Here is a 55917-nt window from a genome sequence, read left to right on the forward strand (position 1 = left end):
GGCAACCAACCCTCCCGGCGGAGCCGGGCCCGGACCCGGAGGGTCGCAAGGGTGGGTGGGTGGGAGTCCCACGGCAATCAGTTATGGCAGTAGGTGGAAGTGGAGGTGGGTGCCGGGGCGGGATTGGGCGACTGTGGGGAGGTCGGGGGAGCGGATTACGCCGATTACCGGGTAGCCGCCGGTAGGGGGGTGGTCGGCCAGGAAAATGATGGGCTGGCCGCTTGGGGGGACCTGGATGGAGCCGGTGGCCATGCCTTCGCTGGGGAGTTCGCCGGGGTGGCGGCGGGTTAGGGGATGGCCGGAGAGGCGGGCGCCTACTCGGTTGGTGTCCTGGGTTACTTCGTAGGGGGCGGCGCAGAGGTCGATCAGGGCCTGGGGGGTGAACCAGTCGTCGCGAGGGCCCCGGATTACGCCGATTCGGGGCTCTTGGGGGATTGGGTGGGTAGGGGCATAGTCGGTGGTTATCGGGTCGTTTGTGATGCCTAGAGGGAGGATTGTTCCTGGCGTGAGAGGGGGAGGGCCGAGACCCGAGAGGGTGTCGGTGGAGCGACTGCCCAACACAGGGGGCACGTCGATGCCACCTCGGACTGCCAGGTAGGTGCGAAGCCCGGAGGACGGGAGGCCGATCTGGAGCTCCCCGCCTTCGGGAATCCACTGGGGGGCGTACATGCCGATGAAGCGGCCCCGGATCCTCGCCGGACAGGGCGCACCGGTCAACGCGACCCACGCCCCTGCGGCGAACCGGAACACCGCCCCACCGAAGGTCAGTTCGACGGTCGCAGCCGATTCGGGATTGCCCACCAGCCGATTGGCCAGCGCCGCGCTCCGAGAGTCGGCCGCACCCGACCGCGGCACCCCCAGATGGGCGTACCCAGGCCGACCCAGATCCTGAATCGTCGCATAAGCCCCAGGACTAACAACTTCCATCATTTCCAACCCGGACCAATCACACCGGGATCATCCGAACCCGCATCCCAGGCCGCAGCAACGACGGCGGCTCCGCCTCAACATCCCAAACCCGAAGATCAGTCCGCCCCAGCAACCGCCACCCACCAGGCGAAGCCGCCGGATAAACCGCCGAATACGGCCCCGCGATCGCCACCGCCCCCGCCGGCACCGACGTCCGAGGCACCCTCAACCGCGGCACATGCAAGGCCGGATCCAACCCCACCAGATAGGCGAACCCCGGCGCGAACCCCAACCACCCCACAAGAAACTCCGACCCCGAATGCCGCGAGACAACCTCTTCCACACTCATCCCCGCCAACTCGGCGACCTCCGCCAGATCCTCTCCCCGGTAGTCCACCCGCACCTCAACCGGCTGAGGGGAGACCACACCAGCACCGGACCCAGGCCCTGTGGGCGATGGCTCCAGGTAACCCAGGGAGGCTTCTTCGAGGAGAGCGGTGACCTGCTGGTGAAGGCGGGCGTAAGGAGTGCGGGAGGAAACGACGAGCACGGTTTCCGGCCCAGGGACGATGTCGTCGAACGTCGTGAAGCGATGGGCGCGAAGGAAGGAATCCAGCCGGTGGGAGGCCGCGAGGGAGCCGGTCTCGATGAGGAGAGCGTGGTCCCCGGCCCGCCGGATGGTGGTCATGCGAAAGCCCGAAGCGTGATCCCGGCGTCGAGCAGAGCGGATTTGACCGCCCGAGCGAGCCGCACGGCACCGGGCGTGTCCCCGTGCACGCAGATGGACCGCGCCTTGAGCGCAACCTCCGTACCGTCCACCGCGGCGACCACACCGTCACGCGCCATCCGAACCGCCCGCTCGGCCACCTCGTCGGGATCGTGCAACACGGCCCCGACCTCCCGGCGCGACACCAACGACCCATCCGGCAGATAGGCCCGGTCGGCGAAACACTCCGCCACCGTCGTCACCCCGTGCGCCTGCGCGATCTCGTGGACCACCGAGCCCGGCAACGTCAGCACGGGCAGCGAATGGTCATAGTCGGCCACCGCCAGCACCACCGCCTCGGCCTGCACATGATCGTGAACAGCCCTGTTGTAGAGCGCCCCATGCGGCTTCAGATAAGCCACCCGCCCCCCAGCGGTACGCGCGATCCCATCCACCGCCGCCAGCTGGTACAACACCTCGGCCCGCAACTCATCGGCGGGCACATCCATCTCCCGCCGCCCGAACCCGGCCAGATCCCGATACGACACCTGCGCCCCCACGGCCACCCCCCGGGCCACCGCCGCCTCACAGGTCCGCCGGATGGTCAACGGATCCCCCGCGTGAAACCCGCAGGCGACGTTGGCGCTGGTCACCACATCCAGCAGCGCGGAATCGTCCCCCAGCTGCCAGACCCCGAACCCTTCACCGAGATCGGCGTTGAGATCGATAACCATGACGGCCTCCCGAAGATCGCGAAACCCATCATGCCCGACCTCACCCCGAAGACACCCCGGATCAGGCCGGAGGCTCATCCGGGATGTCGGCGATGTCGTCCAACGCGGCCGCCAGCTCGTCCGGATGATCCCCGATCCGCTCCGCGATCTCGATCAGCACGTGCAGCACGTCATGCCGATCGTGCCCGAGATCGATCAGCCGCTGCGCCGCCTCCCAGAGCTGCGGCGGATCCCCGTCCCAGAGCCGCCGCGCGATCTCCTGATGCCAGGCCAGATGCTCCGCGAAGTCCAGCCGGTCGAACTCGTTGGCGTGGTCGATCTCCAGCAACCGCCGCCGATCCGCCTCGTCGGCCGGGTTCAGCTCGTCCAGATCAGTGTCCCCGTGCTTCCCCTGCAACATCGGGAACACGAACGCCCGCCGCGCCAGCGCCGACAGATCCCCGTCCGGCAGCAGCCGCTCCACCAGCGACCGGTCAAGACCGAACGTGGTCGGATCCCGGTACGCCTCGGTGAACCGCCCGGTCGCCTCCCAGACGGCGTCCAGCGTCGCCCGTACCGCCTGCTCCGACAGTCCGATCCTGTACCCCGCGAACCGCACCCAGGCGGCCAGCACGTGCGGCATCGCGTCCTGCTCGGCCGGGGTCAGCATGACCTTGCGGGGCAGCCAGTCCAGCAGGAAGGTCTCGCACTTGGTCGGGCTCACCCGGCGTGGCCGCCCGAAGTCCTGGTCGCAGCCGTAGTCGATGATGTGGTCGGCGCACCGGGAGGCCGCCGACGGGTCGGAGAGGTTCTCGGCCGCGTCCGAGCCGAGGAACTCGGCGGCCAGCATGGCCCGCCGCTCCCGCGTGTACGGCGCCTCGCTGTGCGGCGGGGCCGGGCGTTTCCGGCCGGGCGGCAGCGCCTTGATCCGGGACCGGGCGAACGCGTGGTAGGCGCTGTAGCTGTCGCTGACCAGTTTGGGGGACTTGCGGTCGTGCGCCTCCCTGGTCGCCTTCATCGCGAACTCCAGCAGCGCCCTGGCCTGCTGCGGCTCGATCTCCTCGAACCGCAACATCGGGTTCCCGGCCGCCTCCAGACCGGCCTGCTCCAGCAGCTTGTCCACCTGCGAGGAGACCCAGGCGTCTCTGGCCATCCCGCGCATGTTGTAGTCGACCACCATGACCAGCGCGTGGGTGTCCTCGCCGTTGTAGGCGAAAGTACAGACCACGGTGTCCTGGTCGCCGTAGATATCACGGGAGACGAAGCACCCGGCGGGTTTGACCGCGCCGACCCGGTCGGCCCACCGGGGGCGGGCCACGTCGGACTCCATCAGCGCCAGCGCGGCGCCCTCGGCCTTGGCCGCCTGCCGCGCGGTGCCCAGGTAGGCCACCGAGATCAGCAGGGTGAGCGCGGCCGGCGTGCCCGCCTTGGCCGCGTAGTCGACCAGGCCCTCCCCGAGGATCTGCTCGACGTCGCCGCCGCGCAGGCGTTTGCCCCACCAGGCGCCCAGCATGTCGGACACCATGAGCTCCGCGTCCAGCGGGCTCCGTACGGCGAGCAGTTCGCGCGCCGCCAGCAGCATCTCCGCGAAGACGTCGTCCGGCGGGTTCTCACGGGGATCTCGTCGGCGTCTACGGCTCACGGACGCTCCTTGGTCCGCCCGTCGTTCGTCAGGTCGTGGCGAGTGGCGGCAGGCACCTTCGCCCGGGCGGGACCGCCGTGGGGGCCGGATCGCTCGCTCCGCTCACTCATGCCTCTACCTTCTCGCATTATGGCGCGAAACGGCATCCTGAACGCGGCCTGGTGACTACCCCGTTATCTGCCGAGTTTTCGTCCGCCCGGCGCGAGCAGGTGCGCGGAGTTGACCAGGGCGAGCAGATGCTCGCGGGCGATGCGCTCGATGATGGCCGGGGTCACCTCGACCCCGAGGTGCTCGGCGCAGGCCCACACGTCCGCGACGCACCGCGCCACGCTCTCCTCCGCCACGGTACGGAACTCCGCGGCCAGCACCGTGACGACGGGGTCGATCAGGCGCGGTCCGGCAACCTCAACGGTATGGGTGGCGAGTACAGGCATGGATGGATGCACCCCTCGCTGGCTGAATCACAACAGTCAGGAATCTAGGCGAGATGTCCGAATTCTAGGCACGGGCTAGGTTAATAAAGGGGGGCGTGCGTCTCTCATTCCATAACGTTCCGCGCAGGTGTCAAGCTTCCCTGTGATTTCGGTTTCTGACCGCCAATCCGGATGATCTTTTCGCGCGGAGTCCGCGTTCCGCCCTACGCTCGGTGCGTGTGATCCGACAAGATGGTCGGTGACCTGGAGGAACGCCATGCCCATCACCCTGCCCATCGATCCGGGCGCCAACACCCTGCTCAACCACGATCCGCTGGCGCTGCTGACCGCGATGTTGCTGGACCAGCAGATCCCCCTGGAGCGCGCCTTCGCCGCGCCGTACGAGCTGGTGAAACGGCTCGGCCACGATTTGGACGCGCGCGAGCTGGCGGCCTACGACCCGGACGCGCTGATCGAGCTCTTCGCCAGGAAACCCGCGCTGCACCGCTACCCCAAGGCGATGGCCCGCCGGGTGCAGGAACTGGCCCAGTCGCTCATGGAGCACTACGACGGCCGCGCCGAACTGGTCTGGACGGAGGCCGAGTCGGGCCGCGACCTCTACCAGCGGGTCGCGGCGCTCCCGGGCTTCGGGGACCAGAAGGCCCGGATCTTCGTCGCCCTGCTCGGCAAGGGCCTGGACGTGCGGCCGGAGGGCTGGCGGGAGGCCTCGGGCGCGTACGGGGAGGACGGGTCCTACCGCTCGGTGGCCGACATCGTGGACGAGGATTCCCTGGTCCGGGTGCGTACCTACAAACAGCAGCTGAAGGCGGCGGCCAAGGGCGGCTAGCCCGGCCCGCACGGCAAGATCCGGAATGGCGCCCCAAGCTTTCCGCATGGCTGGCGGCCAATCTGGCCGACCACTACGATGGCTTCGCCGACGGGACCCAGGCCGGTGTCGGGGGCGGTGCGCGCCTTTTTCGTGCCGTTTCACGACTTTTGCCTGGATCCGGCAGAAAGCACAGATCTTCCTGGCTTTACTGGGCAGGCGGCTGGGGGTGCGGCCCCCGGGCCGGCGTGAGACGGCCGGGCCATACAGTGAGGAGGGGGTGCAGCGGTCGGCACGCGTCGCCGACGACCCCCATGGCCTGGTAAAACGCCGCGGGGTGAAGCGGGAAGCGGAGTGGGCTGCCGAGAAGTAAGTCAGATCTTGCTGCGCGAGGTGGCGCTTTTTTGACAGGATGCGTTGACCGCATGCGGGGCGGGGCTTCCGTCCATGCATGCCCATCGCCGATGATGTAGGGCAGACCTGCGCTACTCAACACAGTTATGGAGATGTGCCTCGTGGGAGACCCTGGCACGCGACGGAGGTGCCGACCATGAGCGCCGAAACCTCCGTGCCCCGTCCCCGGGAGTCGGGTTTGGACATCTCAGACTCGGGCCTCTTCAGAGGCCTTATGTCGGAGGCGCCGTTTGCCTTCGCGTTTTTCGACCCTTCGGGCCGGTTTGTCCGTGTCAACTCGACCTTTACCGAGCTGACGGGAATCCCTGTCGAACGGCACCTCGACCGGCACCCCGCAGACCTGCTTTCGGCCGATCTCACCACGCTCATCGAGTCCGCGCTGCGCAGGATCGCGGACGAAGGGCTGCCCGTCACCGACCAGCGGCTCCGCACCCGCGCCGAGAACGGCGACACCCGGCACTGGACGGTCGCCTTCTTCCCGATGCACGACGAGGAGGGCGCCCCGCTGGGCGCCGCCCTGTTCGGCGTGGACGTGACCGAGCGCCAGCAGACCGAGGAGGAGCTGCGCCGCAGCGAGGAGCGGTACCGCTCGCTCGTGGAGTCCCAGCAGCAGCTGGTCTGGATCACGGCGCCCAGCGGCGCGGTGATCGAGGACGCGCCGCAGTGGCGCGCCATCACCGGCCAGGGCCTTGAGGAGTACCTCGCGCACGGCTGGCTGGACGCGGTCCACCCCGACGACCGGCCCGCCGCCGAGGAGGCCTGGCGGGAGGCGCTGCGCGGCCGGACCATGTTCGAGTGGTCCTACCGGGTGCGTACCCGGGCAAGCGGTTACCGCCACTTCGAGGTGCGGGCCGTCCCGATCATCCGGCACGGCCGGGTGGTGGAGTGGGTGGGCGCCAACTCCGACGTCACGCCCCAGCGCGAGGCCGAGGAGATGCGCGGCCGCCTCACCGACCAGCTGGGCGCCGCCGCGCTGCGCACGGCCCGCCTGCAGGGCGCCACCGCGATGCTGGCCGAGGCGCTCACCGTGGAGCAGGTGGTCCAGGTCATCATCGACGTCGGCCGGACCGCGCTGGCCGCCGACCACTCCGCGGTGGCCCTGCTGGACGCCGAGCGGGCCAGCCTGAAGGTGATCAACAGCGGCGGCATTCCGGACGTGCCGAGCGCGCCCGGCGAGGACATTTTGCTCTCCCGGTCCAGTGTCATGACCATGGCGGTGAACAGCCGCCGCCCGGTCTTCGCCGAGTCCCCGGACAGCCTGCGCACCCAGCTCACCGACGCCGGTGGCGAGGAGGCGCAGATCAACGGCTTCCTCTCGCACACCGAGGAGCGGGCCTGGGTGGGCCTGCCGCTGCTGGCGGCCGGCCGGGCGCTGGGAGCGCTCCGGTTCTCCTTCACCCGGCCGCAGAAGATCTCCCAGGAGGACGGCGTCTTCCTGGAGGCGCTGGCCGGGCAGTGCGCCCTGGCGGTCGAGCGGGCCACCCTGTTCGAGCGTGAGCACAAGACCGCGGAAACGCTCCAGCGCAGCCTGCTGCCGGACCGGCTGCCCGTGGTCCGCGGCCTGGTGCTGGCCCAGCGTTTCCGCTCCGGCTCCCGGCACGTGCAGGTCGGCGGCGACTGGTACGACGCGTTCGTGCTGCAGGACGGCCGGGTCGCGGCCGTGGTCGGCGACGTCATGGGCAAGGGCGTGAAGGCCGCGGCGGGCATGGGCCGGATCCGCAACGCCATGCGCGCGCTGGCCCTCACCAACCCGCCCCCTGCGGCGGTGCTCACCGGCCTGGACCGGGTCTTCGAGGCCACCGAAGAGGAGGAGCAGGTCACCACCCTGGCGTACATGGTGGTCGAGCCGGGCACGGGAGAGGGCACGCTGGCGCTGGCCGGTCACCCGCCGCCACTGCTGGTGTCTCCGCAGGGTACCGCCATCCTTTACGAAACCGAGCCCGGTACTCCGCTGGGCTGGGCCACCAGCCGCAAGCAGTTCCGGTTCGCGGTGCCGCCCGGTCACACGGCGGTGCTCTACTCCGACGGCCTGGTGGAGAACCGCAAGCGCGGGCTGGACGCCGGACTCAGGGAGTTGGCCGCCGTGGTGGCCGAAGCGCCGGAGGAGGTCGTGACAAGTCCCCACATGTTGCTGGATTTCCTGGTGGACAGGATGCTGTCCGGGTATGAGCAGGATGACGATGTAACGGTGCTCGCGGTTCACGTCCCCCAGGCCACGAAGAGTGACTGAATGAAACAGTCATAACGGTTGCTTTCGGGTATCGGTGACCGGCTTCCGTACGCACTACTGTCTCGGTCGGCCTAGGGTGGAGAGGCAACCGGCCGGAGGTGGCCGTACGGGCTGTCGTGGCATGCCAGAATGACATGTCGCGGTCCGCGCGGCCTCGCCATCGGAAAAGAAGCAAACCACCTGGGTCCATTCTCGCCACGCGTTCGTTCGAGAGGTGTTCGTGTCGCCTGCAAGTTCGACTCGCTCGAAGCCGTCGGAGCTGAACGAGCCAGTGATTCAGCAGCTCCTCGAGCGTGGGCGCTCGCAGGGTTTCCTTGAGTCTGAGGACGTCCGGCGCGCCGTCGAGGAAGCGGACATCCCGCTGCCGCAAGTCGCCGGCATCCTGCGCAGCCTCAGCAAAGAGGGCATCATCGTGAGGCTCACGGCTGAGGACTCCGCGGCGCCCAAGAAGGCCAAGAGCCCGGCGAAGAGCCGCGCCAAGGCCGCTCCCGTGAAGAAGACCACCAAGGCAGCCGCCGCGAAGGAGTCGCAGCCGGAGACGGTCACCGCAGTGGTGAACGACCCGGTGGCGGACGCTCCCGCCGCGGCGAAGAAGCCGATCGCCAAGAAGCCCGCCCCGGCCAAGAAGCCGGTGCCCGCGGCCAAGGCGAAGCCGGAGCCCGCGCCCAAGGCCCAGCCGAAGGCGCAGCCGGGGTCGGCCGCCCCGGCCTCGCCCGCGGCGGCCAAGGCCGAGCCGAAGCCCAAGTCGGCCGACCTGCCCGAGGACGAGGACGACATCGACATCGAGGATGTCGAGATCGAGGACTTCGAAGACATCGAGGACGTCGAGGACGTCGAGATCGAGGTCGACGCGGAGCCCGACACCGACGGCGACGCCGAGGAGGAGCCGAAGCCGGAGGCGGTCGCCAAGGTCGAGGAAGAGGTGCTGATCCTCACCGACGACGATGACGACGCGCCGGTGGCCCAGGTCGCGGCGGCCGGCGCCACCGCCGACCCGGTGAAGGACTACCTCAAGCAGATCGGCAAGGTCCCGCTGCTCAACGCCGAGCAGGAAGTCGAGCTGGCCAAGCGCATCGAGGCCGGGCTGTTCGCCGAGGAGCAGCTGGGCACCGACGGCGAGCAGCTGCCGGTGGACGTGCGGGCCGAGCTGGAGTGGATCGCCGAGGACGGCCGCCGGGCCAAGAACCACCTGCTGGAGGCCAACCTCCGCCTGGTGGTCTCGCTGGCCAAGCGGTACACCGGGCGCGGCATGCTCTTCCTGGACCTGATCCAGGAGGGCAACCTGGGCCTGATCCGCGCGGTTGAGAAGTTCGACTACACCAAGGGCTACAAGTTCTCGACGTACGCCACGTGGTGGATCCGGCAGGCGATCACCCGGGCCATGGCCGACCAGGCGCGGACCATCCGCATCCCGGTCCACATGGTCGAAGTGATCAACAAGCTGGCCCGGGTGCAGCGCCAGATGCTCCAGGATCTGGGCCGCGAGCCCACGCCCGAGGAGCTCGCCCGCGAGCTGGACATGACCCCGGAGAAGGTCATCGAGGTCCAGAAGTACGGTCGCGAGCCGATCTCGCTGCACACCCCCCTCGGCGAGGAGGGCGACAGTGAGTTCGGCGACCTGATCGAGGACTCCGAGGCCATCGTGCCGGCCGACGCGGTCAGCTTCACCCTGCTCCAGGAGCAGCTGCACAGCGTGCTGGACACGCTGTCGGAGCGGGAGGCGGGTGTGGTGTCGATGCGGTTCGGCCTCACCGACGGCCAGCCCAAGACGCTGGACGAGATCGGCAAGGTCTACGGGGTGACCCGGGAGCGGATCCGGCAGATCGAGTCCAAGACCATGTCGAAGCTCCGGCACCCGTCCCGGTCCCAGGTCCTGCGGGATTATCTGGACTAACCGCAACAGAAGCAAATGGCCTCACTTTCCGAAACACGGAGAGTGGGGCCGTTTAACGTGCGCGTAACGCGGTAGTAGCCGCAGGAGTAGGGAAAGGGCCCTAGGCTCCCGCCCGTGGGAGTAATCGAAGTGGATCGGGCACGTGCTCGGGGGCCACGAGTGATCCCGGACCGCCCTTGGGCGGACATCATGCTGGACGAAACGGTGACCGCCGTACATCGCCGGAACTTCGAGGCGGGCGTTCCCGTACTGGCCGCTACCCGGGGAGATCCCGAGGTGCGGGCCCTGCGGATCGAGGCGCTCTCCCGGGCCGCGGTGGGGATGAGCCGCGGTATCGAGAGCCTTATCGTGCGTGACCAACACAATCCCGACCTCTGGTTGTGGCTGGGCCGGACCCGGATCGAAGAGGCCTGGGAGATCAAGCCGGAGGTGAAGGCGCGGGCCGTGCAGGCCCACCGGCTGGAGGCCTACCACGCGGCCATGGAGCTGGCCCGGCAGCCGCTGCTCACCGCGGCGGGGCTGATGCCCGCCGATCCGGTGCCCTGGGAGGCGCTGATGTGGCTGGCGCTCGGGCTGGAGCGGCCCCGGAACGACAAGGACTCGGTCTGGTTCGAGTGCTCCCGCCGCTGGCCCACCCTCTACTCGGGCAACCTGGCCCGCCTGATCACCCTCTCGCCCGGCTGGGGCGGGACCGCCACCGAGATGTTCGAGTTCGCCAGGGCCGTCGCCGCCCGAGCCCCGGACGGCAACCCGCTGCCCGCCCTGATCCCGCTGGCCCACTTCGAGCACGTCGCCGCCGAGCGCACCCCCATGTCGCGGGGTGGCTGGTTCCCTTTCGACGTGCAGCGGGAGATCGTCGCCGCCGCCGGCCAGTGGTCGGACCGGCGGATCGGGCCCGCCCATCCCCGCTCCATCGAAGCCCACAACGCGTTCGGCGCGGCCTTCTACCTGGCTGACCTGCGGCGTCCGGCCCGCGGCCACCTGGTCCGCACCGGGGGCCGGTTCAGTCGCACGCCCTGGTCGCACCTGGGCGATCCGGAGGCCCAGTTCCACCGGGCCTGCGGCAAGCTGAACGTGATCACCAACTGATCACGAACTGACCACCACGTCCAGCCGGCCGGGATGGAGTTCGGCCCGGTGGCCGAGACCGGTCAGCACCTGCGCGAGCTGCTCCGGCGTGGCCGGGGCTTTCGCGATCTCGACCAGCGACCGCGCGACCGCGCCGCGCGTCGCTTTCGCCATGTGGCTCACCACCGTGCGCGCGCCCTCGCTCTCCCGCAGCACGCGGACCGCCACCACCCGTTCCTTCGCCGCCTTCGGCGGCTGCCAGGCCGCGCCGTACGTGGCCGAGCGCAGATCCACCACCAGACCGGGGACCTCGTCCAGCACGGCGCTCAGGGCGGGCCGCCAGAACGCGGCCAGCGCGCCCATCGGCGGCAGCCGCACCCCCATGGACAGCCGGTACGGCGGGACGCGGTCGGTGAGCCGGAGGGCGCCCCAGAGGCCGGACATGATGACCAGCCGCTTGCCCGCCCGGCGCCGGGCGGCGGCGTCCAGGGTGGCGAGGCCGAGATTGTCGTAGAGCACGCCCGAGTAGAGCCGCCCGGCGGGCAGCGTGGGCGCGGCGCGCAGCCTGCGGTTCTTCTCGATCTCCCCGGTCAGGCCCTCGGTGAGGGCCAGCACCTCGCGCGCGGCCGGGGTGGCGCACAGCTCGGCCAGCGCGTCCAGCACCTTCTCCCGGTAGCCGGTGAGCTCGGGAAAGCTGAGGCCGGTCAGGTCGAGCGGGGCTCCTCGGCGGGCGGTGGCCTTGCCCTCGGAGGGGGGCAGCAGGATGAGCACGCGCACACCCTACCGGTGATGATGTCGCAGGTCGGAAAAGTATCGGGGCGCTACCGCGATGGGGTAGCGCCGGAAATCACGAAATGTGGCGACGGCGCGCGCGGGGTCGGCCGCGGCGCGCCGGCGCGTACCGTCAACGTTCGTCGGCCAGCGCCGTCGAAGGGGTTTCCGAGAGTCGGGCCGACTCATCCTGGATCTCGGCACCTTGGTCGCGAAGCGCGGCTACGTGCCGACGCCCGTGGTGAGCGCAGAACAGCAGTTCGGCGCCGACCGGCAGGGTCGCGCGAATGTAGGCCTGCGCGCCACACCGGTCGCACCGGTCCAGAGCGGTCAGCGGCTTAGTGGGGGCGAGAGCTCCAGTCACGTATCGCCTTTCGGGTCACCCCGCCTGAGCGGGGATGTTGGCGTCACAGTCACTTGGGACAACATCTAACCCGATGGGGGCGTTCCCAATCACCCCCTGACTACGCCGAGAGCGGAATGTTCCGAAAAGTGAGTTGGATCGCACGGCACGTGACGGGACAACCCGCCCTCCCTGGCAAGCTGGGTAGGCGGAAATTCATGGTGCGCGCTAAGCTGCGTACGCGTGTTCGACTCGTGAACGTGGGAGCTGGTGTGACGGTAGCGGAGACGGGTTACACGGCCCGTCACCTTTCTGTGCTGGAAGGGCTTGAGGCCGTCCGCAAGCGCCCGGGCATGTACATCGGGTCCACCGACAGCCGGGGGCTCATGCACTGCCTCTGGGAGATCGTGGACAACGGCGTGGACGAGGCGCTCGCCGGTTTCTGCACCCGCATCGAGGTCGAGCTGTACGCTGACGGCTCCGTCGAGGTCCGGGACAACGGCCGGGGCATCCCGGTGGACATCGAGCCCAAGAGCGGCCTGGCCGGCGTCGAGCTCGTCTACACGAAGCTGCACGCGGGCGGGAAGTTCGGCGGCGGCTCCTACAGCGCCTCCGGCGGTCTGCACGGGGTGGGCGCCTCGGTGGTGAACGCGCTCTCCGCCCGGCTGGACGTCGAGGTCGACCGCGACGGCCGGGTGCACGAGATCAGCTTCCGGCGCGGCGTGCCCGGCGTCTTCGACGGGGACGGGCCGACCGCTCGGTTCAAGAAGAAGTCCGGCCTGCGCGACGGCGGGCCGCTGGCCGCCAGGGCCACCGGCACCCGGGTGCGCTGGTGGGTGGACCGCCAGATCTTCCTGCCCGAGGCCGAGGTCTCGCTGGACGAGATCCACGTCCGGCTCCGGCAGACCGCCTTCCTGGTGCCCGGTCTCACCCTCATGGTGCGCGACAGCCGCGGCGAGGAGGCCACCGAGGAGACCTTCCGCTTCGACGGGGGCATCTCCGAGTTCACCGAGTTCCTGGCCCAGGACGAGGCGCTCTGCGAGGTGTTACGGCTCCAGGGGGCCGGCCGCTTCCGGGAGACCGTGCCGGTCCTCGACGAACAGGGCCACATGACGTCCACCGATGTCGAGCGCGAGCTGACGGTGGACGTCGCCATGCGGTGGGGCAAGGGTTACGACACCACCGTGCGCTCCTTCGTGAACGTGATCGCCACCCCCAAGGGCGGCACCCACGTCACCGGCTTCGAGCGTGCCCTGGTGCGTACCGTCAACGAGCAGCTGCGGGAGACCCGGCTGTTGAAGAACGGCGACGACCCGGTCACCAAGGAGGACATCCTGGAGGGCCTGACGGCCGTGGTGACCGTCCGGGTGCCCGAGCCGCAGTTCGAGGGCCAGACCAAGGAGGTGCTCGGCACCTCGGCGGCCACCAGGATCGTCTCGCATGTGGTCTCCACCGAGCTGAAGGAGCTGTTCGCCAGCCCGAAGCGGGCCCAGAAGCAGGCGATGCGCTCGGTGCTGGAGAAGGTGGTGGCCGCCGCCAAGGCGCGCATCGCGGCCCGCGAGCACCGGGACAACCAGCGCCGCAAGAGCGTCCTGGAGAACTCCGCCCTGCCGGCCAAGCTGGTGGACTGCCGCAGCGACGACGTGGACCGCAGCGAGCTGTTCATCGTGGAGGGGGACTCCGCGCTGGGCACGGCCAAGCTGGCCCGGGATTCGGAGTTCCAGGCGCTGCTGCCGATCCGGGGCAAGATCCTGAACGTGCAGAAGGCGTCGGTGAGCGACATGCTCAAGAACGCCGAGTGCGCCGCGATCATCCAGGTGGTGGGGGCCGGCTCGGGCCGTACCTTCGACCTGGACGCCGCGCGGTACGGGAAGATCATCCTGATGGCCGACGCGGATGTGGACGGGGCGCACATCCGGTGCCTGCTGCTGACCCTCTTCCACCGCTACATGCGGCCCATGGTGGAGGCCGGGCGGGTCTTCGCGGCCGTGCCGCCGCTGCACCGGGTGGAGCTCACCAACCCCGGGCGGGGGCAGGAGAAGTACATCTACTGCTACTCCGACGCGGAACTCCACAAGGTTCTGGACGGCCTGCGTAAGCGCGGCAAGCGCTGGAAGGAACCCGCCCAGCGCTACAAGGGTCTGGGCGAGATGGACGCCGACCAGCTGGCGGAGACCACCATGGACCCCCGCCACCGGGTCCTGCGCCGCGTCCGCATCGAGGACGCGGCCGAGGGCGAACGCATCTTCGACCTGCTGATGGGCAGCGATGTGGCCCCGCGCCGGGAGTTCATCGTCTCCTCGGCCGCCGAGGTCGACCGGGACCACATCGACGCGTAGGAGCCTTTAGGGCAGTTCCACCGGCTGGAGGCGGCCGGTGCGGACGTCGTAGATGGCGCCGCCGATGGCGAGGTCGCCGGCGAGGAACGGGCTGGCCTTGATGCGGGTCAGGTCGTGGCGGAGTGCGGCGTCCTGGTCGGGGACGGTGTGGAAGTCCAGGCTGCGGGTGTCCACGCCGCGGGTCTTGGCCAGGGCGTGGACGTCGTCGTCGGTGGCCTTGGCCATGCCGCAGTCGGTGTGCGGCATGACGAGGATTCGGTTCACACCGAGCAGGAATACGGCCAGCACGAGGGTGCGGAGCACGTCGTCGGTCACCCGGGCGCCCGCGTTGCGCAGGATCTTGGCGTCCCCTGGTTGCAGGCCGAGCAGGCCCAGCGGGTCGATTCGGGAGTCCATGCAGGTCACCACGGCCAGGCCGCGCCTGGCCCGCCCGGTCAGCGCGGAGTCGCTGAAGTTCTTGGCGAACTGGAGGTTGGCCTGCAGGAGGTCGTCGAAGGCACCGGTCATGTGATTGATGTTCCCTTACGGGCCATTCCTCAGTTTTACCGGGGTTGTGACATTAACCGCATCGGGGTGCGGCATGACGGCGCCGATACCCTGAAGATCTCACGATCACCGGGCCGAATGGGCAATGATGTCGTGACTCAAAGTGCTTGATCGACTACCTAAAGTGAGACCGACTATGACCTCGCCCAGCGCTTTCGCCGAGTGCCTCCGGACCATGGCCCGCAGCCGGCTGGACCGCGTCGAGCCGCGCGACGAGGGGCGTAACGCCCGGATCGCGCTCGCCCTGCTGGACGCCGCCTGTCACGTCGAGACGCTGCCGGCCGATGATCCGCTGCTCGCCGAGCCGCCTGGGATGGCGGACGTGCTCGCGCTCTGGCCGTGGGGGGAGCCGGCCGATCTGCTCCACCGGCTGGCCGGTGCGCGGTTGCCGGGGTGACCGGTTGCCCCGGTATTAGGCGGGCTCGTTGCCGGGCTTCCACTTGATGCCGCAGCCGAGGCTTGGGTGCTGGTCGGGGATGGGGTCTCCGGCCAGCATCGTGTCGGTGGCGGCCCTTAGTGAGGAGCCGGTGACGGGGATCTCGTTGCGGGGGCGGGCGCCGTCGAACTCGCCTCGGTAGGCCAGGCGGTGGTCGGCGTCGTACAGGAAGAAGTCCGGGGTGCAGGCCGCGTGGTAGGCGTGGGCGACCTCCTGGGTCTCGTCGATCAGGTACGGGAAGGTGAAACCCGCCCGGGCGGCCTGCTCGATGAGGTGAGTCGTGTCGTCGTCGGGGTAGTTGACCACGTCGTTGCTAGAGATCGCGATGGTGGCGACCCGGTCCGCGTAGTCGGCGGCGTAGTGGCCGATGCCGGTCTCTATGCGGCGGACGTACGGGCAGTGGTTGGAGAGGAAGACCACCAGGACCGGGGTGCCCTTGAGGTCGGAGAGTGCGAGGCGGGTCCCGGTGATCGAGGGGAGGTCGAAGTCGGGCGCGGCCGTTCCGAGCGGGACCATGAACGAATTTACAGCCATAGACGTGTTTCCCCTGTTCATCCGTTATGGAGGGATATTTCCCGGGATAGATGACATCTAGCCATGGCCTGCCCTGGCGATCGTCTCCAACACCAGTATAGATTCTTCGCTGGTTACACCGAACGAAGGAGGACCTCATGGCCATCGGCAGCCTCAGCGAGATCGTCATCGACTGTCCCGACCCTATGGCCCTCGCCCAGTTCTACGCCGCAATCATCGGCGGCGAAATAACCCGAGCCGACGTCGACTGGGTCACCCTCACCGGCGAAACCCCCATCAAACTCGCTTTCCAACTGGCCCCCGACCACGTCCCCCCCATCTGGCCGGACCCCGCCAACCCCCAACAGTTCCACCTCGACATCCGCGTCCCCGACCTAACCAAGGGCGAATCCCAGGTCCTCGCCCTCGGCGCCACCAAACACCCCCACCAGCCCGGCGACGGCGACGGCTTCATCGTCTTCCTCGACCCAGCCGGCCACCCGTTCTGCCTGGTCGACTAACCACCGCCCCTTTCTCCCAAGCGGACGAAGGCTCTGAGACTCCCATGAATACGGGCCACCCCTGGAAGAGGTGGCCCGTGGGTTTTAGAACAACTGTGGTGGGGGCTCGTCTTGGGTGTCGGCGAAGAGGGCGCCGCCGATGGCTGCGACGGTGTGGGTGAGGCGGACGCCGGAGCCGTCGCGGCGGCCGAGTTCGGTTGGGAGGGGGACCGGTTTGCCGACGGCTGAGACGGCCTTTGCGGGGGCTGGGCCTGCCCAGGCCAGGAGGAGGGTGTCCTCGCCCTTCAGGAAGCGCTGGGCGCGTACACCGCCGGTGGCGCGGCCCTTGGGGGGGAACTCGGCGTAGTCGGCGATCTTGCCGCCGCCTATCTGGGTGCCGGGGAGAGCGGTGGACGAGCCGGCGATGGTGATGACGCGGGACTCGCGGGAGGGGTCCACCGTGCCGAACCAGATCACACGGGCGCCGGGCTCCAGACGGATGCCGGCCATGCCACCCGCTGGACGGCCCTGCGGGCGGACGTTGGAAGCCGGGTAGCGCAGGAGTTGGGCGTCGGAGGTGATGAACACCAGATCGTGTTCCTCGGCGGCGAGTTCGGCGGCCCCAACGACGGTGTCCCCGTCACGGAGCCCGATGACCTCGAACTCGTCACGGTTGGCCGGATACTCGGGAACGACCCGTTTGACCACACCCTGCGCGGTACCGAGCGCAAGCCCGGGACCGTTCGGATCCAGGGACCCCAGCCCGACCACGACCTCGTCGGGATTGAGCGCGACGTACTCGGCCACCGGATGCCCCCCGGCCAGGGACGGCGGATTGGCCGTGGGCGGAAGTTCGGGCAGGTCCACGACGGAAACCCGGATCATGCGCCCCTGCGAGGTGACCACCCCGATCTCCCCGCGCACGGTCGACCGTACCGCCGAAACCAGCACATCGTGCACGCTGCGCTCACCGTCCGGTGGCAGCGGCCCAGCGCCACCCGTACGGGCCAGCAGACCGGTGGAGGACATCAGCACCAGGCACGGATCGTCGGCCACCTCCAGCTCCACGGTGGCGGTCCTGGGCGCGCCGGAGGACTCCAGCAGCACGGTCCGGCGCGGCGTGCCGTAGGTCTTGGCCACGGCGGCCAGCTCGTCCGAGACGACCTTGTTCAGCTTGTCCTCGGAGGACAGAATCGCGGTCAGTTCGGCGATCTCCCGGGTCAGCGTCTCCTTCTCCCGGTCCAGCTCCAGCTTGTCGAACCGGGTGAGCCGCCGCAGCGGGGTGTCCAGGATGTACCCGGCCTGCGTCTCGCTCAGCGAGAAGATCTCCATCAGCCGGGTACGCGCGGCGGAGGAGTCATCAGAGGACCGGATGACCTGGATGACCTCGTCGATGTTGAGCAGCGCGATGATCAGCCCGTCCACCAGGTGCAGGCGCTCCTCGCGCTTGCGCCGCCGGTACGCCGAACGCCGCCGCACCACGTCGATCCGGTGGTCCACGTACACCCGGAGCAGATCGCGCAGCCCCAGCGTCCGCGGCTGACCGTCCACCAGCGCCACGTTGTTGATCCCGAAGGTCTCCTCCATCGGCGTGAGCCGGTAGAGCTCCTCCAGCACCGCCTCGGGAATGAACCCGTTCTTGATCTCGATGACCAGCCGCAGCCCCTTGTGCCGGTCGGTGAGATCCTTCAGATCGGCGATCCCGGACAGCTTCTTGGCGTTCACCAGCTCCTTGATCTTGGTGATCACCCGCTCCGGGCCCACGTTGTACGGCAGCTCGGTGACCACCAGCCCCTTCCGGCGCGGCGTCACGTTCTCCACGGTCGCCTTGGCCCGCATCCGGAAGGTGCCCCGCCCGGTCTCGTACGCGTCCCGGACCCCGGACAGCCCGATGATCGACCCGCCGGTCGGCAGATCGGGCCCCGGCACGAACCGCATCAGATCCTCAAGCGAGGCGTCCGGCTTCTTCAGCAGATGCCGCGCCGCCGCGATGACCTCCCCCAGGTTGTGCGGCGCCATGTTGGTGGCCATCCCGACCGCGATCCCGGTCGACCCGTTGACCAGCAGGTTCGGGAACGCCGACGGCAGCACCGTGGGTTCGGTCTCCTGCCCGTCGTAGTTGGGCTTGAAGTCGACCGTGTCCTCGTCGATCGACTCCACCATCAGCATCGCGGCCGAGGACAGCCGGGCCTCGGTGTACCGCATGGCCGCGGGCAGGTCGTCCGGCGAGCCGAAGTTGCCGTGGCCGTCCACCAGTGGCAGCCGCATCGAGAACGGCTGCGCCTGGCGGACCAGCGCGTCGTAGATGGCGCTGTCCCCGTGTGGATGGAGCTTGCCCATGACGTCGCCGACCACGCGGGAGGACTTCACGTGCCCCCGGTCGGGCCGCAGCCCCATCTCGTTCATCGAGTAGAGGATGCGCCGCTGCACGGGCTTGAGACCGTCCCGGGCATCGGGGAGGGCGCGCTGGTAGATCACCGAATACGCGTACTCCAGGAAGCTCGTGCGCATCTCCGTGGAGACGTCGATATCGACGATGCGCTCCTCGAAGTCCTCGGGCGGCGGGCTGGTGGTTCGTCGAGCCATGTCGAACATTTTGCCGGTCCTCCACAGTGCCCGCGACTCGGGCGCTCAGGGTGGCCCGACTGCGCCTAATATCGTTGTCGCCTGGTCCGGGATTCGGCCACGTACGCAGCGGAGGGAGGCCGGGTATGACGCTGTGGTGCCTGGGGGTGGACCTGGGAACCAGCTTCTCGGCAGGCGCGGTCGCGACCGGCGGACGGGTGGACATCCTGGAGGTGGGCGGGGAGCGCCGGGTGCCCTCCACCATTCTGCTGAACGAGCAGGGCGTGCTGGTGTCGGGCAGGGTGGCGCAGCGGTCCATGGTCCGCTATCCGGAACGGGTGGAGCGTAACCCCAAACGTTACGTGGGCCGCCAGGCCATGCTGCTCGGCGGCGTGCCGGTGGACGTCAAGGACGCGATGGCCGCCATCCTGGAGCTCTTCGTGGCCGAGGGGCGCACCCGCTTCGACGGCAAGGACCCGGCCACCGTCGTGCTGACCTGTCCCGTGGCCTGGCGTCCCGACCGGCGGGAGGTGCTCATGGCGGCCGGGCGGCAGGTGGTCCCGTCGGCGGCCATCTCGATCGTCGAGGAGCCGGTCGCCTCGGCGCTGCACTACGCCTCCCTGCACAGCGTCTCCGGCGGCCGCCAGGTGGCCGTGTACGACCTGGGCGGCGGCACCTTCGACACGGCGGTGCTGGTCGCCAAGGGCGAGGAGTTCACCGTCGTGGGGGAACCCGGCGGGGACGACATGATCGGCGGCGAGATCTTCGACGAGCGGGTCTTCGCCTTCCTCGGCGCCCAGCTGGAGCACTCGGCCGCCGAGTGGTGGACCGAGGTGAGCGGCAACCCCGACCGCAAGTACCGGGCCGCCGCCGCCGACCTGCTGGACGAGGCCCGGGTGGCCAAGGAGACCCTCTCCCACTTCGACACCGCCAGCCAGTACGTGGCGGGCGCGGACGTGGACGTCCAGATCTCCCGGGCCGACCTGCACGCCCTGGTCGGGGCGGACATCGTGCGCACCGCCGACATCCTCGACGAGACGATCACCGCCGCTCGCGTGGACAAGCGCGATTTATCAGGAATTTTCCTGACTGGCGGGGCCAGCCGCATGCCGCTGGTCCACGACACCCTCAAGGCCCGCCACGGCGACCTGGTCCGCACCTACGACGACCCGAAGATCGTGGTCGCGCTGGGCGCCGCGCGTATGGCCTGGTCGCTGCACAAGCCGGTGATCAAGCCCGCCCCCAAGGCGGAGGCGGGGCCGCTGAAGACCGTCATGGAGGGCGTGCTTGGGGTCCGGGCCACCCTCAACGGCACCTACGCCCTCTGCCTGGACGGCGACCGGCATCTGCTCCGCCGCATCGACGTGGCCTCCGGCCGGGTCGACCGGGAGCTGGAGTTCGGCCAGGTGATCGACTGGGCGGCCAGCGACCAGGGGGTGCTGGTGGCCGAGCGCGGCCCGGGCGGCGCGGTGCTCCGTACCATGACCCCCGAACTGGTCATCCGGTCCACCCAGCTCGCCCCCGGCGCCTCCGACGTGCGTACCCTCGCCCGGGGGCCCGCCGCCTGGGCCTTCTTCCGGAACGGTCCGGTGCCGGTGGACAACTCCAACGGCCTGCCCTGGGGGGAGACCGGCGAGCTGGTCATGCTGGAGTTCGGTCTCAGCGGCTTCTTCCAGGAACCGGCCAGGATCTCCCTGGGACCGTCCGCGCAGTGGTTCGTGAACGAGGACGGTACCAGCCGCCGCCTGCTCGACCAGGACAGCCCGACCGGCATCGAACCCGCCCTGGCCGTCGGCTCCCCGGGCTGCACGGTGGTGCTCGGCCAGTTCCGGACCCGGGGCATGTACCAGAACCAGTACCAGGGCTTCCAGCCGTGGCAGGTGTTCTGCGTGATCGACCCGGGCGGCCGGGTGGTCCGGGTGGATCGTCACCCGCCGAACTGGCTCCAGCAGGTGGTGCTGCACGAGGGGAAGTGGTTCGTGGCCACCAGCACCGGCCTGGAGATCGACGCCGCCCCGCATCCGCCCCGGGTGCTCGGCACCCGCCCCCGCACGGGCGCGGTCCGCTGGTTCCCGGCCGGCCGGGAGATGTACGCCATCGGCATGGACACCGTGCTGCCCTCCCGGGGCTGGTCGGTGGTGCACTGCGACCGCTCCACCGGCGCCCTGCGCACTCTGGCCCACGAGCCGGACACGACGCTCCTCGGCCACCTCACCTCGCGCGCCCTCGCCGAGCGCCCCCGGGTGGTGGTGGACGGCGAGAACCTCTGGATCGGCGTCTCAGGCGCCCGCGGCACCTCCCGGATCATGCACGTCAACCCGACCCGGGTCCGCCAGGCGCTGAGCGCTCCCGGCTGGGCCGAGCCCCTGGCCAGAACCCCGGAGGGCCTGCTCTGCCTGCGCGTGCCCACAGCCGCCCCCGGCCCCGAACAGTCCCAGCCGGGACGGCTCTGCCTGCTCCGCGACTAGAGCCTGGGTCGCGCGACCCAGGCTCTACCGCGATGAGGCCCTACTGCGCCGCGAGCGACGTGGCGATCTCCTGGCGGAGGCCCGCCGCGCGTTCGGTGAGCGCCGCGATGGTGGTCAGCCGCTTCGTCGCCTCCTCGCGGGCGTTGAGCTTGTCGGCGGCCGAACCCGCCGCCAGCTTCCGCAGCTCGGCCCGCCGCGCCTCCAGGTCCTTGCGCTGGGTGGCCAGCGCGGTGTCCGCGCTCTGCTCCACGGTGGCCCGCCAGTTGGCCACCTCCCGCTCCAGGGTCAGCGTGATCTCGCTGCCCGCCTGGGTGAACTGTTCCTGAAGGAGCCGTCGCAGCGCCTGCTGGTTGCGGCTCACCTCGTCCCACTCGCGCCGCCGTACCAGGACGGCCGCGGCCAGCGCCGGGCCGACGAGGAAGCCGATCGGGTTCAGGTGGGCGATGATCAGGCCGAGGCTGACCGCCATCGCGGCGGCCGGCACGCCCTCCCGGAACATGTCCACCTTCCCGGCCGCCGACGGCTCGCTCTTCAGCTCGTGCGACCAGACCCGGGGCATCGCCACCTTGGCCAGGTCCATGTCCATCGGCTCCAGCCGGAGCGAGGTCAGGAACTCGTTGAGCGCGGCCCCGACCAGCTTGCTCACCTCGGCGACGATCTCCTCCCAGGCGGCCTGGATGGACCGCTCGACGCTCTCCGGCAGCTGCTGGAGGTACTTCTCCAGGTCGGCCCGCTTGGTCAGCTCTCCGACCGCCTGCTCGTACGGCTGCCGCACCCGGGCCATGTGGGCGCGCACGATGGTGGCCACCTCCCGGCCCAGGAACTGGTTGCCCACCGCGTACCTGCGCCGCTCCTTGGCGATCTCGTTCAGCTCCTCGACGGCCCGCTCCACCTCGGCCAGCCGCTTGGCGGGCTCGGCCTGGTCGTCGGAGGACCCGGCCACGTGGTCGGTGGCCACCGCGCCCAGGGCGGCCAGCACGGAGGCGCAGGCGGAGACCACGGTGGCGCTGCGGGCCAGCTCCCGGCCCGCGGCCCTGGCCCGTACGTACTCCTCCAGGCGGCCGATGCCGCTGCGGGCGTGCAGCTGGTCGGCGCGCTCGGCGCGGCCCAGCGAGCGCTGCGCGGCGGCGGCCTCGGCGAGCTTGGCGCTGACCGGCAACCAGGCCGCGTTGAGCAGGACGTCGGCGTGCTGGGGCGCCGAGTCGGCCACGAAGGTCTCCAGGCGGCGGCGGTTCTCGGCCAGCAGCGCCTGCCAGTTGTGCGAGTCCTCCACCTTGGTGAGCACGAAGGTGACCGCCTGCACCCGCTCCACCGCCTCGGCCAGGAACTCCAGCTCGTGCCGGAGCACCGGCTGGTCCTGGGCGCTGAGCGCGAACAGCAGCGCGTCCGCGCGCTGCAGGATGGCCACCGTGGCCTGCCGGTGGCCCACGGTGAGGCTGTCCACCCCGGGCGTGTCCAGCAGCCGCACGCCCTCCAGCAGCGGGTGGTCCATGGTGATCTCCACGCTGACCACCTCCCGGCGCTTGGCCGGGTCGCCGGACATGGCGGCGTAGTCGGTGATCTCCTCCGGGTCGATCGGGAAGCTCTCGTCGGCCCGGTTGACCTGGGCGGCGAGCACCGGACCCCGGCGCAGCCCCAGATAGCAGTTGGTGGCCACGTCGGCGTCCACCGGCAGCAGCCCGGGACGGCCGACCAGCGCGTTGATCAGGCGGCTCTTGCCGCGCTTCTGCGCCCCGGCCACCACGATGGTGGTCTCGGTCTCCTTCCACCGGGCGGCGACCTCGGCCAGCACCTGGGCCAGGTCGGGCCGCCCGGCCTGCTTGGCCAGCGTGTTGACCTCGTTGGCCAGGCGCAGCACTCGGTTGACCAGCTCAGCCGACATGCGGGGAACCTTCCTGTACGGCGAACGCGAGCTGGGCGTAGCTGTCGCTGACGCTCTCCGCCGCGCGACGGTCCATGGTGAACGTGAGGAACTGACTGAGCGAGCGGAACCGCGTGCTCCACGCCGCCGCGTACCCGGCCACCTCCTGGGCGGAGGCGCCCGGCGCGCCGACCTGGGCGGCCCCGTCGGCGCCGGCCAGCAGGCGGGACAGGGCCTCCCGGTCCTCGGCGGGAACCAGCGGCGAGGCCAGCAGGCGGCGGACCGCCTCGGCGTTGACGGGGGTCGCCGCGAGCGGCGGCGCGGGCGGCGGCGGGGCGGGTTCCGCGCGTGGGAAGGCGAGGTCCTCCAGCACGCCGAGCACGTCCCTGGCGCGCTGGCCGCCGATCCGGCCGCGTTCGATCATCGCCCGGGCGCGCCACCGCTCGGTGGCCCGCCTGGCCGCCTCGGGGACCTCCGCCGCCGGTACGCCGAGCTGCTCGGCGGGGTCGTCGGAGCGGGCCAGCCGGAGCAGCTCGTCGTGCATCTCGTCGGTGAGCACCAGCTGGCCCCGGGCCACCGCCTCCACGGCGGCGAAGACCCGCAGCCCGGAGAGCCCGGCGGCGATCGGCTTGGTCTCGTCCAGTTCGTCGGCCAGCGCGTCCAGGGTGGCCAGGTCGTTGCCGAAGGCCGGGGCGCGGGAGATGCGGCGGAGCTGGGTGATCGCGGAGAGCGCCTTCAGCTGGTCGGCCCGGCGGGCGAAGTGCGCGATGCCCCCGGCCACGGTGCCCGAGCGTGCGGCCGCCCCGAATCCCGAATTTTCCAGCAAGGTGCGGCGGATCGCCTCGGAGCCCTGGGGGCTGGCGGTCACCGCGGTGCGTAAGCCGTACCGGTGCAGGTGGCGGACCAGGGAGTGGGCCACCTCGGGGGTGAGCGGGGAGTCGGGGGAGTCGGCCAGGTCGTCCAGGTCGAGCAGGAGGAACTCCAGGTCGGCCTCGTCGAGTTCGGCCAGTTGCGCCAGGCCGTCCAGTTCGGCCGGGCCCAGCGCCCCCGTGCCGGCCGTCTCGGCGAGCAGGCCGATCACCGGGACCACGTCGAAGACCGAGGCCCGCAGGTCCGTGTACGCCCGGGCGGCCAGCCGCCTGGCGGTCGGCCACGGGTCCTCCTCGTCCCCGCGCCGGTCGATCTGGCTCAGCACGGCCAGCGTGTTCACGCAGGTCATGCCGCACGCCTCGGTGAGGCCGCGGAACTCGGCCAGGGTGGTGTCGTCGAAGGCCTGCACGTAGCGGAGCACGTAGATGAGCGCCTGGGCGCGGTCGTCGTCCTGGTCGGTGCCGAAGATCATGCGCCGGGCGGCCTGCTCGTTCTCCACGGTCACCGTGTTCATGCCGGGGGTGTCCACCACGGTGATCGCGCGCAGCGTGTCCGAGGCGAGCTGGACGCGGATCCTCCGTACCGTCTCGATGGGCACGCCGAGGTCGCTGGGCAGGCGGTGGCCGGGGAGCAGGCGGGTGGTCGTGGTGTGGCCGTTGTCGCACTCCACGTCGACCCGGCCGTCGTCGGGACCGTACTCGTACTGGGTGACCACGCGGGTGCACTCGCCCGCGTCCACCGGGGCGACCGGCAGGCCGAGCAGGGCGTTGACCAGGGTGGACTTGCCGCTGCTCACCGCGCCCGCCACGGCGATCTGCAGGGGCGCGTCCAGGCGGGCCCGGACCTGGCGGACGCGCTCGCGCAGGGCGGGGTCGGTGAGGCGGGCCGCGGTGGTGGCGCAGAGCTCACGGAGCCGGTCGCCGGCGGTCGGAGCGGTGGTCACAGGTGCCATCCCGCGTCTCCGGGGTCGTCGCCGGAGTCATACTCGATCGGTATGTCCGGGGAAAGATCGTCGAAAGCCAGGGTGTAGTCCTCGGCGAAGTCCTCGTACAGGTCGGGGATCTCGACGTCGTCGCTGGTCATCGTCTCCTCGAACATGGCCTGGCTCTCCGCCGCCGTGGGGACGGGGAGATCGCCGAAGAGGAGGTCGTGGAACGCGCCCACGTCGTCCCCCTCCAGGGCCTCATTACGGTCGAATATCATGCCGTGTCATCCCGTGTCGGAGTAGCCGCACGCGTGGTCTGATCGTCGCAGTTGTTCCGAATCCGGGAGGACACCCGCCGCATGCCTGGCAACCTTGTCGGCGATGACGACCTCTTACCTCGTGGCATCCTGCCGGAGGACGTCCCAGATGACGCCACGCTCGTGGCGGCCGCGCGCGCCGGTGACGGCGAGGCGTTCCGGCGATTATGGGCGCCGGTCGAGCGGCGCGCCTTCGGTCTCTGCTTCCACCTCACCGACAACCGTTCCGACGCGCTGGACGCGCTCCAGGAGGCGCAGCTGGCGGCTTGGCGGGGAATGGACCGTTTCGAGGGGCGGGCGCCGTTCGCGGCCTGGGTGCTGGCCATCGCCCGCAACGCCGCGCTCTCGGTGATCCGCCGCCGCAACCCGCACGACGACCTGCTCTTCCCCGAGGCGGCTGAGCCGCGGGCGGCGGAGAGCGGGTTCGACGAGACCGTGGCCGGGCTGGTGGACCTGCGCCGCGCGCTGGCCACGCTCACCCCGGCGCACCGCGAGGCGCTGCTGCTCTGGGCGGGCGGGCTGACGTACGAGCAGACGGCGGCCACGCTGGAGGTGCCGCTGAACACCGTGAAAGTCTGGATATTTCGGGCACGGAAGAGTCTGCGGGAGCTGCTGGGGTAACCGGTCACGACGCCCCGTCCCACCGGTAGACCACGACCCTCGGCACCCGGAGCACCCGCTCGCCGTCCACGTACCCGGTCCGGATGGTCGCCGAGACCGTGTCGTGCAGGCGGGGGTCGTCGGTGGGGGTGGTGTCCACGGCCTCGTGCACCCGGCCGTCGAAGGGCTGGCCCTCGGCGCGTACCTCGCGGATGCCGGCCGTCGCCAGCGCGGCCGCGAGCCGGTCGGCCTGGGCGGGGAAACGTCCGGCCAGCTGGTCCCGGAAGCGGACGCAGGCACGCGCCAGTTCGTCCCGCCCGGCGGGGCCGGCCAGCAGGCGGTCGATCTGCTCGGAGATCGCCGCACTCGCGCCGCTCGCCGCGACCTCGGCCAGGGCCGGTCGCAGGGGATCGCCCGGGGGCGGTGGCGGCGCGGCGGCCGTCCGTGGTCGACGGCGGGAGAGCTGGGTGATCGTCAGGGCGCCCCCGGCGACCACGCCGACCAGGATCGCGACGCCCCCGATCAGCCAGGGCAGGCGGCTGGGCTCAGCATGTTCGATGATCACCGGCTGTCCCGGGGCACGGAGCGGGTCCAGACCCTCGGGCGCGGTTTCCGCCTTCGCGCAGCCCGCCAGCACGGCCGCGGCGCACAGGAGCACCAGGCGGGCGATGATCGGCATGCGAGCTCCACGTGGCGGTTGGAAGGGGTGGGTCAGAGACGGCCCGGCGGGGAGGGGAGCGCCGGGTCGGCTTCTGCTCGATCACATGTTGCTGTACACGACGGCCCCGATGATCATCCCGAGGACCATGCACACACCTGCGGTGATCGCCGCGGGCACGCCGAGCTTCTCACCGCGCCGGTGTCCGACGATACCCAGCGCGATGCCGATCGGGCCGAGCACGATCGGCACGAACAGCAGCGCCAGGACCCCGAGGATGAAGGCGATGATCGACATCGTCGGGGCGCCACTGGGCGGCTTCTGCCCGTACGGCTGGCCGTACTGGGGTGGCGGCGGTGCGTACTGGTACCCGGGTTGCGGCTGCTGGGGCGGCAGGGGCGCGTTCGGGTCGTAGGGCGGGAGCTGCTGACCGTAGGAGCCGGGGGGCGGCTGCGTTGGGTCGTACGGGTTCCCCATGTCGGATATGCCTTCCGTCTACTGGAACGTTCCTGGGGGCGCGATGCGCTCCAGGACCTAGCTGCCGGTGACGCCGGACTCCGCGCTCGGGTCGGCGCCGGCCTGCGGGAACAACGCGTCGTCGGCGGGCGCGCTGCCGGTGGAGCCGCCGTAGCTCGCGTCGACGACGCCGTCGTTGTTGGTGTCGAACAGCGCCTCGTCCGCGACGCCGTCGGCGTTATAGTCGATGTACTCGGCGTTGGCGACGCCGTCCCCGTCGGTGTCGTACCGCTCGATGTCGGCCACGCCGTCGCCGTTGGTGTCGACCAGTTCGACGTCGGCGACGCCGTCCAGGTTGGTGTCGATGATCATGGAGTCGGCCACGCCGTCGCCGTTGCTGTCGATCACCGCGGACTCGTAGTAGCCGTCGCCGTCGCTGTCGACCCAGGTGGCGTTGGCGGTCTCAGCGTCGAACACGTCCATTTTCGTTCTCCAGAATGAGGTGGGTGGATCGTCATGGTGGTAGATGACGGCCGGGACCACTTTGTTTCACCGGATCCGGGAACGGTTCAACGATTTTTTCGCCGGCTATCCGGCGCGCTCGGTGACCGTGTCGTAGACGCTGAAGCCGCGGGCCTGGTAGTTGGGCAGGGCGGCCGGGCCGTCCAGCGAGCAGGTGTGCACCCAGACCCGCCGGGTGGTCTCCCGCGGCAGGCGTTCGGCCAGGTCCCAGGCCCGCTCCAGGGCGAAGGCGAGCAGGTGCCCGCCGATGCCCTTGCCCATCGCGTACGGCAGGAGCCCGAAGTAGGCGATCTCCACGTTGCCTTCCGGCTGGCCCTGGAGCTGCGCGTAACCGGCCGGGGTGCCGCGTTCGTAGGCCACCCAGGTCTCCACCTCGGCGGCCAGCCAGTCCGACCACTGCTCGGGGGTCCAGGTCAGCCGGTCGGTCCAGTGCCAGCCGCCGCCCACCGCCGTGTAGAGGAACCGGCTGAATTCGGGGGAGGGGAGCTCGGCCCTGACGATCTCCACCGGCACCCGCGGGGGCCGGGATTTGCGCAGGTCGGCCGGGCTGGTCTGCTCCAGATACCAGGTGGTCACGTCCATCGCGCCATCCAAGCACACCGGTCTGGGGCGCAAAACGTCGGCCCGAGCTGGTACTAAGGATGCCGTGACCGAAGAAGAGGTGTTGCGGGACGAGGCCGAGGGCCGGTTGCGGGCGCTGGCGGGGCCGGACGCCCGGCTGCGCGAGGACCAGTGGGCGGCGATCAAGGCCCTGGTGCTGGACCGGCGCCGCGCCCTGGTCGTGCAGCGCACCGGGTGGGGCAAGTCGGCGGTCTACTTCGTGGCCACCGCGCTCCTGCGCGATCTCGGCGAGGGGCCGACCGTGATCGTCTCGCCGCTGCTGGCGCTGATGCGGAACCAGATCGCGGCGGCCGAGCGGGCCGGCATCCGCGCCGCCACCGTGAACTCGGCCAACACCGAGGAGTGGGAGAAGATCTACGCCCAGGTCGCCGAGGGCGCCGTCGACGTGCTCCTGGTCAGTCCGGAACGGCTGAACAACCCCGACTTCCGCGACCAGGTGCTGCCCGAGCTGGCGGAGAGCGCCGGGCTGGTGGTGGTGGACGAGGCGCACTGCATCTCCGACTGGGGTCACGACTTCCGGCCGGACTACCGGCGCCTGCGCACGATGCTGGCCGAACTGCCGCCCGGGGTGCCGGTGCTGGCCACCACCGCCACCGCCAACGCCCGGGTCACCCGGGACGTGGCCGAGCAGCTGGCCGTCGGCCCGGAGTGGGCGGAGGCGCCGGAGCCGCTGGTGCTGCGCGGGCCGCTGGAGCGGGAGAGCCTGCACCTGGGCGTGGTCCGGCTGCCCGGGGCGGACCAGCGGCTGGCCTGGCTGGCGCAGACCCTGCGGGAGCTGCCCGGCTCGGGAATCGTTTACACGCTGACCGTGTCGGCGGCCCAGGAGATCGCCGCCTACCTGCGCGAGCAGGGCCATCCGGTGGCCGCCTACTCCGGGCAGACCGAGCCGGCCGAGCGGCTGGCCGCCGAGCAGGACCTGCTCGACAACCGGATCAAGGCGCTGGTGGCCACCTCGGCGCTGGGCATGGGGTTCGACAAGCCCGACCTCGGGTTCGTGATCCATGTCGGGGCGCCGCAGTCGCCGGTGGCGTACTACCAGCAGGTCGGGCGGGCCGGGCGCGGGGTCGCCCGGGCTGAGGTGATCCTGCTGCCCGGGGCGGAGGACCAGCAGATCTGGGCCTACTTCGCCTCACTCGCCTTTCCCCCTGAATCCGTCGTGAGGGCGACGCTCGCGGCGCTCGGCGAGGGCACGCTGTCCACGGCCGCGCTCGAATCGCGCGTCGACCTCAGCCGGAGCCGCCTGGAGATGATGCTCAAGGTCCTCGATGTGGACGGGGCCGTGCGCCGGGTGAAAGGCGGCTGGCAGGCCACCGGCGAGCCCTGGGCCTACGACGCGGACCGGTACGCCCGGGTCAGCGCCGAACGCAAGGCCGAGCAGGACGCGATGATCGCCTACATCGCCACCACCGAGTGCCGGGAACAGTTCCTCCGCCACCATCTCGACGACCACTCCGCCACGGCCTGCGGCCGTTGCGACAACTGCACCGGCGTGCACCGGGCGCCCTCGACCGACCCCGCCGCCGTCCAGGCCGCCCACGAGCGCCTCGTCCGCCCCGGCGTCGACCTGGAACCCCGCCGTCAGTGGCCGACCGGCCTGCCCGACCTCACCGGCCGCATCAAACCCGAACTCATCGCCGAGACCGGCCGCGCCCTCGGCCGCCTCACCGACCTCGGCTGGGGCCCCCGCCTCCGCGACCTGCTCGCCGCCCCCGACGCCCCCATCCCCGACGACGTCTTCACCGCCGTGGTCGCCGTCCTCAAATCCTGGAACTGGCCCCACCGCCCCACCGCCGTGGTCGCCATCCCCTCATCCACCCACCCCCTCCTCATCACCTCCCTGGCCGACCGCCTCTCCCAGGTAGGCCGCCTCACCAACCTCGGCCAACTCGGCTACCGCACCGGCCCCCCCGGCCGCCAGCACAACAGCGCCCAACGCCTCCAGGCCCTCCGCGCCACCCTCGCCACCCCGCGCGACCTCTCCACCCAAATCGCCACCGCCCCCGGCCCCATCCTCCTCATCGACGACCACACCCAAACCGGCTGGACCCTAACCCTCGCCACCGCCCAACTCCGCCACGCCGGCGCCCCCGCCGTCCTTCCCCTGGTCCTCGCGACCACCTGAAAACCACCTCACCCGCTCTGCTCCCAAGCAGGAGGTGAATAGAGTCTCCTTCCGTACAATGATTCGGTGGACCGTCGGATAGTCCCTTGGCGACGGATTGAGCCACTGGCGCCCCTCAACGGCGAGATCGCCACGCGTCTGGCCGGCGTGGATGCCCTACAGGGCGCGTGGAAAGACGTTCAGGCAAGGGCGAGCGTTGCCGAAATTGAGGCGTCCCTGAAAAGAAGGCTGCGCAAGCACGCCATCGAGACCGGGATTATCGAGCGCCTCTACGACGTCAGCTGGGGAGTTACCGAAGCCCTGGTCGCGGAAGGTTTGACAACCGAAGTCGCCCTTTCCGAAGGCAATGTGACGGAATCGACACTCTTGGTCGATGATGCCCTTGCCTCCGCGATTGGTCGCTTCTCCGAACATCTCGCGTGAAAAAATGGCCCCAGCTCAGGCGCTGGGCGACGATACCATAATTACGAAAACGCCCCAGTGCCGCCTCTGATGCAAGCGGCCTGGGGCTTTTTCCTCTGGGTCCACTGCATCCGCATCCGCCCCGGCGGGCACCGCGACGACACCTGAAGGTTGTGGGGCAATAAGGCTTATCGGTGCTCGTTGCCCCACCGGGGGTCGTACCGGGACTAGAGGCGGGGGCGGGCGCCCAGGTTGGCGATGCACTTGGCGGCTAGGGCGTTGCCTGCGGAGAGGGCGTCGGCGGGGGGCTTGCCGTTTAGCCAGCTGGGGAGGAAGCCTGCGGTGAAGGCGTCGCCGGCGCCGGTGCCGTCGACTACGCGGTCGACGGTTTCGGCGGGGACGCGGACGGGCTCGCTGCGGCTGTTGGTGTACCAGAGCGAGCCGTCTTTGTTGAGCTTGATGACGACCTGGGGGAACCAGGCGGTGAGCACCTTGGCGGCGGCCTCCGGCTCGTCGCGGCCGGTGAGGACCTTGGCCTGGTCGGCGTTGGCGAACAGGAGCTTGGCCCCGTGCGTCCACTCCAGGAAGGGTTCGGCGCCGGTCCGCTCGATGGGCGCGGAGGAGGCGCAGTCCACCGAGATGGACATCCCGGCCCGCCGGGCGAGGTCGAGCGCGGCCAGACCCGCGTCCCGCGAGCCCTCGCAGATCAGCGTGTACCCGGACACGTGCAGGTGGCCGCCCTGGCTGAACAGGTCCCGGGGCAGGTCCTCGGGGGACAGCGCCGCGTTGGCTCCCGGGTCGGACAACATGGTCCGCTCGCCCTTGTGGGTCACCAACACCACGCAGGTCCCGGTCGGCCGCTCGGGGTCCATGACGAGGCGCGCGTCCACCCCGTACCCCATCAGCTCCATGTCGCGGTTGCGCCCGGTGATGTCAGCCCCCCGGCGCCCGATGAAGGCCACCTCGGAGCCTTCCACGGCGAGCCAGGAGGCGATGTTCGCACCCGACCCACCGCCGTGCATGGTCACAACCGCCGGGGTGTCACTGGCGCGGGCGAGGGGGAACCTGGCACGCGCGACCGCGTCGGTCATGAGATCGCCCACCACGACGACCCGGGTCATGATGTCACCACCTTGCCAACTGCTGAGTGAAGGTGAGTCTGCCGCACCATTGGGGGGTCGGCGTCCTCTCCGTGCGATATGAGGCTGACGCCGAGAAACTTAACAGCTTCCGGCAACGTCGTGGGGGTAGAGCGGACAGTCGGGCACAGTCGATGCACAAGCGTTGCCCAACCCCCGCAAGTCCGGAATGCCACGACACGCAGGCCAGGCCCGACATGACTACGCTCGGGCCTGTGGAACCAAGCTACCCGGCCCACTGGGAAGCCGACGTTGTCCTGTCCGACGGCGGAACCGCGCACATCCGCCCGATCCGCCCGAGCGATGCCGACCTGTTGCGCGAGTTCTACTCCCGCCTCTCCGACCAGACGATCTACTTCCGTTTCTTCGGCCCCCGCCCCCGGCTCTCCGACCGGGAGATCGCCTGGTTCACCAACGTCGACTACGACGACCGGGTGGCCCTGATCGCCACCATCGGCACGGACATGGTGGCGGTCGTCAGGTACGACCGCGTACAACCCCCCGACCACGCCGAAGTGGCCTTCCTGGTCGAGGACGCCCACCAGGGCCGGGGCATGGCCGCCGTCCTCATGGAGCACCTGCGCGCCGCCGCCAGGGAACGCGGCATCCGCACCTTCATCGCCGACGTGCTCCCCGCCAACCACCGCATGAACACCATGTTCCGCCAGGCGGGCTATACCGCGAAGAGCACGTTCGAGGACGGCGTGGTCCGCCTCACCCTCAACCTGGCCTCCACCGAGACGGCCGCGGAGGTCACCGCCGCCCGGGAGCACCGCGCCGAGGCCCGCTCGATCGCCCGCCTGCTCACCCCGGAGTCGGTGGCCGTCATCGGCGCCTCCCGCGAACCGGGCGGCATCGGCCAGACCGTGCTGCGCAACCTGCTCGCCGCCGACTTCACCGGCCCGGTCTACCCGGTGCACCGGGAGGTCCGCGCGGTGGCCGGAGTCCGCGCGTACCGGAATGTCTCGGCCATCGACGGCGAGGTGGATCTCGCGGTGGTCGCGGTGCCGGCCGAGAGCGTGCTCGGCGTGGTCGAGGAGTGCGCCAGGAAAGGCGTCAAAGGCCTGATCGTGGTCTCCAGCGGCTTCGGCGAGACCGGCGAGGAGGGCGGCAGCCGCCAGGCCGAACTGGTCCGGATCTCCCGCCTGTACGGCATGCGCGTGGTCGGCCCCAACTGCCTCGGCATCGCCAACACCGACCCGGCCATCCGCCTCAACGCAACCCTGGCGGCCACCCTGCCAGGCCGGGGCCGGGTCGGCTTCTTCAGCCAGTCCGGCGCCCTCGGCACCGCCCTGCTGCAACGGGTGGCCCAGCGCGGCATGGGCCTCTCCACCTTCGTCTCGGCCGGCAACCGGGCGGACGTGTCGGGAAACGACCTGCTCCAGTACTGGGAGGAGGATCCGGCCACCGACGTGATCCTGCTCTACCTGGAGTCCGTCGGTAACCCGCGGAAGTTCGTCCGGCTCGCCCGCCGGATCTGCCGTACGAAACCGGTCGTGGTGGTCAACTCCCGGGGCGGCCCGCGCGGGCACGCGGTCCCCGCGCTGGCGCTCCCGGACGCCGCACTGACCTCCCTGTACGCCCAGTCCGGCGTGATCAAGGTGGACGACCTGGCCCAGCTCTTCGACGTCGCCCAGCTGCTGGCCGGGCAGCCGCTTCCCGCCGGGCCCCGGGTCGGCCTGGTCGGCAATTCGGACGCGCTCACCCTGCTGGCCGCCGACGCCTGCCTGGCCGCAGGTCTTGAGCCCGCCCCGCCGGTCAACCTGGGCGCGCGGGCGGGCGCGGCCGAGTTCGGCAAGGCGCTGGCGGCCACCGTCGGCGAGGTGGACGCGGCGGTGGTGGTGTACGCGCCGCCGATCCCCGGCGCGGCCGACGAGGTGGCCGCCGAACTACTCCGGGTGGCCCAGGAGTCCGGCAAACCGGTCCTGGCCACCTTCAACGGCGAACCGGGCTTCCCGCCCGCGCTCCGCCTGCCCGGCGAAGGGCCGCCGTTCGGCTCGATCCCGTCCTATCCCGCCCCGGAGGAGGCCGTCCGCGCGCTCGCCCACGCCGTCCGGTACGCCCGCTGGCGCGCCGAACCGGCAGGGACCGTACCCGACCTGGACGTGGACCGCGACGGCGCCCGCCGCCTGGTCGAAGCCACCCTGGCCGAGCACGGCGAGGTGGAGATCGACGCCACCGAGCTGCTCGCCCGCTTCGGTATCACCGTCACCGGCGCCGGCCGCCCCGGCTGGCCGGTGGTCACCGTGACCGCGCGGGAGGGCGGGTTCGGGGCGGTCGTCTCCTTCGGACTCGGCGAGATCACCGCCCGGCTGCTCGGCGACGTCGCCTACCGGCTGGCCCCGCTGACCACCGAGGACGCCGCCGGCCTGGTCCGGGCCGTGCGCGCCGCCCCGCTGCTGTTCGGCGAGTACGGCTACCCGCCCGTGGCCGTGCCCGCGCTGGAGGAACTGCTGGTGCGGGTGGGGCTGCTCGCGGACGCGCTGCCCGAGCTGGCCAGGCTCGATCTCGACCAGGTGGTGGTCGACGATCGGGAGGCCATCGTGGTGGCGGCCAGGGCACTGCTGCGCCCCGTGGTGGAACCCCTGCTGGACGGCGGGCCGCGCCGCCTGGCCTGACCGCCCGATCGGCGGGCCCATATCGAGCCTGCCGGTAAGGGGGCTCCGCTGGTGAAAAGCGCGTGCGCGACAGGGCAGGATGGACCCATGAGGGATACCCGAGTCTCGGCAGCCGATCTGCGCGAGGCCATCGACCGCAGCGGCTACTACCCCGACCTGGTCGCCGACGCGGTCGACTCCGCCCTGGGCAAGGAGCAGGTGACGGCGTTCGTGGTCCACCACGAGGCCACCTTCGATCCGGCCATGGAGGTGCGCAGGCACGTCACCGTGCTGGTGTTGTCGCCGACCCGGCTGCTGGTCTGCCACACCGACGAGCACCCCCCGGCCGAGGGCATGCCCGCCTCGCACGCCTCCACCACCACCGAAGCGGTCCGGCTGAGCCGGATCCAGTCCGTCGCGCTCACCCGCCTGGTGCCCGACCCCGCGTCGTACGTGCCGGGCGTGCCGCCCAGCGAGGTCACGCTCACCATCGGCTGGGGCGCCATCGCCCATGTCGACCTGGAGCCCGCCACCTGCGGGGACGAGAACTGCGACGCCGACCACGGCTACACCGGCGCGGTCACCGCCGACGACCTCCAGCTCCGGGTGAGCGAGGCCGCCGACGGTCCCGGCGCGGTCAGCCACGTGCTCGCCTTCGCCCGCGCGCTCTCCGAGGCCACGGCTCGCGCGGGGAACTGACCGATGGCCACCCCCTACCTTCCCGGGTACGGCACGGCCTCGCTGAGTGACTTCGCCACGTCCTTGTTCGCCACCTTCGGCGGGGCCAGGCCCAACACGCTGGAGCTGGAGCCCGCGCCCAGGGTCTGCCTCTTCCTGGTGGACGGGATGGGCGCCGACCTGCTGCGCGAGCATCCCGAGACGGCGCCCTTCCTGTCCGCGGCCTTCGGGAGGACGCTCACGGCCGGGTTCCCGTCCTCCACGCCGACCAGCCTGGCCACCCTCGGCACCGGGGGCACACCGGGCGAGCACGGCATGATCGGCATCAAGATGGCGGTGCCCGGCGAGCGCCGCCTGTTCAACTGCCTGCGCTGGACCGCGCCCGGCCTGCCCATCGACCCCGACATCTGGCAGCCCGCGGAGACCGTCTTCCAGCGCCTGATCGGCCTCGACGTGGCGCCCGTGTACGTGGCCACCGGCGCCTTCGACGGAACCGGGCTCACCCGTGCCGTCTACCGCGGCGTGCACCACCTGCACGCCGAGACCGTCGAGGACCGCATCGAGGGGGTGCGGCACGCGCTGCGCTCCCCGCGCACCTTCGTGACCGTCTACTTCAGCGACCTGGACGGCGCGGGCCACCTGCGCGGCTGGGGCAGCCCGGAGTGGCTGGCGCAGCTGGCGGTCGCCGACCGGATGGCCGAGCGCCTCGCCGAGGTGCTGCCGCCGGGCACCACCATGTACGTCACCGCCGACCACGGGATGATCAACGCCACCGACAAGGTCGATCTCGACGACTATCCCGGCCTGCTGGAAGGGATCGAGCTGATCGGCGGCGAACCCCGCGCGCGGCACCTGTACACCGAACCCGGCGCCGCCTCCGCCGTCCTGGACACCTGGCGGGAGACCTTCGCCGACCGCGCCTGGGTGGTCTCCCGCGAGGAGGCCGTCCAGTCCGGCTGGTACGGCGAGTCGGTGCGCAAGGAGTGGCTGCCCAGGGTCGGCGACGTGGTCGCGGTCCCGTTCGCCGGAACCGTCCTCATCCCGGCCGCCGCCGAACCCCACGAATGGTCGATGATCGGCTACCACGGGTCCCTGACGCCCGCCGAACTCAACATCCCCCTCCTGGAAATCCACCGCTAGAGCACTCCGGAGGCATCCGAACATGTCGCCACTGATCACTCCTGACGAGCTGCGGCCGCTGCTCGACGGCCCGAGCACGGTGCTGGACGTCCGGTGGCGGCTGGCCGGCCCCACCGGGATCGAGTCCTACCGCGAAGGCCACATCCCGGGCGCCGTCTTCTGCGACCTCGACCGTGACCTGGCCGGGGAACCGGGATCCGGCGGCAGGCATCCGCTGCCCGCCGCCGAGCACTTCCAGGCCGCCATGCGCCGCCTCGGCGTCCGCGGCGACCGTCCCGTCATCGTGTACGACGAGGCCGACTCGACCGCCGCCGCCCGCGCCTGGTGGGTGCTGCGCTACTTCGGCCACCCGGACGTACGGGTGCTGGACGGCGGCCTGCGCGCCTGGACCCAGGCCGGTCTCCCCGTCACCGAGGACATTCCCGAACCCGCCGAGGGCGACTTCGCGGCCGTCCCCGGCGGCATGCCCGTGCTCACCGCCGCCGAGGCCGCCGACCTGGCCCGCAACGGCGTCCTCCTGGACGCCCGGGCACTCGAACGCTACCTCGGCAAGACCGAGCCCATCGACCCCGTGGCCGGCCACATCCCCAGCGCCGTCAACGCGCCCACCGCACAGAACGTCGAACCCGGCGGTCGCTTCCACAACCCCGAATTCCTCCGCGAACGCTTCATCGCCCTGGGCGCCGTCGCCGGAGTCCCGATCGGCGCCTACTGCGGCTCCGGCGTCACCGCCGCCCACGAGATCCTGGCCCTCGAACTGGCCGGCCTTCCCGCCGCCCTCTACGTCGGTTCCTGGTCCCACTGGATCACCGACCCGGACCGCCCGGTCGCGACCGGCTGATCCGGCGTCCTGCCCCGCACGATCGGCCGGTCTCCGGCGCCGAAGCAGGTGAACCCGGGGACGCCGGTTTTGACGGATGCCTCGGCCAGGGCCTCCGCCGGGGTTCGTCCGGCGGCCAGGAGTTCGTGGAAGCACCTCATCAAGGTGAGGGCTTCGTCGTCACGCACGGGAACCACACCCGCGATGACGCACCGCGCGCCCCGGTCGAGAAAGGCTCCAGCGAGGCCGAGGGCCACTCCGTCCGCCGGGGCGTGTGCCATTCCGGCGTCGCAGGCCGACAGGATGACCAGGTCAGGGACGCGGGGGACGCGGAGGAGCTCGTAGGCCATCAGGGGTTCGTCGTCGAGGGTGATCCTGGACAGCAGAGGGCTGCGCGGGGAGAACATGCCATGTGCCGCCACGTGCAGGATCGTCGCGTGGCCCAGTGCCTCGATCACGTCGGATTTGGTGGCCTTCACCGATCTCGCGTCGCGGTGGATGGCCACGACCGCGTCCACCTCATCCATGGCATGGCGGAGTCCGGGCCCGGCGACGGCCACCACCCGTGGATCGTGCGCCTGGGCGGTGGGGAGGATCTCGCCGGCGTGGGAGGTCACCGAAACCGGTCGGCCGAGGAGCGAGGGGAGCATGGGCCAGGGGAGCGTGTGCAAGGCGCCTGTCGGGATCAGGGTGATCGGACCGGGCGGGAGGTCCAGGGGTTCGAGGAGGGCGGTGTCGAGCGAGGTCAGTTCCCTGGCCAGTAGTGATTCGGGATTGGTCGGAGCGTCGCGGAGATTGCGCCTGCGGAGGCCGTAGCGGACGCGGACGATCTGTTCGGTGACGGCGGCGTACGAGCCGAGCGGGTGCAGACGGCAGTCGCCGCCGTGGACCACCAACGCGTATAGGTCGTCCTGGTGCCGGACCAACTCCACCAGGCACGTCCGGGTCTTCCTGAGCGAGTTCGGCAGCCCGTCCTCCGGCGCGCCACGGACGCTCGCCCGCCACCGCTCCGCCCAGGCCAGCACCGCCCAGCCGTCTCCGGTCCCCAGCGCCAGTTCCAGGCCGAACGCGGCCAGGTCCTCCGCACCCCGTACGGCATGGACCCGTACCTCCTCCAGCACCCTTTCCGCCGTGGAAGCGACCTTCACCGGCCGGGGAACCGAGGACGGACGGGAAAGCGAATCGACGAACGCCGCTATGCCTGTCTCGACACTGTGCAGAGCGGCCCGATCGTTCCCGTTGAGGTGGTGGAGCAGCGCCTGCGCGTGATGCCGCACGATCGGCCGGGTTCGCGGTCCAAGCAGGCGGGACAGCTGTTCGACGGCGGCAGCGCGGTCGCCTCGCCGCCGGGCGGCGACCGCACCCGTCAACCGGAGCGAGTCGGAGTTGGCCGGCCATCCGTTGTCGAGCAGGTCGTCGGCACAGCTGAAGACCTCCCTAAGGAGCCTGGCCGCCGCGATCGCACCGGCCTTGTGGTCCGGGTGGAGCGCCTGCGCCAGACGGGCGCGTACGGCGACTTCCCGGGCCAGCGGAGCCCAGCGGGGGCGGGACTGGGAGTGGAGGTCGGATTCGGCGGACCGGGCGGTCTCCACGGCCTGGTGGGTGTCGCCCATGAGGAGTTCCACCTCGGCCAGCAGCAGGCGGGCCTCGCTGAGGACGGCGTGGGCGCCGGAGGTGGCCAGGTCGGGGATGGCCTGTTCGAGGAGGACGCGGGCCTCGCCGGGGAGACGGGCGGCGACCAGAGCTTGGGCGAGGTCGGTCCGCATGGCGGCCAGGCGCTCCGGGAAGCCGAGCAGGGCTCGTTCGGCGATCTGGTAGCTCTCGAAGGCGGCGGCGATGTCACCCCGCTTGGCGGCCGCGAACGGCAGGTTTCCTTCGGCGAGCATCGCCAGATGGCTGAATCCGGCGGCTCGCGCGATCCCGGCGGCTTCCGAGAGGTCGGCGACCGCCTCGCCGTACCGTTCGAGGAAGACACCGGCGAGCCCTCGGTTCAGCAGCGCACCCGCGCGGAACCGGGCGTCGCCGCCAAGCCCGTCAAGAGCACGGGTGCACCGCTGGACCGCCTCCTCGTGGCGGCTGAGCAGAATCAGCGGTACCGCCCGCTGCACGTCCAGCCGGAAGCCGTCGATCCCGGCCAGATCCCCTTCGACCGCGTCGGCCAGTGCCAGCCCGCCCTCCGGATCTCCCAGCAGGGCGCGCACCGAGACCCGTGACATTCCCGCCTGGGCCGCCCGTACCGGATGGCCTGCCGCGACCTCGGCCGCCCGCCCGAGCAGTTCGTCGGCGAGTGCCAGCTCGCCCAGCTCCCATGCCGCCAGGGCCAGTCCTCGCAGCGCCACCGAGGCCGCCTCGCCCGCCTCGCCGGCCGCCCGCAGAACCTCTTCGCCCACCTCCCGGGCCAGGCGGGGATCGCGCCCCGCCAACTCCACCACCCACTCGGCGCGGGCGACCAAACCGCCGTCAGGCACGGACACGGAGCCATCGCGTGGCGACGGGGGCCTGCTCGGGCCGGTGGTAGACGACACTGACCCAGCCGGGGGGCAGCCCGGTGGCGGCGAAATGGCCATCCGGGGAGGGGACGCGCACTTTGCTGATGTGTGGGGTACGGACCTCGACCCAGGCGTCAGGCTCAGGAGCCGGACTGACCTGACCGGCTACTTCGAGGCGACCATCAGAAATGGACATTTCCACGTCCACGGTCAGCTCGTCCGTCGTGAACCGGTGCAGCTGAGGCTCGGCCCCCGACCGCACCCCGGCGGCGGCCACGACATCCACCGGCGTGGCGGTGATCGACCCGGGGAGCCGGAGATCGAACACGGCCCGCGCGTCCGCGTCCACCCGTCCGGGCACCGGATCACTCCCGGCCGCCAACCGCATGGCCGCCAGGAGATAGGTGATCTCCTCGCCATCGCCCTTCGGCCAGGGGCGGGGTTCGGCGGGGGAGGTCTCGTCGGATGAGGAGGTCATTCGGATTCCTCCAGGAGGGCGCGGAGGTGCTTCTCGCAGCGGGCCCGGGTGGGACCGATGCTGCCCATGGGCATGTTGAGGTGGGTGGAGACGTGGGAGTAGCGGATGTCAGGGTTGAGGGCGAAGAGGCGGAGGAGCGAGCGGCAGGGTTCCTTGAGGGCGTCGAGGCGGGCCCAGGCCGCCCGCCCGTACTCGGCGTCCACCACCACGGCGGACGGGTCGGGCTCGGTGGGGTCGAGCAGGTCGGGCAGCTCGCTGGGGCGTTCGGCGCCGGCCCGTTTGGAGAGGCGGATGGCCTCGTGCCGGGTGGTGGTCACCAGCCAGGCCCCGAGGCGGTCGGGATCCCGGATCCGGTCATAGTGCTCGACCAGGCGCAACCACGCCCCCTGTACGGCGTCGGCGGCATCGGTGGGACTGAGCCCCACGGCCCGCGCGACCGCCCACATCCGCCCGCCGAACCGGGCAACAAGATCTTTCCAGACGGCTTCCTCCAGAGCGGGCGAAGATGTCTCCTGTTGCATGTCCCGATGCATGGCACCACTTTCCGGGCTACTGTCCGCGCTGACGGATAAGCGTTGCGTGAGCACTCTACCCATCCCCGTCCGCCCCGATTCCCGCCTCGCCGAATTGCCCCTCACCACGAAGATTGCCGCTAAACCGGAGAGCCGAGAAGCCCTCGCGTCTTCTTGATCAGGTGAAGGCCGGGGCCGTAATTTGAGGGCGTTTGATTTGTTATCTTCCGCAACAGGAGTACAGGTGGATGGTGCGGTGCGGAGCCGCCGGCGCGCTCCGATCGGCATGGCCTACGTCGCCTTCGTGGTGCTGGGCGTCACCGCCGGGGTGGGCGGCGTGCTCATCCCCGCCCAGATGATCGACTACGGCGTCGACAAGGCCACCATCGGCCTGATCTTCTTCACCTCCTCGGCGGGCTTCCTGCTCGCCGGGGCCACCTCGGGCCCGCTCATCCACCGGGTCGGCACCCGCGCCGCCCTCGGCGTCGGCGGCCTGGCCTGCCTGCTGGTCGCGGTCGGCACCGCCGTCCGCCCGCCGTTCCTGGTGCTGCTGGCCCTCCAGGTCGTCCTCGGGTACGGCCACGGCCTGCTCGAATCGGTGCTCAACGCGTACCTGGCCGAGTTGCCGGAGCCCTCGGGGCCGCTCAACCTGCTGCACGCCTTCTTCGGGGTGGGGGCGCTGGTCGGCCCCACGCTGGCCGCCTGGGTCCTCCTGGAGTTCCCGTGGACCGCCGTCTGGTGGCTGCTGGCCCTGGTGGGTGTGCCGCTGCTGATCGGCTTCCTGGTGGCCTTCCCAGGCGCCGGGCCGCGAGAGGCGGTGGCGGCCACCCCGGGGCCGGGGCTGCTCCGCCAGGCGCTCCGGGAGCCCGCCGTGCTGCTCGGCACGGTCTTCCTGGCGATCTACGTCGGACTGGAGATGAGCGTCGGCAACTGGGCCTTCACCTACCTGGTCGACCAGCACGGGCAGCCCGACCTGATCGCCGGGTACGCGGTGACCGGCTACTGGATGGGCCTGACCCTCGGCCGGTTCCTGATCAACCCGATCGCCCGCCGGATCGGCCTCACCCCGGTGGACGTCAGCTACGTCTGCCTGGCCGGGGTGACCGCCGGCGCCCTGCTGGTCTGGCTGGTCCCCGTCGCCGCCCTGCCCGGTCTGGCCCTGCTCGGCTTCTTCCTGGGGCCGCTCTTCCCGACCACCATGGTGGTGGTGCCCCGGCTCACCGCCCCCCGCCTGATGCCCACCGCCGTGGGCGCGATGGTCGGCGGGTCCGTGGTGGGCGGCGCCGTCCTGCCCTGGCTGGCCGGCGCGCTCGCCCAGCAATTCGGGGTGGGCACCCTGCTGCCGTACGCGGCGGCCCTGGCGGTCGTGCTCGGTGCGCTATGGTGGCGAATCTCTCAGAAGCTCCGCGAACCCTGATTTTTCGGGCCGGTACGCCGCCAGGAACCCCGCTACCTGTGGGTTTCCCGACCTGGGAAGATCACCCGAGGTTTACTCTCCGCTGTTTGCCGAATTCACAGCGTTGTCAAGTGCGAATAGGTATGACCCTGCTCTGGTGCCCCGCCGCAACGGACGGTAGTCTCTCCTAGAGTCACTTGTGATCATCCCAGTATGAGGCCGTTGGGGAAGGCGCACCTCGTACGAAACGGGAGGTCCGGTGGCTGCTGCTCGTGGCGTGCTGTACGTCCACTCGGCTCAGCCTGCGCTGTGCCCGCACATCGAGTGGGCTGTAGCAGGCGTTCTTGGCGTTCCCGTCGACCTGACGTGGACGCCTCAGCCCGCCGCGCCTGGCGCTCTGCGCGCCCAGGCCGAGTGGGAGGGCCGCGCGGGCACCGCTGCGGCGATCACCTCATCGCTCATGGGATGGCAGCGCATCCGCTTCGAGATCACCGAGGACGCCTCACCGGGCGTGGACGGCTCCCGGCACGCCTACACCCCGGCGCTGGGCGCGTACACGGCCGTGGTGGGCGCCACCGGCGACGTCATGATCCCCGAGGACCGGCTCCGCAACGTCATGCTGATGGCCGCCCAGGGCCGCGTCGTGCTGGAGGACGAGCTCGACAAGCTGCTCGGCAAGCAGTGGGACGAGGAGCTGGAGTCCTTCCGGTACGCGGGCGAGGGCGCTCCCGTGCGCTGGCTCCACGCGGCCGTCTGAGACCACGAGAAAGGGCGCCGGGTGGAATTCCACCCGGCGCCCTTTCTGTATGTCCTGTCTACAGCGGGATGTTCCCGTGCGCCCCCCGAGCCGGCGTGGCCTGGGCGAGCACCTTGGCGATCGCGCCACGGGTCTCCCCGGGCTGGATCACCTCGTCCACCACCCCGAGGTCCACGGCCCGCTGGAGCCCGCCGGCGATCTTCTCGTGCTCCTCGGCGAGCCGGTGCTCCAGCTCGGCGCGCTCCTCCTCGGGAGCCGCCGCCAGCTCCCGCCGCTTGAGGATGCGGACCGCCGCGACCGCCCCCATCACCGCCACCTGCGCGGTCGGCCAGGCGAACACCCGGGTCGCTCCCAGCGAGCGCGAGTTCATCGCGATGTAGGCCCCGCCGTACGCCTTCCGGGTGACCAGGGTCACCCGCGGCACCGACGCCTCCGCGAACGCGTGCAGCAGCTTGGCGCCGCGGCGGACCACGCCGTCGTGCTCCTGGCCGACCCCAGGCAGGTAGCCCGGCACGTCCACGAGCACCACCAGCGGCACCCCAAAGGCATCGCACATGCGAACAAATCGGGCGGCTTTCTCGGCCGACGTCGAGTCCAGGCAGCCGCCCAGCCGCATCGGGTTGTTGGCCACCACCCCGACCGTGCGCCCGCCCATCCGGCCCAGCGTGGTCACGATGTTCGGCGCCCACTTCGGGTGCAGTTCCACGCCCGGCTCGTCCAGCAGGCCGTTGATCAGCGGGTGCACGTCGTAGGCGCGGCGCGGGTTCTCCGGCAGCAGGGCCGAGAAGTCGACCTCCTCCACCGCCCGCACCCGGCCCTGGTGACCGAGCAGACCGGCCAGCTGGCGCGCGGTGAGCAGCGCCTCGGCCTCGGTCTTGGTGACCACGTGCACCACGCCGCTGCGCTTGCTGTGCGGCTCGGGGCCGCCCAGCGCGGCCATGTCGATCTGCTCGCCGGTGACGCTGCGCACCACGTCGGGACCGGTCACGAAGATCCGGCCCTGGTCGGCCAGGATGACGATGTCGGTGAGAGCAGGCCCGTAGGCGGCGCCACCGGCGGCGGCGCCCACCACCACCGACAGCTGCGGCACCACACCGGACGCCTTGGTCATCGCGGCGAAGACCCGGCCGACGGCGTGCAGCGACTCCACGCCCTCGGCCAGCCGGGCGCCGCCGGAGTGCCAGACCCCGATGATCGGCACCCGCTCGCGGACCGCCACGTCGTAGGCGTGCACGATGTGCTCGCAGCCCTCGCTGCCCATCGCGCCACCCTGCACCCGGGCGTCGCTGCAGAAGGCGACGACCGGCACACCCTCGATGCGCCCGGTGGCCGCGAACACGCCGCTCTTGTCCTCGGGGCTGATCGGCCGGACCGAGCCCTCGTCGAACAGGTGGCCGAGGCGGACCTGGGGGTCGCGTGGATCCGCGGCCTCCTGATCGGCGGCCGGCGTCACCACCCTGTTGTCGAGAACCGTCATCTGCGTCCCTCTCAGACCGTGAGAATCTCAGACCGTGGTGAAGGCGACGGCGACGTTGTGTCCGCCGAACCCGAAGGAGTTGTTGACCGCCGCGATGGGGCCGTCGGGCAGCTTGCGGGGATCCGCGCGCACGATGTCCACCTCGATGCCGTCGTCGAGGTCGTCCACGTTGATGGTGGCCGGCACGAGGCGCTCGGTGAGCGCCAGGATGGTGAAGATGGACTCGATCCCGCCCGCGCCGCCGAGCAGGTGGCCGGTCATCGACTTGGTCGCGGTGACCAGCGGGTGCGCCCCGATGGCCTCCTTGATGGCGATCGTCTCGACCACGTCACCGGCGGGGGTGGAGGTGGCGTGCGCGTTCACGTGCCGGATGTCGGCGCCGGTCAGCCCGGCGTTCTCCAGCACCCGGCGCATGGCCAGCTGCACGCCCGCGCCGCTCGGCTCCGGCTGCGCGATGTGGTGGGCGTCCGCGGAGTACCCGACCCCGGCGGCCACCGCGTAGACCTTGGCGCCGCGGGCCCGGGCGTGCTCCTCGGACTCCAGCACCACCAGGCCGGCGCCCTCGCCCAGCACGAAACCGTCCCGGCCCTTGTCGAACGGGCGGGAGGCGCGCTGCGGCTCGTCGTTGCGGGTGGACATGGCGCGCATGGCGGAGAACGAGGCGATGTTCAGCGGATGGATCGCCGCCTCGGTGCCGCCCGCGACCACCACGTCGACCCGGCCGGACCTGATCATGTCGATGCCGTACCCGATGGCCTCGGCGCCGGTGGCGCAGGCGCTCACGGTGGCGTGCACGCCGCCCTTGGCGCCGATCTCGATGCCGATCCAGCCGGCCGCGCCGTTGGGCATCAGCATGGGCACGGTGAACGGCGACAGCCGGTTCCAGCCCTTGGTCTTGAAGGTGTCGTACGCGTCGAGGATCGTGGTGATGCCGCCGATGCCGCTGCCCACCACGACGCCGAGCCGGGTCGGCTCGACCTCGGGGGCGCCCGCGTCCCGCCACGCCTCACGGGCGGCGATCAGCGCGAACTGCTCGGCCCGGTCCAGCCGCCTGGCCTCCGGCTTGGGGATGACCTCGCCCGGCTCCACCGCGACCCGCCCGGCGAACTTCGCCGGAACCGAGTCGACCCACTCCTCGGTGAGGGGGCGAATGCCCGACCGCCCGTCGAGGAGCGCCGACCAGGTCGAGGCGACGTCTCCACCGAGGGGCGTCGTCGCGCCGAGCCCGGTGACCACGACACGCACCCGGTCTGTACTCACTTGTCTGCACTCCTCATCGATTCACGATCGCTTCGAACGATCGCGGTACGGCCGGGCGAACCCGGATCAGTTCAGTTCTGGATGAAGTTGACGACGTCCTTGACGGTCTTCAGGTGCTTGAGCTGGTCGTCGGGGATCTCCGAACCGAACTCGTCCTGCGCCGCCACAGCGATCTCGACCATGGAGAGCGAGTCGATGTCGAGGTCGTCCACGAAGCTCTTCTCCAGGGTCACCTCGGAGGCCGGAATGCCGGTGATCTCGTTGATGATCTTGCCCAGGCCGGCCAGAATCTCCTGCTCGGTCACTGCCATGTCGCTGTTTCTCCTTATGGGTGGTTTTCAGGGTTTCGTACGGCATGCGCCGTACAAGTCAGGGGATTTCGATGACCTGCGAGGCGTAGGTCAGGCCCGCGCCGAAGCCGAGCAGCAGGGCCAGGCCGCCCGAGGGCACCTCGCCGCGCTCGATCATGCGCGACAGCGCGAGCGGGATGGAGGCGGCCGAGGTGTTCCCGGCCAGCACGATGTCCTTGGCCACCACCGCGTTGTCGGCGCCCAGGCGGCGGGCGAGCGACTCGATGATGCGCAGATTGGCCTGGTGCGGCACGAAGGCGGCGAGTTCGGCGGGGTCCACCCCCGCACGTTCGCACGCCTGCTTGGCGATCGGGTGAAGGGCCGTGGTGGCCCAGCGGAACACGGTCTGGCCTTCCTGGTGCAGCGCCGAGTGCCGGTCCTTGATGATGATGGCGTCGTACTTGTCGCCGGCGCTGCCCCAGACCACCGGGCCGATGCCCGGAGTCTCGGACGGCACCACCACCGCGGCCCCGGCCCCGTCAGCGAAGATCACCGAGGTGGCCCGGTCCTCGATGTCCACCCACTGGGTGAGCTTCTCGGTGCCCACCACCAGCACGTTCACCGCGGAACCCGCCCGGATGGCGTCGCTGGCCGCGGCCAGCGCGTAGCAGAACCCGGCGCAGGCGGCGTTGACGTCGTAGGCGCCGGGGGCGGAGATGCCCAGCCGGTGCGCCACCCGGCCGGCGGCGTTGGGGATCTGGGCCTCCAGCGTGCAGGTGGCCACGATCACCAGGTCGATGTCACCGGCGGCCAGACCGCTGGCGGCCAGCGCCTTGCCGCCCGCCTGCACGGCCAGCTCGATCTCGGACTCTTCGGGCCCGGCGAACCGGCGCTCCTTGATCCCGACCCGGGACTGGATCCATTCGTCGTTGGTCTCGATCAGCTTGGCCAGGTCGTCGTTGGTGACCACGTTGGCGGGCTGGTAGTGCCCGAACGCCAGCACCTTCGCGCCGGGGGAGCCCAGGGGCAGCCTCACTTGAGGGCCTCCTTGGCGGCGGACCTGGCGGCCTCCAGGTCGTCCGGCGTCTTCAGCGGCACCGCGCGCACACCCGGCAGCGCCCGCTTGGCCAGGCCGGCCAGGGTGCCGCCGGGAAGCAGCTCGATCATGGCGGTGACGCCCTGCTCGGTCATCGCGGCCATGCACAGGTCCCACCGGACCGGGCGGCCGACCTGGGCGATCAGCCGGTCCAGCAGGTCGGCGCCGCTGGTCACCAGGGCACCGTCGGCGTTGGAGAGCAACCGCACGGCCGGGTCGGCCGGGGTCAGCCCCTCGGTGGCGGCGCGCAGCCGGTCCACCGCGGGGGCCATGTGCTCGGTGTGGAAGGCACCGGCCACCTTGAGCGGGATCAGCCGGGCCTTGGCCGGCGGCTCGGCGCGCAGCGCTTCGATCTGTTCCAGCGTGCCGCCGGCCACGATCTGACCTGCGCCGTTGATGTTGGCGGGGGTCAGGCCGTGCTTGTCCAGGGACTCCAGCACGTCCACGCCGCCGAGCACGGCGGTCATCCCGGTCTCGGTCACCGCGGCGGCCTCGGCCATCGCCTGGGCGCGCTCGCGGATCAGGGTCAGCGCCTGCTCGGCGGTGAGCGACCCGGCGATGGTGGCGGCGGCGAACTCGCCCACACTGTGACCGGCCACCAGGTCGGGGGTCGCCCCCAGCGCCTCGTAGGCGGCCAGCGAGGCGGCCACCAGCAGCGGCTGCGCCACCGCGGTGTCCTTGATCTCATCGGCGCCGGCGGTCGTGCCGTACGCCACCAGGTCGAGGCCGACGATGTCTGACCACGCCGAGAGGCGGTCGCGGAATCCGGGGATTTCCAGCCACGGCGTCAGAAAGCCTGGGGTTTGGGCGCCTTGTCCCGGCGCGACAATGACGAGCACAACCTAACCCTGCCCTGTAGGGGTTCACCACACTGATGGGGATCCGCACGAACTTCGGTCGGGCGTTTCTGTAGGTTCCCTACAGAACAGGTTTCCCAGCGGTTACCACGAATCGGCTAGGTTACGGTCAGCCGACCGAGTATCAGTCCCACCTGCAGGGTGAATGCGGACCTGCCTTCCGTCGGCTGGTAGCCGGTCAGCTCGGTGATCTTACGCAGCCGGTACCGCACCGTGTTCGGGTGCACGAACAGCAGCCGGGCGGTGGCCTCCAGCGAGGTGCCCTGCTCCAGGTAGGTCGCCAGGGTGTCCAGCAGCGGGGTGCCGGCCAGCGGCTTGAACACGTTCTCCACCAGCTGGGCGCGGGCGTCCTCGTCGCCGTCGATGGCCCGCTCGGCCAGCAGGTCCTCGGCCAGCACCGGGCGGGGCGCGTCCGGCCAGGCGGCCGCGGCGCGCAGCCCGGCGATGGCGGCCCGGGCCGAGCGGGCCGCCGCGTGCAGGTCGGAGACCTCGGGGCCGATCACGATGGGCCCGGCGGCGAACCTGGGGACCACACTCCGCGCCGCGTCCTTGATGCTGTCGGCGCCGCCCACGATCACGATGAGCCGCTCGCCCTGCACCCCGGCCAGCAGGTCGTGGCCGGACCTGCGGCCCTTGTCGCGCAGGCCGTCGATGACGGTCCGCGGGTCCTCGTCCGGCGCGAACCCGGCGAAGACCACCACCGGGGCGGAGGTCCAGCCGAGCGCGGCGGCCCAGGAGTGCAGGCCGTCGTCCACCTCGCCGCGGACCAGGGCGTCCACGATCAGCGCCTCCAGCCGGGCGTCCCAGGAGCCCCTGGCCTCGGCCTCCCTGGCGTACACCTGGGCGGCGGCGAAGGCCACGTCCCTGGTGTAGCGGAGCATGGCGTGGCGGAGCTGCTCCTCGCCGCCGGGGGAGGCCAGCTCGTCGGCCTCGGCCTCCACCACCTCCACCACGATGCGGACCAGGTCGACGGTCTGCTGGAGCGAGACGCTCCGCTTCAGCTCGCGCGGCGCGGTGCCGAAGAACTCGATGCTCGGCGTCGGCCGGTCCTCGCCGGCGTGGCCGAACCACTCCACGAACGCGGCGATGCCGGCCTGGGCCACCAGGCCGACCCAGGACCTGTCCTCGGCCGACAGGGCGCGATACCAGGCGAGCTGTTCCTCCATGCGCGCCATCGCGGCCGTGCCGAGGCTGCCCATCGCCCGGTCCAACCGCCGCGCCGTGTCCTCCCGGACCCTGTCATTCACGCCTACAAGCGTGCCAGGTCGCGTGTGCTGGTGCCGCCCTGGACGTGTCTCAGGATTTTCCGGAACCGATGTGCGCGGGGTTGGCCACCACGTGGTCGATGAAACCGTACTCGCGGGCCTCCTCGGCGGTGAACCAGCGGTCCCGGTCGGCGTCGGCCTCGATGCGCTCGATCGGCTGGCCGGTGTGGAAGGCGGTGCGCTCGGCCAGCAGGCGTTTGGTCCGGTTGGCGATCTCGTCGTTCACCTCCTGTCCGAGCATGATGATGCGCTCGTTCAGCAGGCGCCTGCTGATGTGCTCGCCGCCGTCCGCCGAGAACTGTCCGGCCATGTACGTCACCCGTCCTGTTTCCGGAACCACCTTTACGGAAAATGACGCTAACCGGGCGGGTAAAAGACCGGGAGCTGGTTTCGCCGGGGGCGCATTCCACTGTCGGCATATTCTGCCGTCAGTGGACCGGCCTTCGCGGGGATAATTCCGCGATTTCAGATGACGGCGACCGCGGTGATGAGGCCGATCGCGACGTGGGTGACCGAGAGCAGCACGGTGGCCGGCTGGAGCTGGGGCTCCTGGGTCAGCGAGCGCACCGAGATTCCGGCGATCTTGTCGAACACCATCATGCCCACGGTCTGCACGGCGATGCCGATCAGGCCGAAGACCAGGGTGGCGATCAGGCCCTCGCGCAGCGCGCCGCCGGAGGAGAAGATCGAGGCGGCCACGATCAGCGCGATGGCGGCCATCGCCGAGGAGGTCAGCGCGGTGGCGTTGGGGTTGCGCTCCTCGCGGATGATCTTGGCGAGGCGGCCAGGGGTGGCCATGTCGATCACGTAGAACCCGGCGACGAGCAGCAGCACGCCGAGGATGGCGTACGCAAGGATGGCGAGGCTGCCGTTGGCGAGGACCTCGCCGAAGCTGGTGGTCGTGGTGTCCATGGTGGGGGTGCTCCTTGAGGGCGGTGCAGACGGGAGTGCGTGGGTCTATCCGTGGATGCGGTGCGGGACGAAGGAGGAGGTGTCATCGGTGATCAGACCGGCGGTCTCCCGGATGCCGAGCCCGGCGGACTCGTCCTCGACCATCCAGGCGCCCAGGACCGGGCGCCAGCCGTCGAAGTCGGGCAGCGCCTGGAACTCCTGGTAGACGAACCCCTCGGCGCCGTACTGGCCCGCGGTCTGTACGGACTGCCCGGGTTCGGGGGAGACGATCGTCATCGAGGCGCCCTCCCGGCCGAGCAACGGCTTCCGGATATATCGGGAAATGTCACGAGGTCCGTCCAGGTACGCCGGGAGCAGGTTGGGATGCCCCGGATACATCTCCCAGAGGATCGCCAGCAGCGCCTTGTTGGAGAGCAGCATCTTCCAGGGCGGCTCGACCCAGGCCATCGACGGCTGGAGCCGCAGGGCGTGCTCGCCGAACGGCTCGGCGACGATCCACTCCCAGGGGTACAGCTTGCAGAGCGACCGGATCACCCGGTGCTCCATGTCCACGAAGCGCCGGTTGATCGCGTCCCAGCCGATGTCCTCCATCGCGATGGCGGCGGTGATCAGACCGGCCTGCTGGGCGGTCTCCTGGAGGTAGCCGAGGGTCATCGCCTCCTCGCCGGTCTCGTCCATGTTCGTCCAGGCGAAGTGCGTCGGTCCGGTGGGGAAGCCCGGGCCGATCGCCTTCCACCGGTCGATCAGGCGTTCGTGGATGGAGTTCCACTGGTCGTCGCCGGGGAACACCTCCTGCAGCCAGAACCACTGCACCACCGAGCTCTCCAGCAGGCTGGTGGGGGTGTCGGCGTTGTACTCCAGCAGCTTGACCGGCCCCGCGCCGTCGTAGCGGAGGTCGAACCTGCCGAACACGTGCGGGTCCCGGCGCCGCCAGGACTCGGCCACGGCCGCCTGCCAGTGGTAGGGGATGGCGAAGTCGGCGAACCGGTTGCGGCTGACCACATGGTCCACCGCGGCCAGGCACATCCGGTGCAGTTCCTCGACCTGCGCCTCCAACTGGAGCACCTCGTCCATGGTGAAGACGTAGTGCACGCTCTCGTCCCAGTACGGCCTGGCCAGCCCGTCCGGGTGGGCGGAGCGGTGGTAGGCGAGGCCGTGCGACTCCACGGTGGCGGCCCAGTCCGGCCGGGGCGCCGACGCCTCTCGTCTCATTCGGGGGTCATTCCGGTGGTCATTCTGGGGGTCAACTGCCGCTGCTGCCGTGCGAGCCGAAGCCGCCGCGCTGGACCACCTTGCCGCTCCGGCTGGTGATCTGCGCGTCCGCCGGGCGGAAGGAGGTGCCGCCGGTCACGTGCCTGCCGACCCGGCGCCCGCCGTAGTACCAGCCGTAGGCGCCGTGCGAGCCCCGGTAGTGGGAGTGGGAGTCGTCGTCGCAGAAGTCGTCGTCCACCACCGCGTACGAGCCGTCGGGGAGCTGGTTGGACATGTCGACGCAGTCGGCGTCCACCTCGTCGTAGCTGTTCTGCGCGGCGCAGAAGCCGACCACGAGGGTGGAGAGCACGCCGATGGTGCCGAGCTTGATGGCCGTGGAGGCCTTGCTCTTCTTCGGCGGTGGCGGCGGCATCAGCGGGCCGGTCATCCCTGGTGGCGGTGGAGGCATTCCGCCCGGCGGCATCCCATAGGGCATTCCGGGCGGTGGGGGCGGGGGCGGCATCCCGCCCGGGGGCATACCGGGCGGTGGCATTCCGCCCGGTGGTGGTGGCGGCGGTGTCGACCCGTAAGGAGGTGGGATGGGACCGCGGTCCCCGGTGTCGGCCATACCGCTCCATGATTGTCGAGGGTCGGGAAAGACTACCGTTGCGGGGAGAAACGGAACAGATCTAGAGGGAGTTCCAGCTCGTAACGGTTCGGAACGGTCCACCCCATGCGGGCCAGGTAACGTCCGTGGCATGGATCCGGTCGAGGCGTTGAAGCGCATCGCGTTCCTGCTGGAACGCGCGGGCGAGCCCACCTACCGCGTGCGGGCCTTCCGCGGCGCCGCCGCCACGCTCGCCGACCTGCCGCCCGGAGAGCTGCAGCGGCTGGCCCGCGACGGAGGGCTGACCGGGCTCAAGGGCATCGGCAAGGTCACCGCCCTGGCCGTCACCGAGGCACTCAACGGGGAGGTTCCCACCTACCTGCGCCGCCTGGAGGCCACCGCCGGGGAAGACCTGGACCAGGCCGCCGCCGAACTCCGCCAGGCGCTCAAGGGCGACCTGCACGCCCACTCCGACTGGTCGGACGGAGGCTCCTCCATCGAGGAGATGGCCGCCGCAGCCCAGGGACTCGGCCACGAATACCTGGTGATCACCGACCATTCGCCCCGGCTCACGGTGGCCAACGGCCTGTCGGCGGAGCGGCTGGCCAAGCAGCTGGACACGATCGCCGAGCTCGCGCCCCGGCTGCTGCCCTTCCGGCTGCTCACCGGCATCGAGGTGGACATCCTCCCGGACGGTTCCCTGGACCAGGAGCCCGAACTGCTGGAACGCCTGGACATGGTGGTGGCCAGCGTGCACTCCCAGCTGCGGATGGACGCCGAGGACATGACCCGGCGCATGGTCACCGCCATCGCCAACCCGCACGTGGACGTGCTCGGCCACTGCACCGGGCGCATCGTCAAGGCGGGCGGCAAGCGCGGCGGGCTCCGGCCGGAGTCGCGGTTCGACGCGGAGCTGGTGTTCGAGGCCTGCCGCCGGTTCGACGTGGCCGTGGAGATCAACTCCCGGCCGGACCGGCTGGACCCGCCGAAGCGGCTGATGCGCCTGGCCTACGAGATGGGGTGCGACTTCGCGATCGACTCCGACGCGCACGCGCCCGGCCAGCTGGACTGGCAGCGGTACGGCTGCGAGCGGGCCGCGCTCTGCGGGATCGGGCCGGAACGGGTGGTGAACACGAGGATGTGGCCGGTCGGTTAGGTGTTTACGACCGGTTTTGTCGCTCACGCCGCGTAGTTTCGGGGTCATGGACCGTCGAGAAGCGCTGGTCGAGGAGTTACGCACGAACGGCCGCCTGTCCGCCAAGGAACTGGCCGAGCGCCTCGACGTCAGCAAGCGCACCATCGTCCGCGACATCGCCCGCCTCCAGGCCGAGGGCGTGCCCATCCGGCTGGATCCCGGGGGTTACCTGCTCGATCCCTCCGACGAGGTGAAGCGGGCGATCGACCGGTCGCTGGCCGGGCGGCGGGTGCTCCGCATCGAGTACCACGACACCAAGGGCGGGGTGACCACCCGCGAGGTGGAACCCAGCATCTGCCTGGGCGGCAGGGGCGGCTACTGGTACCTGGTGGCCTGGTGCCGGTTGCGGGAGGATGTCCGGGTGTTCCGGCTGGACCGCATCACCCGGGCCACCGTGACCGCCGAACGTTATCCGGAGCCCTCCCAGGCCCGCATGGCCGAGCTGGCGGCGGCCCTGCCCACCTGACGCTCGCGCCCCACCGGCCACCGGAAAATGTCGGTGGCGTTTTCTAGGGTCTGCGGTGTGAACCGTACAGAGCGGCTTTACGCGATCGTCGAAGCGTTGCGCGCCTCCCCCCGGCCCAGGTCGGCGCGGGAGCTGGGGGAGCGCTTCGAGGTCAGCGCGCGGACGATCGAGCGGGACATTCTGGCCCTGCAAGAGGCCCAGGTGCCGATCTACGCAGAACACGGGCGGCGCGGCGGCTACGTGCTGGACCGATCGATGTCCCTGCCGCCGCTGAACTTCAGCCCGGAGGAGGCGGTGGCGGTCGCCATCGCGCTGAGCACCGCCGCCGACCAGCCCTTCGCCGGCCAGGCCAGGAGCGCGTTACGCAAGCTCATGTCGGCGATGCCGGAAGCCGACGGGGAGCGGGCCAGGGAACTGGCGACCCGGGTGCACCTGCTGTCGCCGAGGCCGGGCGAGGGCGAGGAGCGGGCCACCCTGGAGACGGCCGGGCCGGTCGCGAAGGTGATCGAGAACGCCCTGCTCGCGAGCGTCGTCCTGGAGATGGAGTACGTCGACGTTCGCGGCGCGGTGAGCGAACGCGCGGTGGAACCCGGCGTGTTCGTCGGCGGCAGGGGCGGGGTGTGGTACCTGGTGGCCTGGTGCCGCCTCCGCGACGACGTCCGGGTTTTCCGCCTGGACCGCATCGTCAGGGCCGAGGCCACCCTGGAACGGGTGCCCACCCGCCGCATGGCGGAGTTCGCCTCCCACGTGCCCGACATGATCACGCTCTATCCGGTGCTCGACTGAACTTCGCGGAAAACACCGACAGAGGGTTGTCGCCAACGGGCCGGATCGTGGTTCCCGAGGTCAACACGGTGGCCTCGCCCAAGTCCTGAGCCTGGCCGGACAGCCGCGGGCGGCGGCGGGGGAGGCGCACGGTGACCCGGAGGCCGCCGCCGGGCCGGGGGGCCGCCACGGCCGTGCCGCCGTGCGCGTGCGCGACCGCGCGGACGATGGACAGGCCGAGACCGGCGCCGCCCGCCGAGCCGGTCCTGTCCGCCTCCAGCCGCCGGAACGGCTCGAACAGGCGGGCCGCCTGGGCGTCGGCGATCACCCGGCCGGTGTTATCCACCAGCACGAACACCCCCCGATGGTCGGCGCCCGTGCGCACTACCACCAGGCCGCGTTCGTCGTTGTACTTGACCGCGTTGTCCACCAGGTTGGTGATCATCCGTTCCAGCAGCACGGCGTCCCCTGAGCAGGGCGCCGGGCGGCGGTCGGCGGGGTCGGCGGGCAGGTGGTGGGCGAGGATCGCGGGCTGGGCCAGGTCGCGCAGGTCCACGTCCTCCCGGGTGGTCAGCTCGCGCTCGCTCTGGGCGAGCGTGAGCAGGCCCTCGATCAGCTGCTCCTGCCGGGTGTTGGCGGCCAGCAGCTCGTCGCGTACGGGCCGGAGGGCGGCGGGGATGAGCGGGTCGGCGAACCCGACCTGGAGCAGCGCGCGGTTGATGGCGATGGGGGTCTTCAGCTCGTGCGAGGCGTTGGCCACGAACCGGCGCTGGCTGTCGAAGGCGTGGTGCAGCCGCTCCAGCATCGAGTCGAAGGTGTCGGCCAGGTCCTTGATCTCGTCGCGCGGGCCGTCCAGGGCGATGCGCTGGTGCAGGGTGCTGCCGGACAGCCGCCGGGCCGTCTCGGTCATGGTGAGCAGCGGGGCCAGCGCCCGCTGCGCGACCACCCAGCCGACCACCAGCCCGGCCACCCCGATCAGCACCGAGGCGATGATCGACCACTGCATCATCGAGCCGCTCACCAGCTCCTTGTACCGGTCGACCTCGCCCTCCACCACGGACTGGAAGAGGAAGAGGCGGTTGGCCGGGCTGTCGGTCGGCATCGGGAGGGTGGGCTTGGGGATGGTGCCGACGATTTCCGGCGTGATCTTGATGGCGAAGCGCTGGTTGACGATGCGGTCGAGCACCAGGTAGTTGATGATCACCAGCACGCTGGCGGCCAGGAAGAACAGGCTGCCGTAGACGATGGTGAGCCGCCAGCGCACCGGCAGCCGACGCCCGCTCACCAGCCGGCTCACAGTCGGTAGCCGGAGCCGGTGACGGTCTCGATGACCGCCGGGGCGCCCAGCTTCTTGCGGAGCGTCATCACCGTCACCCGGACCGAGTTGGTGAAGTAGCTGATGTTCTCGTCCCACGCCTTCTCCAGCAGATCCTCGGCGCTCACCACGTTGCCGTTCGCCCGGAGCAGCACCTCCAGGACGGCGAACTCCTTCGGGCTGAGGGAAACGTACCTGCCCTCCCGGAAGACCTCCCGGCGGGCCGGGTCCAGGGTGATCCCGGCCCGGGCCAGCACCGGCGGCACGGCCAGCGGGGTGCGCCTGGCCAGTGCCCGCAGCCGGGCCACCAGTTCCGGGAAGTCGAACGGTTTGGGCAGGTAGTCGTCGGCGCCCAGGGTCAGCCCCTCCACCTTGGAGCGCAGGTCCCCGGCGGCGGTCAGCATGATGATCCGGGCGGGGAGGCGCTCGGCGACGAGGCGTCGGCACACCTCGTCGCCGTGCACCGCGGGCAGGTCCCGGTCGAGCACGATGACGTCGTAGTCGTTGGTCATCGCCCGTTCCAGCGCGGCGTCCCCGTCGTAGACCACATCCACCGCCATGGTCT

53 protein-coding genes (1 of these 53 only partly in view) are annotated in these 55917 nt (G+C 70.8%); 20 read left to right on the forward strand and 33 right to left on the reverse strand.

The annotated features are described in order from the left end of the window. Positions 1 to 81: 81 nt before the first annotated feature. The 5 genes from KIP79_RS32665 to KIP79_RS32685 form a co-directional block, all read right to left on the reverse strand. A complete protein-coding gene (locus KIP79_RS32665) occupies positions 82 to 930 on the reverse strand; it encodes a 5-oxoprolinase subunit C family protein (RefSeq protein WP_214108814.1) in 849 nt (282 codons plus the stop codon). A 16-nt stretch (positions 931 to 946) separates the two neighbouring features. Then, entirely contained in the window at positions 947 to 1597 is a 651-nt protein-coding gene (locus tag KIP79_RS32670; protein ID WP_214108815.1) for a 5-oxoprolinase subunit B family protein, read from the reverse strand. Further along, positions 1594 to 2349, reverse strand: coding sequence for a LamB/YcsF family protein (locus KIP79_RS32675; RefSeq protein ID WP_214108816.1), 756 nt, complete (start codon positions 2347 to 2349; stop codon positions 1594 to 1596). The genes KIP79_RS32670 and KIP79_RS32675 overlap by 4 nt, the downstream gene beginning before the upstream one ends. Before the next feature lie 61 nt (positions 2350 to 2410). Beyond that, a complete protein-coding gene (locus KIP79_RS32680; protein ID WP_214108881.1) occupies positions 2411 to 3910 on the reverse strand; it encodes a hypothetical protein in 1500 nt (499 codons plus the stop codon). A 233-nt stretch (positions 3911 to 4143) separates the two neighbouring features. Then, positions 4144 to 4404 carry a hypothetical protein gene (locus KIP79_RS32685; protein WP_214108817.1) on the reverse strand — a complete coding sequence of 87 codons (261 nt, stop codon included), beginning with the start codon at positions 4402 to 4404 and terminating at the stop codon, positions 4144 to 4146. A gap of 256 nt (positions 4405 to 4660) precedes the next feature. On the opposite strand from KIP79_RS32685, the gene KIP79_RS32690 reads away from it, so the two are divergent. The 4 genes from KIP79_RS32690 (at position 4661) to KIP79_RS32705 (ending at position 10836) form a co-directional block, all read left to right on the forward strand. After that, positions 4661 to 5230: an HhH-GPD-type base excision DNA repair protein gene (locus KIP79_RS32690; RefSeq protein WP_214108818.1), complete on the forward strand. Its 570-nt coding sequence runs from the start codon at positions 4661 to 4663 to the stop codon at positions 5228 to 5230. Positions 5231 to 5759: 529 nt separating this feature from the next. Further along, positions 5760 to 7853 carry a SpoIIE family protein phosphatase gene (locus KIP79_RS32695; protein WP_214108819.1) on the forward strand — a complete coding sequence of 698 codons (2094 nt, stop codon included), beginning with the start codon at positions 5760 to 5762 and terminating at the stop codon, positions 7851 to 7853. Positions 7854 to 8073: 220 nt separating this feature from the next. After that, the gene (locus KIP79_RS32700) at positions 8074 to 9747 is read left to right on the forward strand and encodes an RNA polymerase sigma factor (RefSeq protein ID WP_214108820.1); all 1674 of its coding nucleotides are present in this window, start codon (positions 8074 to 8076) and stop codon (positions 9745 to 9747) included. Between the two features lie 189 nt (positions 9748 to 9936). Further along, positions 9937 to 10836 (forward strand): hypothetical protein, encoded by a 900-nt coding sequence (locus tag KIP79_RS32705; protein ID WP_250214208.1) that lies wholly within the window; start codon positions 9937 to 9939, stop codon positions 10834 to 10836. On the opposite strand, the gene KIP79_RS32710 is transcribed toward KIP79_RS32705, so the two are convergent. Beyond that, positions 10837 to 11586 (reverse strand): YaaA family protein, encoded by a 750-nt coding sequence (locus KIP79_RS32710; protein ID WP_214108822.1) that lies wholly within the window; start codon positions 11584 to 11586, stop codon positions 10837 to 10839. It lies immediately after the preceding gene. A gap of 133 nt (positions 11587 to 11719) precedes the next feature. Next, a complete protein-coding gene (locus KIP79_RS32715; RefSeq protein ID WP_214108823.1) occupies positions 11720 to 11950 on the reverse strand; it encodes a DUF7455 domain-containing protein in 231 nt (76 codons plus the stop codon). 251 nt (positions 11951 to 12201) lie between these two features. On the opposite strand from KIP79_RS32715, the gene KIP79_RS32720 reads away from it, so the two are divergent. Then, positions 12202 to 14268: a DNA gyrase/topoisomerase IV subunit B gene (locus KIP79_RS32720; RefSeq protein WP_308170007.1), complete on the forward strand. Its 2067-nt coding sequence runs from the start codon at positions 12202 to 12204 to the stop codon at positions 14266 to 14268. A gap of 6 nt (positions 14269 to 14274) precedes the next feature. Here the strand turns inward: KIP79_RS32720 and KIP79_RS32725 are convergent, their stop codons facing one another. Further along, positions 14275 to 14775: a beta-class carbonic anhydrase gene (locus tag KIP79_RS32725; protein ID WP_214108825.1), complete on the reverse strand. Its 501-nt coding sequence runs from the start codon at positions 14773 to 14775 to the stop codon at positions 14275 to 14277. A gap of 175 nt (positions 14776 to 14950) precedes the next feature. Here KIP79_RS32725 and KIP79_RS32730 point away from each other — a divergent pair, with 175 nt between their 5' ends. Further along, positions 14951 to 15211, forward strand: coding sequence for a hypothetical protein (locus tag KIP79_RS32730; RefSeq protein ID WP_214108826.1), 261 nt, complete (start codon positions 14951 to 14953; stop codon positions 15209 to 15211). Positions 15212 to 15226: 15 nt separating this feature from the next. On the opposite strand, the gene KIP79_RS32735 is transcribed toward KIP79_RS32730, so the two are convergent. Continuing rightward, on the reverse strand, positions 15227 to 15784 hold the full coding sequence (locus KIP79_RS32735; protein WP_214108827.1) for a thioredoxin family protein: 558 nt from the start codon (positions 15782 to 15784) through the stop codon (positions 15227 to 15229). Positions 15785 to 15921: 137 nt separating this feature from the next. Between KIP79_RS32735 and KIP79_RS32740 the strand changes: the two genes are divergently transcribed. Next, on the forward strand, positions 15922 to 16284 hold the full coding sequence (locus KIP79_RS32740) for a VOC family protein (protein ID WP_214108828.1): 363 nt from the start codon (positions 15922 to 15924) through the stop codon (positions 16282 to 16284). 84 nt (positions 16285 to 16368) lie between these two features. Here KIP79_RS32740 and KIP79_RS32745 read toward each other — a convergent pair whose 3' ends face one another. After that, positions 16369 to 18849, reverse strand: coding sequence for a DNA gyrase/topoisomerase IV subunit A (locus KIP79_RS32745; RefSeq protein ID WP_372453729.1), 2481 nt, complete (start codon positions 18847 to 18849; stop codon positions 16369 to 16371). Positions 18850 to 18974: 125 nt separating this feature from the next. Between KIP79_RS32745 and KIP79_RS32750 the strand changes: the two genes are divergently transcribed. After that, complete coding sequence (locus tag KIP79_RS32750; RefSeq protein ID WP_214108830.1) at positions 18975 to 21296, forward strand: Hsp70 family protein; 2322 nt, start codon at positions 18975 to 18977, stop codon at positions 21294 to 21296. A gap of 40 nt (positions 21297 to 21336) precedes the next feature. On the opposite strand, the gene KIP79_RS32755 is transcribed toward KIP79_RS32750, so the two are convergent. Genes KIP79_RS32755 through KIP79_RS32765 form a run of 3 tightly spaced genes read right to left on the reverse strand, consistent with a single transcriptional unit; the run spans position 21337 to position 25230 of the window. Beyond that, positions 21337 to 23178 carry a dynamin family protein gene (locus tag KIP79_RS32755; RefSeq protein ID WP_214108831.1) on the reverse strand — a complete coding sequence of 614 codons (1842 nt, stop codon included), beginning with the start codon at positions 23176 to 23178 and terminating at the stop codon, positions 21337 to 21339. Beyond that, a complete protein-coding gene (locus tag KIP79_RS32760) occupies positions 23168 to 24970 on the reverse strand; it encodes a dynamin family protein (protein WP_214108832.1) in 1803 nt (600 codons plus the stop codon). The genes KIP79_RS32755 and KIP79_RS32760 overlap by 11 nt, the downstream gene beginning before the upstream one ends. Next, positions 24967 to 25230 carry a hypothetical protein gene (locus KIP79_RS32765; RefSeq protein WP_214108833.1) on the reverse strand — a complete coding sequence of 88 codons (264 nt, stop codon included), beginning with the start codon at positions 25228 to 25230 and terminating at the stop codon, positions 24967 to 24969. The genes KIP79_RS32760 and KIP79_RS32765 overlap by 4 nt, the downstream gene beginning before the upstream one ends. A gap of 81 nt (positions 25231 to 25311) precedes the next feature. Between KIP79_RS32765 and KIP79_RS32770 the strand changes: the two genes are divergently transcribed. Further along, positions 25312 to 25890, forward strand: a complete 579-nt coding sequence (locus tag KIP79_RS32770) for an RNA polymerase sigma factor (protein WP_214108834.1) — start codon at positions 25312 to 25314, stop codon at positions 25888 to 25890. A gap of 4 nt (positions 25891 to 25894) precedes the next feature. Here the strand turns inward: KIP79_RS32770 and grpE are convergent, their stop codons facing one another. The 4 genes from grpE to KIP79_RS32790 form a co-directional block, all read right to left on the reverse strand. Next, positions 25895 to 26548, reverse strand: coding sequence for a nucleotide exchange factor GrpE (grpE, locus tag KIP79_RS32775; RefSeq protein WP_214108835.1), 654 nt, complete (start codon positions 26546 to 26548; stop codon positions 25895 to 25897). 81 nt (positions 26549 to 26629) lie between these two features. Next, positions 26630 to 27004, reverse strand: coding sequence for a hypothetical protein (locus KIP79_RS32780; RefSeq protein ID WP_214108836.1), 375 nt, complete (start codon positions 27002 to 27004; stop codon positions 26630 to 26632). A gap of 57 nt (positions 27005 to 27061) precedes the next feature. Beyond that, positions 27062 to 27466, reverse strand: coding sequence for a hypothetical protein (locus KIP79_RS32785; RefSeq protein ID WP_214108837.1), 405 nt, complete (start codon positions 27464 to 27466; stop codon positions 27062 to 27064). A 105-nt stretch (positions 27467 to 27571) separates the two neighbouring features. Beyond that, entirely contained in the window at positions 27572 to 28087 is a 516-nt protein-coding gene (locus tag KIP79_RS32790; RefSeq protein ID WP_214108838.1) for a GNAT family N-acetyltransferase, read from the reverse strand. Positions 28088 to 28151: 64 nt separating this feature from the next. Between KIP79_RS32790 and KIP79_RS32795 the strand changes: the two genes are divergently transcribed. Together KIP79_RS32795 and KIP79_RS32800 are read left to right on the forward strand one after the other, a co-directional pair. Beyond that, positions 28152 to 30248, forward strand: a complete 2097-nt coding sequence (locus KIP79_RS32795) for a RecQ family ATP-dependent DNA helicase (RefSeq protein ID WP_308170010.1) — start codon at positions 28152 to 28154, stop codon at positions 30246 to 30248. Between the two features lie 66 nt (positions 30249 to 30314). After that, positions 30315 to 30671 (forward strand): hypothetical protein, encoded by a 357-nt coding sequence (locus tag KIP79_RS32800; protein ID WP_214108839.1) that lies wholly within the window; start codon positions 30315 to 30317, stop codon positions 30669 to 30671. Between the two features lie 206 nt (positions 30672 to 30877). Here KIP79_RS32800 and KIP79_RS32805 read toward each other — a convergent pair whose 3' ends face one another. Continuing rightward, positions 30878 to 31771: a carbohydrate kinase family protein gene (locus tag KIP79_RS32805; protein ID WP_214108840.1), complete on the reverse strand. Its 894-nt coding sequence runs from the start codon at positions 31769 to 31771 to the stop codon at positions 30878 to 30880. Positions 31772 to 31986: 215 nt separating this feature from the next. On the opposite strand from KIP79_RS32805, the gene KIP79_RS32810 reads away from it, so the two are divergent. The 4 genes from KIP79_RS32810 (at position 31987) to KIP79_RS32825 (ending at position 37045) form a co-directional block, all read left to right on the forward strand. After that, positions 31987 to 34407, forward strand: coding sequence for a bifunctional acetate--CoA ligase family protein/GNAT family N-acetyltransferase (locus tag KIP79_RS32810; protein WP_214108841.1), 2421 nt, complete (start codon positions 31987 to 31989; stop codon positions 34405 to 34407). An 87-nt stretch (positions 34408 to 34494) separates the two neighbouring features. After that, a complete protein-coding gene (locus KIP79_RS32815; RefSeq protein WP_214108842.1) occupies positions 34495 to 35085 on the forward strand; it encodes a DUF5998 family protein in 591 nt (196 codons plus the stop codon). Positions 35086 to 35088: 3 nt separating this feature from the next. After that, complete coding sequence (locus KIP79_RS32820) at positions 35089 to 36204, forward strand: alkaline phosphatase family protein (protein WP_214108843.1); 1116 nt, start codon at positions 35089 to 35091, stop codon at positions 36202 to 36204. Positions 36205 to 36226: 22 nt separating this feature from the next. Beyond that, positions 36227 to 37045, forward strand: coding sequence for a sulfurtransferase (locus tag KIP79_RS32825; RefSeq protein WP_214108844.1), 819 nt, complete (start codon positions 36227 to 36229; stop codon positions 37043 to 37045). Here the strand turns inward: KIP79_RS32825 and KIP79_RS32830 are convergent. From KIP79_RS32830 to KIP79_RS32840, 3 genes are read right to left on the reverse strand one after another with little or no spacing between them, the layout of a single operon-like run. Beyond that, positions 36985 to 39498: a CHAT domain-containing protein gene (locus tag KIP79_RS32830; protein WP_214108845.1), complete on the reverse strand. Its 2514-nt coding sequence runs from the start codon at positions 39496 to 39498 to the stop codon at positions 36985 to 36987. The genes KIP79_RS32825 and KIP79_RS32830 overlap by 61 nt on opposite strands. After that, positions 39485 to 39991: a hypothetical protein gene (locus tag KIP79_RS32835; protein ID WP_250214210.1), complete on the reverse strand. Its 507-nt coding sequence runs from the start codon at positions 39989 to 39991 to the stop codon at positions 39485 to 39487. The genes KIP79_RS32830 and KIP79_RS32835 overlap by 14 nt, the downstream gene beginning before the upstream one ends. Beyond that, positions 39988 to 40524 (reverse strand): RNA polymerase sigma factor, encoded by a 537-nt coding sequence (locus KIP79_RS32840; protein ID WP_214108846.1) that lies wholly within the window; start codon positions 40522 to 40524, stop codon positions 39988 to 39990. The genes KIP79_RS32835 and KIP79_RS32840 overlap by 4 nt, the downstream gene beginning before the upstream one ends. 223 nt (positions 40525 to 40747) lie before the next feature. On the opposite strand from KIP79_RS32840, the gene KIP79_RS32845 reads away from it, so the two are divergent. Then, complete coding sequence (locus tag KIP79_RS32845; protein WP_214108847.1) at positions 40748 to 41920, forward strand: MFS transporter; 1173 nt, start codon at positions 40748 to 40750, stop codon at positions 41918 to 41920. Positions 41921 to 42158: 238 nt separating this feature from the next. After that, complete coding sequence (locus KIP79_RS32850) at positions 42159 to 42656, forward strand: DUF3145 domain-containing protein (protein WP_214108848.1); 498 nt, start codon at positions 42159 to 42161, stop codon at positions 42654 to 42656. Between the two features lie 58 nt (positions 42657 to 42714). Here KIP79_RS32850 and KIP79_RS32855 read toward each other — a convergent pair whose 3' ends face one another. The 10 genes from KIP79_RS32855 to KIP79_RS32900 all read right to left on the reverse strand — a co-directional run bounded on the left by KIP79_RS32855 (position 42715) and on the right by KIP79_RS32900 (position 51452). Beyond that, the gene (locus tag KIP79_RS32855) at positions 42715 to 44133 is read right to left on the reverse strand and encodes an acyl-CoA carboxylase subunit beta (RefSeq protein ID WP_214108849.1); all 1419 of its coding nucleotides are present in this window, start codon (positions 44131 to 44133) and stop codon (positions 42715 to 42717) included. Between the two features lie 27 nt (positions 44134 to 44160). Continuing rightward, a complete protein-coding gene (gene fabF / locus KIP79_RS32860) occupies positions 44161 to 45393 on the reverse strand; it encodes a beta-ketoacyl-ACP synthase II (RefSeq protein WP_214108850.1) in 1233 nt (410 codons plus the stop codon). A gap of 71 nt (positions 45394 to 45464) precedes the next feature. Continuing rightward, positions 45465 to 45704: an acyl carrier protein gene (locus KIP79_RS32865; protein ID WP_214108851.1), complete on the reverse strand. Its 240-nt coding sequence runs from the start codon at positions 45702 to 45704 to the stop codon at positions 45465 to 45467. 58 nt (positions 45705 to 45762) lie between these two features. Next, positions 45763 to 46719 (reverse strand): beta-ketoacyl-ACP synthase III, encoded by a 957-nt coding sequence (locus KIP79_RS32870; protein WP_214108852.1) that lies wholly within the window; start codon positions 46717 to 46719, stop codon positions 45763 to 45765. Beyond that, complete coding sequence (locus KIP79_RS32875; RefSeq protein ID WP_214108853.1) at positions 46716 to 47618, reverse strand: ACP S-malonyltransferase; 903 nt, start codon at positions 47616 to 47618, stop codon at positions 46716 to 46718. The genes KIP79_RS32870 and KIP79_RS32875 overlap by 4 nt, the downstream gene beginning before the upstream one ends. Before the next feature lie 116 nt (positions 47619 to 47734). Further along, the gene (locus tag KIP79_RS32880) at positions 47735 to 48835 is read right to left on the reverse strand and encodes a PucR family transcriptional regulator (protein ID WP_214108884.1); all 1101 of its coding nucleotides are present in this window, start codon (positions 48833 to 48835) and stop codon (positions 47735 to 47737) included. Between the two features lie 97 nt (positions 48836 to 48932). Continuing rightward, a complete protein-coding gene (locus tag KIP79_RS50225; protein ID WP_214108854.1) occupies positions 48933 to 49211 on the reverse strand; it encodes an ATP-dependent Clp protease proteolytic subunit in 279 nt (92 codons plus the stop codon). Positions 49212 to 49366: 155 nt separating this feature from the next. Beyond that, complete coding sequence (locus KIP79_RS32890) at positions 49367 to 49813, reverse strand: DUF350 domain-containing protein (RefSeq protein ID WP_214108855.1); 447 nt, start codon at positions 49811 to 49813, stop codon at positions 49367 to 49369. A gap of 45 nt (positions 49814 to 49858) precedes the next feature. Further along, on the reverse strand, positions 49859 to 51025 hold the full coding sequence (locus KIP79_RS32895) for a glutathionylspermidine synthase family protein (RefSeq protein WP_214108856.1): 1167 nt from the start codon (positions 51023 to 51025) through the stop codon (positions 49859 to 49861). A gap of 31 nt (positions 51026 to 51056) precedes the next feature. Next, complete coding sequence (locus KIP79_RS32900) at positions 51057 to 51452, reverse strand: hypothetical protein (RefSeq protein ID WP_214108857.1); 396 nt, start codon at positions 51450 to 51452, stop codon at positions 51057 to 51059. Between the two features lie 310 nt (positions 51453 to 51762). On the opposite strand from KIP79_RS32900, the gene KIP79_RS32905 reads away from it, so the two are divergent. The 3 genes from KIP79_RS32905 to KIP79_RS32915 are packed head-to-tail and all read left to right on the forward strand — an operon-like array spanning position 51763 to position 54058. Further along, a complete protein-coding gene (locus KIP79_RS32905; protein WP_214108858.1) occupies positions 51763 to 52767 on the forward strand; it encodes a PHP domain-containing protein in 1005 nt (334 codons plus the stop codon). A 46-nt stretch (positions 52768 to 52813) separates the two neighbouring features. Next, a complete protein-coding gene (locus KIP79_RS32910) occupies positions 52814 to 53272 on the forward strand; it encodes a helix-turn-helix transcriptional regulator (RefSeq protein ID WP_214108859.1) in 459 nt (152 codons plus the stop codon). Between the two features lie 57 nt (positions 53273 to 53329). Beyond that, positions 53330 to 54058 (forward strand): helix-turn-helix transcriptional regulator, encoded by a 729-nt coding sequence (locus KIP79_RS32915; RefSeq protein WP_214108860.1) that lies wholly within the window; start codon positions 53330 to 53332, stop codon positions 54056 to 54058. Here KIP79_RS32915 and KIP79_RS32920 read toward each other — a convergent pair. Further along, on the reverse strand, positions 54033 to 55334 hold the full coding sequence (locus tag KIP79_RS32920) for a sensor histidine kinase (RefSeq protein ID WP_214108861.1): 1302 nt from the start codon (positions 55332 to 55334) through the stop codon (positions 54033 to 54035). The genes KIP79_RS32915 and KIP79_RS32920 overlap by 26 nt on opposite strands. Next, positions 55331 to 55917 carry the 3' portion of a response regulator transcription factor gene (locus KIP79_RS32925; RefSeq protein WP_214108862.1) on the reverse strand. It continues 67 nt past the right edge of the window, so only the last 587 of its 654 coding nucleotides appear in the window; the start codon falls outside the window, past its right edge — the gene reads right to left on this strand; its stop codon occupies positions 55331 to 55333. Before KIP79_RS32925 ends, KIP79_RS32920 begins: the two co-directional genes overlap by 4 nt.

The organism is Acrocarpospora catenulata (assembly GCF_018476525.1).
Lineage (GTDB): Bacteria > Actinomycetota > Actinomycetes > Streptosporangiales > Streptosporangiaceae > Acrocarpospora > Acrocarpospora catenulata.

Excerpts from the sequence above, each read along its gene's own strand:
- KIP79_RS32665 (WP_214108814.1), bottom strand. The coding sequence starts at position 930 with ATGATGGAAGTTGTTAGTCCTGGGGCTTATGCGACGATTCAGGATCTG.
- KIP79_RS32670 (WP_214108815.1), bottom strand. The coding sequence starts at position 1,597 with ATGACCACCATCCGGCGGGCCGGGGACCACGCTCTCCTCATCGAGACC.
- KIP79_RS32675 (WP_214108816.1), bottom strand. The coding sequence starts at position 2,349 with ATGGTTATCGATCTCAACGCCGATCTCGGTGAAGGGTTCGGGGTCTGG.
- KIP79_RS32680 (WP_214108881.1), bottom strand. The coding sequence starts at position 3,910 with ATGCTGCTGGCGGCGCGCGAACTGCTCGCCGTACGGAGCCCGCTGGAC.
- KIP79_RS32685 (WP_214108817.1), bottom strand. The coding sequence starts at position 4,404 with ATGCCTGTACTCGCCACCCATACCGTTGAGGTTGCCGGACCGCGCCTG.
- KIP79_RS32690 (WP_214108818.1), top strand. The coding sequence starts at position 4,661 with ATGCCCATCACCCTGCCCATCGATCCGGGCGCCAACACCCTGCTCAAC.
- KIP79_RS32695 (WP_214108819.1), top strand. The coding sequence starts at position 5,760 with ATGAGCGCCGAAACCTCCGTGCCCCGTCCCCGGGAGTCGGGTTTGGAC.
- KIP79_RS32705 (WP_250214208.1), top strand. The coding sequence starts at position 9,937 with ATGCTGGACGAAACGGTGACCGCCGTACATCGCCGGAACTTCGAGGCG.
- KIP79_RS32725 (WP_214108825.1), bottom strand. The coding sequence starts at position 14,775 with ATGACCGGTGCCTTCGACGACCTCCTGCAGGCCAACCTCCAGTTCGCC.
- KIP79_RS32730 (WP_214108826.1), top strand. The coding sequence starts at position 14,951 with ATGACCTCGCCCAGCGCTTTCGCCGAGTGCCTCCGGACCATGGCCCGC.
- KIP79_RS32735 (WP_214108827.1), bottom strand. The coding sequence starts at position 15,784 with ATGGCTGTAAATTCGTTCATGGTCCCGCTCGGAACGGCCGCGCCCGAC.
- KIP79_RS32740 (WP_214108828.1), top strand. The coding sequence starts at position 15,922 with ATGGCCATCGGCAGCCTCAGCGAGATCGTCATCGACTGTCCCGACCCT.
- KIP79_RS32745 (WP_372453729.1), bottom strand. The coding sequence starts at position 18,849 with ATGGCTCGACGAACCACCAGCCCGCCGCCCGAGGACTTCGAGGAGCGC.
- KIP79_RS32750 (WP_214108830.1), top strand. The coding sequence starts at position 18,975 with ATGACGCTGTGGTGCCTGGGGGTGGACCTGGGAACCAGCTTCTCGGCA.
- KIP79_RS32755 (WP_214108831.1), bottom strand. The coding sequence starts at position 23,178 with ATGTCGGCTGAGCTGGTCAACCGAGTGCTGCGCCTGGCCAACGAGGTC.
- KIP79_RS32765 (WP_214108833.1), bottom strand. The coding sequence starts at position 25,230 with ATGATATTCGACCGTAATGAGGCCCTGGAGGGGGACGACGTGGGCGCG.
- KIP79_RS32770 (WP_214108834.1), top strand. The coding sequence starts at position 25,312 with ATGCCTGGCAACCTTGTCGGCGATGACGACCTCTTACCTCGTGGCATC.
- grpE (WP_214108835.1), bottom strand. The coding sequence starts at position 26,548 with ATGCCGATCATCGCCCGCCTGGTGCTCCTGTGCGCCGCGGCCGTGCTG.
- KIP79_RS32780 (WP_214108836.1), bottom strand. The coding sequence starts at position 27,004 with ATGGGGAACCCGTACGACCCAACGCAGCCGCCCCCCGGCTCCTACGGT.
- KIP79_RS32785 (WP_214108837.1), bottom strand. The coding sequence starts at position 27,466 with ATGGACGTGTTCGACGCTGAGACCGCCAACGCCACCTGGGTCGACAGC.
- KIP79_RS32790 (WP_214108838.1), bottom strand. The coding sequence starts at position 28,087 with ATGGACGTGACCACCTGGTATCTGGAGCAGACCAGCCCGGCCGACCTG.
- KIP79_RS32805 (WP_214108840.1), bottom strand. The coding sequence starts at position 31,771 with ATGACCCGGGTCGTCGTGGTGGGCGATCTCATGACCGACGCGGTCGCG.
- KIP79_RS32810 (WP_214108841.1), top strand. The coding sequence starts at position 31,987 with ATGACTACGCTCGGGCCTGTGGAACCAAGCTACCCGGCCCACTGGGAA.
- KIP79_RS32815 (WP_214108842.1), top strand. The coding sequence starts at position 34,495 with ATGAGGGATACCCGAGTCTCGGCAGCCGATCTGCGCGAGGCCATCGAC.
- KIP79_RS32820 (WP_214108843.1), top strand. The coding sequence starts at position 35,089 with ATGGCCACCCCCTACCTTCCCGGGTACGGCACGGCCTCGCTGAGTGAC.
- KIP79_RS32825 (WP_214108844.1), top strand. The coding sequence starts at position 36,227 with ATGTCGCCACTGATCACTCCTGACGAGCTGCGGCCGCTGCTCGACGGC.
- KIP79_RS32835 (WP_250214210.1), bottom strand. The coding sequence starts at position 39,991 with ATGACCTCCTCATCCGACGAGACCTCCCCCGCCGAACCCCGCCCCTGG.
- KIP79_RS32840 (WP_214108846.1), bottom strand. The coding sequence starts at position 40,524 with ATGCATCGGGACATGCAACAGGAGACATCTTCGCCCGCTCTGGAGGAA.
- KIP79_RS32855 (WP_214108849.1), bottom strand. The coding sequence starts at position 44,133 with ATGACGGTTCTCGACAACAGGGTGGTGACGCCGGCCGCCGATCAGGAG.
- KIP79_RS32865 (WP_214108851.1), bottom strand. The coding sequence starts at position 45,704 with ATGGCAGTGACCGAGCAGGAGATTCTGGCCGGCCTGGGCAAGATCATC.
- KIP79_RS32880 (WP_214108884.1), bottom strand. The coding sequence starts at position 48,835 with ATGGGCAGCCTCGGCACGGCCGCGATGGCGCGCATGGAGGAACAGCTC.
- KIP79_RS50225 (WP_214108854.1), bottom strand. The coding sequence starts at position 49,211 with ATGGCCGGACAGTTCTCGGCGGACGGCGGCGAGCACATCAGCAGGCGC.
- KIP79_RS32890 (WP_214108855.1), bottom strand. The coding sequence starts at position 49,813 with ATGGACACCACGACCACCAGCTTCGGCGAGGTCCTCGCCAACGGCAGC.
- KIP79_RS32895 (WP_214108856.1), bottom strand. The coding sequence starts at position 51,025 with ATGAGACGAGAGGCGTCGGCGCCCCGGCCGGACTGGGCCGCCACCGTG.
- KIP79_RS32900 (WP_214108857.1), bottom strand. The coding sequence starts at position 51,452 with ATGACCGGCCCGCTGATGCCGCCGCCACCGCCGAAGAAGAGCAAGGCC.
- KIP79_RS32905 (WP_214108858.1), top strand. The coding sequence starts at position 51,763 with ATGGATCCGGTCGAGGCGTTGAAGCGCATCGCGTTCCTGCTGGAACGC.
- KIP79_RS32910 (WP_214108859.1), top strand. The coding sequence starts at position 52,814 with ATGGACCGTCGAGAAGCGCTGGTCGAGGAGTTACGCACGAACGGCCGC.